Annotated in this window: 47 protein-coding genes (1 of these 47 only partly in view); 16 read left to right on the top strand and 31 right to left on the bottom strand. The window is 72.4% G+C overall.

All coding sequences use genetic code 11. From position 1 onward, the window contains the following. Positions 1-1637, bottom strand: the 5' portion of a protein-coding gene (locus ACFWM2_RS30025) for a BTAD domain-containing putative transcriptional regulator (protein WP_383286440.1). Its footprint begins 1612 nt before the window's first position; the window shows 1637 of its 3249 coding nt (coding positions 1-1637); it begins with the start codon at positions 1635-1637; its stop codon lies off the left edge, out of view. Between the two features lie 164 nt (positions 1638-1801). Next, a complete protein-coding gene (gene pepN / locus ACFWM2_RS30020; RefSeq protein ID WP_383286438.1) occupies positions 1802-4375 on the bottom strand; it encodes an aminopeptidase N in 2574 nt (857 codons plus the stop codon). Between the two features lie 184 nt (positions 4376-4559). Between pepN and ACFWM2_RS30015 the strand changes: the two genes are divergently transcribed. Then, a complete protein-coding gene (locus ACFWM2_RS30015) occupies positions 4560-4994 on the top strand; it encodes a (2Fe-2S) ferredoxin domain-containing protein (protein ID WP_383286436.1) in 435 nt (144 codons plus the stop codon). A gap of 183 nt (positions 4995-5177) precedes the next feature. Then, positions 5178-7241 carry an NAD-binding protein gene (locus ACFWM2_RS30010; RefSeq protein WP_383286489.1) on the top strand — a complete coding sequence of 688 codons (2064 nt, stop codon included), beginning with the start codon at positions 5178-5180 and terminating at the stop codon, positions 7239-7241. Between the two features lie 235 nt (positions 7242-7476). On the opposite strand, the gene ACFWM2_RS30005 is transcribed toward ACFWM2_RS30010, so the two are convergent. Continuing rightward, positions 7477-9381: a prolyl oligopeptidase family serine peptidase gene (locus ACFWM2_RS30005; protein ID WP_383286434.1), complete on the bottom strand. Its 1905-nt coding sequence runs from the start codon at positions 9379-9381 to the stop codon at positions 7477-7479. Between the two features lie 122 nt (positions 9382-9503). Here ACFWM2_RS30005 and ACFWM2_RS30000 point away from each other — a divergent pair, with 122 nt between their 5' ends. Next, a complete protein-coding gene (locus ACFWM2_RS30000) occupies positions 9504-10322 on the top strand; it encodes an SURF1 family protein (RefSeq protein WP_383286432.1) in 819 nt (272 codons plus the stop codon). On the opposite strand, the gene ACFWM2_RS29995 is transcribed toward ACFWM2_RS30000, so the two are convergent. The 7 genes from ACFWM2_RS29995 to ACFWM2_RS29965 all read right to left on the bottom strand — a co-directional run bounded on the left by ACFWM2_RS29995 (position 10292) and on the right by ACFWM2_RS29965 (position 16926). Continuing rightward, complete coding sequence (locus ACFWM2_RS29995) at positions 10292-11344, bottom strand: hypothetical protein (protein ID WP_383286430.1); 1053 nt, start codon at positions 11342-11344, stop codon at positions 10292-10294. The genes ACFWM2_RS30000 and ACFWM2_RS29995 overlap by 31 nt on opposite strands. Positions 11345-11427: 83 nt before the next feature. Continuing rightward, on the bottom strand, positions 11428-12006 hold the full coding sequence (locus ACFWM2_RS29990; RefSeq protein ID WP_383286428.1) for a SigE family RNA polymerase sigma factor: 579 nt from the start codon (positions 12004-12006) through the stop codon (positions 11428-11430). A 548-nt stretch (positions 12007-12554) separates the two neighbouring features. Next, the gene (locus tag ACFWM2_RS29985; protein WP_383286426.1) at positions 12555-13631 is read right to left on the bottom strand and encodes an aspartate-semialdehyde dehydrogenase; all 1077 of its coding nucleotides are present in this window, start codon (positions 13629-13631) and stop codon (positions 12555-12557) included. Then, positions 13631-14905: an aspartate kinase gene (locus tag ACFWM2_RS29980; protein WP_383286424.1), complete on the bottom strand. Its 1275-nt coding sequence runs from the start codon at positions 14903-14905 to the stop codon at positions 13631-13633. The genes ACFWM2_RS29985 and ACFWM2_RS29980 overlap by 1 nt, the downstream gene beginning before the upstream one ends. Positions 14906-15179: 274 nt before the next feature. Further along, a complete protein-coding gene (locus ACFWM2_RS29975; RefSeq protein WP_383286422.1) occupies positions 15180-15839 on the bottom strand; it encodes a DUF5063 domain-containing protein in 660 nt (219 codons plus the stop codon). Continuing rightward, positions 15832-16431, bottom strand: a complete 600-nt coding sequence (gene recR / locus ACFWM2_RS29970; protein WP_383286421.1) for a recombination mediator RecR — start codon at positions 16429-16431, stop codon at positions 15832-15834. Before recR ends, ACFWM2_RS29975 begins: the two co-directional genes overlap by 8 nt. A gap of 150 nt (positions 16432-16581) precedes the next feature. Then, positions 16582-16926 (bottom strand): YbaB/EbfC family nucleoid-associated protein, encoded by a 345-nt coding sequence (locus tag ACFWM2_RS29965; protein ID WP_383286487.1) that lies wholly within the window; start codon positions 16924-16926, stop codon positions 16582-16584. A gap of 278 nt (positions 16927-17204) precedes the next feature. Between ACFWM2_RS29965 and ACFWM2_RS29960 the strand changes: the two genes are divergently transcribed. Then, positions 17205-17945 (top strand): SLATT domain-containing protein, encoded by a 741-nt coding sequence (locus ACFWM2_RS29960; RefSeq protein ID WP_383286419.1) that lies wholly within the window; start codon positions 17205-17207, stop codon positions 17943-17945. Between the two features lie 28 nt (positions 17946-17973). Here ACFWM2_RS29960 and ACFWM2_RS29955 read toward each other — a convergent pair whose 3' ends face one another. The 4 genes from ACFWM2_RS29955 to ACFWM2_RS29940 form a co-directional block, all read right to left on the bottom strand. After that, positions 17974-19374, bottom strand: a complete 1401-nt coding sequence (locus tag ACFWM2_RS29955) for a M20/M25/M40 family metallo-hydrolase (protein ID WP_383286417.1) — start codon at positions 19372-19374, stop codon at positions 17974-17976. Between the two features lie 167 nt (positions 19375-19541). Beyond that, positions 19542-21545: a serine/threonine-protein kinase gene (locus ACFWM2_RS29950; protein WP_383286415.1), complete on the bottom strand. Its 2004-nt coding sequence runs from the start codon at positions 21543-21545 to the stop codon at positions 19542-19544. A gap of 79 nt (positions 21546-21624) precedes the next feature. Continuing rightward, a complete protein-coding gene (locus ACFWM2_RS29945) occupies positions 21625-22104 on the bottom strand; it encodes a MarR family winged helix-turn-helix transcriptional regulator (protein ID WP_383286413.1) in 480 nt (159 codons plus the stop codon). After that, a complete protein-coding gene (locus ACFWM2_RS29940) occupies positions 22101-22703 on the bottom strand; it encodes a type 1 glutamine amidotransferase family protein (RefSeq protein ID WP_383286411.1) in 603 nt (200 codons plus the stop codon). Before ACFWM2_RS29940 ends, ACFWM2_RS29945 begins: the two co-directional genes overlap by 4 nt. A 195-nt stretch (positions 22704-22898) precedes the next feature. Between ACFWM2_RS29940 and ACFWM2_RS29935 the strand changes: the two genes are divergently transcribed. The 4 genes from ACFWM2_RS29935 to ACFWM2_RS29920 all read left to right on the top strand — a co-directional run bounded on the left by ACFWM2_RS29935 (position 22899) and on the right by ACFWM2_RS29920 (position 28486). Further along, on the top strand, positions 22899-24254 hold the full coding sequence (locus ACFWM2_RS29935) for an aspartate aminotransferase family protein (RefSeq protein ID WP_383286409.1): 1356 nt from the start codon (positions 22899-22901) through the stop codon (positions 24252-24254). A 161-nt stretch (positions 24255-24415) separates the two neighbouring features. Further along, positions 24416-25111 (top strand): GntR family transcriptional regulator, encoded by a 696-nt coding sequence (locus ACFWM2_RS29930; RefSeq protein ID WP_383286485.1) that lies wholly within the window; start codon positions 24416-24418, stop codon positions 25109-25111. Further along, entirely contained in the window at positions 25108-27582 is a 2475-nt protein-coding gene (locus ACFWM2_RS29925) for a dolichyl-phosphate beta-glucosyltransferase (protein ID WP_383286407.1), read from the top strand. Before ACFWM2_RS29930 ends, ACFWM2_RS29925 begins: the two co-directional genes overlap by 4 nt. A gap of 253 nt (positions 27583-27835) precedes the next feature. Next, entirely contained in the window at positions 27836-28486 is a 651-nt protein-coding gene (locus ACFWM2_RS29920; RefSeq protein ID WP_383286405.1) for a hypothetical protein, read from the top strand. 18 nt (positions 28487-28504) lie between these two features. Here ACFWM2_RS29920 and ACFWM2_RS29915 read toward each other — a convergent pair whose 3' ends face one another. After that, on the bottom strand, positions 28505-28795 hold the full coding sequence (locus ACFWM2_RS29915; RefSeq protein ID WP_383286403.1) for a hypothetical protein: 291 nt from the start codon (positions 28793-28795) through the stop codon (positions 28505-28507). 140 nt (positions 28796-28935) lie between these two features. On the opposite strand from ACFWM2_RS29915, the gene ACFWM2_RS29910 reads away from it, so the two are divergent. Then, on the top strand, positions 28936-31341 hold the full coding sequence (locus ACFWM2_RS29910) for a SpoIIE family protein phosphatase (protein WP_383286401.1): 2406 nt from the start codon (positions 28936-28938) through the stop codon (positions 31339-31341). Positions 31342-31486: 145 nt separating this feature from the next. On the opposite strand, the gene ACFWM2_RS29905 is transcribed toward ACFWM2_RS29910, so the two are convergent. Further along, a complete protein-coding gene (locus ACFWM2_RS29905) occupies positions 31487-32770 on the bottom strand; it encodes an adenylosuccinate synthase (protein WP_383286399.1) in 1284 nt (427 codons plus the stop codon). Between the two features lie 192 nt (positions 32771-32962). Between ACFWM2_RS29905 and ACFWM2_RS29900 the strand changes: the two genes are divergently transcribed. Together ACFWM2_RS29900 and ACFWM2_RS29895 are read left to right on the top strand one after the other, a co-directional pair. Next, the gene (locus ACFWM2_RS29900; protein ID WP_383286397.1) at positions 32963-33808 is read left to right on the top strand and encodes a diacylglycerol kinase; all 846 of its coding nucleotides are present in this window, start codon (positions 32963-32965) and stop codon (positions 33806-33808) included. A gap of 174 nt (positions 33809-33982) precedes the next feature. Then, complete coding sequence (locus ACFWM2_RS29895) at positions 33983-35515, top strand: APC family permease (protein ID WP_383286395.1); 1533 nt, start codon at positions 33983-33985, stop codon at positions 35513-35515. Between the two features lie 64 nt (positions 35516-35579). Here ACFWM2_RS29895 and ACFWM2_RS29890 read toward each other — a convergent pair whose 3' ends face one another. Further along, positions 35580-36077, bottom strand: a complete 498-nt coding sequence (locus ACFWM2_RS29890; protein ID WP_383286393.1) for a GbsR/MarR family transcriptional regulator — start codon at positions 36075-36077, stop codon at positions 35580-35582. Between the two features lie 101 nt (positions 36078-36178). Here ACFWM2_RS29890 and ACFWM2_RS29885 point away from each other — a divergent pair, with 101 nt between their 5' ends. From ACFWM2_RS29885 to ACFWM2_RS29875, 3 genes are all read left to right on the top strand, one after another. Further along, entirely contained in the window at positions 36179-37135 is a 957-nt protein-coding gene (locus tag ACFWM2_RS29885; RefSeq protein WP_383286391.1) for an ATP-binding cassette domain-containing protein, read from the top strand. Further along, positions 37132-38745 carry an ABC transporter permease gene (locus tag ACFWM2_RS29880; RefSeq protein ID WP_383286389.1) on the top strand — a complete coding sequence of 538 codons (1614 nt, stop codon included), beginning with the start codon at positions 37132-37134 and terminating at the stop codon, positions 38743-38745. The genes ACFWM2_RS29885 and ACFWM2_RS29880 overlap by 4 nt, the downstream gene beginning before the upstream one ends. Positions 38746-38903: 158 nt before the next feature. After that, positions 38904-39137 (top strand): hypothetical protein, encoded by a 234-nt coding sequence (locus tag ACFWM2_RS29875; RefSeq protein WP_383286387.1) that lies wholly within the window; start codon positions 38904-38906, stop codon positions 39135-39137. On the opposite strand, the gene ACFWM2_RS29870 is transcribed toward ACFWM2_RS29875, so the two are convergent. The 3 genes from ACFWM2_RS29870 to ACFWM2_RS29860 all read right to left on the bottom strand — a co-directional run bounded on the left by ACFWM2_RS29870 (position 39112) and on the right by ACFWM2_RS29860 (position 42550). Continuing rightward, positions 39112-40314: a cytochrome P450 gene (locus ACFWM2_RS29870; RefSeq protein WP_383286385.1), complete on the bottom strand. Its 1203-nt coding sequence runs from the start codon at positions 40312-40314 to the stop codon at positions 39112-39114. The genes ACFWM2_RS29875 and ACFWM2_RS29870 overlap by 26 nt on opposite strands. 155 nt (positions 40315-40469) lie before the next feature. Beyond that, positions 40470-41210, bottom strand: coding sequence for a response regulator (locus tag ACFWM2_RS29865; RefSeq protein ID WP_383286383.1), 741 nt, complete (start codon positions 41208-41210; stop codon positions 40470-40472). Continuing rightward, positions 41207-42550 carry a sensor histidine kinase gene (locus tag ACFWM2_RS29860; protein WP_383286381.1) on the bottom strand — a complete coding sequence of 448 codons (1344 nt, stop codon included), beginning with the start codon at positions 42548-42550 and terminating at the stop codon, positions 41207-41209. The genes ACFWM2_RS29865 and ACFWM2_RS29860 overlap by 4 nt, the downstream gene beginning before the upstream one ends. Positions 42551-42893: 343 nt before the next feature. Between ACFWM2_RS29860 and ACFWM2_RS29855 the strand changes: the two genes are divergently transcribed. After that, positions 42894-43316: a hypothetical protein gene (locus tag ACFWM2_RS29855; RefSeq protein WP_383286378.1), complete on the top strand. Its 423-nt coding sequence runs from the start codon at positions 42894-42896 to the stop codon at positions 43314-43316. A gap of 97 nt (positions 43317-43413) precedes the next feature. Here the strand turns inward: ACFWM2_RS29855 and ACFWM2_RS29850 are convergent, their stop codons facing one another. Continuing rightward, positions 43414-44340, bottom strand: a complete 927-nt coding sequence (locus tag ACFWM2_RS29850) for an alpha/beta hydrolase family protein (RefSeq protein ID WP_383286376.1) — start codon at positions 44338-44340, stop codon at positions 43414-43416. A gap of 301 nt (positions 44341-44641) precedes the next feature. On the opposite strand from ACFWM2_RS29850, the gene ACFWM2_RS29845 reads away from it, so the two are divergent. Continuing rightward, positions 44642-45250 (top strand): TetR/AcrR family transcriptional regulator, encoded by a 609-nt coding sequence (locus ACFWM2_RS29845; protein ID WP_383286374.1) that lies wholly within the window; start codon positions 44642-44644, stop codon positions 45248-45250. 210 nt (positions 45251-45460) lie between these two features. On the opposite strand, the gene kynU is transcribed toward ACFWM2_RS29845, so the two are convergent. The 10 genes from kynU to ACFWM2_RS29795 all read right to left on the bottom strand — a co-directional run bounded on the left by kynU (position 45461) and on the right by ACFWM2_RS29795 (position 56443). Then, positions 45461-46669 carry a kynureninase gene (kynU, locus tag ACFWM2_RS29840; protein ID WP_383286372.1) on the bottom strand — a complete coding sequence of 403 codons (1209 nt, stop codon included), beginning with the start codon at positions 46667-46669 and terminating at the stop codon, positions 45461-45463. Further along, on the bottom strand, positions 46662-47507 hold the full coding sequence (locus ACFWM2_RS29835; RefSeq protein ID WP_383286370.1) for a tryptophan 2,3-dioxygenase family protein: 846 nt from the start codon (positions 47505-47507) through the stop codon (positions 46662-46664). Before ACFWM2_RS29835 ends, kynU begins: the two co-directional genes overlap by 8 nt. Positions 47508-47684: 177 nt before the next feature. Beyond that, positions 47685-48098: a DUF3151 domain-containing protein gene (locus ACFWM2_RS29830; protein ID WP_383286368.1), complete on the bottom strand. Its 414-nt coding sequence runs from the start codon at positions 48096-48098 to the stop codon at positions 47685-47687. Positions 48099-48402: 304 nt separating this feature from the next. Continuing rightward, on the bottom strand, positions 48403-49932 hold the full coding sequence (locus ACFWM2_RS29825) for an MFS transporter (RefSeq protein WP_383286366.1): 1530 nt from the start codon (positions 49930-49932) through the stop codon (positions 48403-48405). Between the two features lie 142 nt (positions 49933-50074). Next, the gene (fbaA, locus tag ACFWM2_RS29820; protein ID WP_383286364.1) at positions 50075-51097 is read right to left on the bottom strand and encodes a class II fructose-bisphosphate aldolase; all 1023 of its coding nucleotides are present in this window, start codon (positions 51095-51097) and stop codon (positions 50075-50077) included. A 155-nt stretch (positions 51098-51252) separates the two neighbouring features. Next, positions 51253-51801 (bottom strand): orotate phosphoribosyltransferase, encoded by a 549-nt coding sequence (pyrE, locus tag ACFWM2_RS29815; protein ID WP_383286362.1) that lies wholly within the window; start codon positions 51799-51801, stop codon positions 51253-51255. A gap of 134 nt (positions 51802-51935) precedes the next feature. Further along, entirely contained in the window at positions 51936-52727 is a 792-nt protein-coding gene (locus ACFWM2_RS29810) for an aldose 1-epimerase (RefSeq protein ID WP_383286360.1), read from the bottom strand. Between the two features lie 288 nt (positions 52728-53015). Beyond that, a complete protein-coding gene (locus ACFWM2_RS29805) occupies positions 53016-54014 on the bottom strand; it encodes an SRPBCC family protein (RefSeq protein WP_383286358.1) in 999 nt (332 codons plus the stop codon). A gap of 78 nt (positions 54015-54092) precedes the next feature. Further along, positions 54093-55769, bottom strand: coding sequence for a polyamine aminopropyltransferase (locus ACFWM2_RS29800; RefSeq protein WP_383286356.1), 1677 nt, complete (start codon positions 55767-55769; stop codon positions 54093-54095). 143 nt (positions 55770-55912) lie between these two features. Beyond that, complete coding sequence (locus tag ACFWM2_RS29795; RefSeq protein WP_383286354.1) at positions 55913-56443, bottom strand: DUF2617 family protein; 531 nt, start codon at positions 56441-56443, stop codon at positions 55913-55915. Between the last annotated feature and the right edge of the window lie 430 nt (positions 56444-56873).

Below are 56873 nucleotides of genomic sequence, written 5' to 3'. Positions count from 1 at the left end.
GTCGCGCCACCCGGGAACACCGACAGTCTGCGGGCGAGGGTCCGCTCGGGCTCGTCGAGCAGGTCCCAGCTCCACTCGACGAGCGCGAGCAGGGTGCGCTGGCGGGGCAGCGCGGTGCGGCTGCCCGAGGCGAGGAGGCGGAAGCGGTCGTCGAGGCGGCGCGCGATCTGCTCGACGCTCATGGAGCGGAGCTTCGCCGCGGCCAGTTCGAGGGCGAGCGGCATCCCGTCGAGCCGTCGGCAGACCTCGACCACGGCGTCGAGGGTCGAGTCGTCGAGCGTGAACTCCGGCCGGACTCCGGCCGCCCGGTCGACGAAGAGGCGTACGGCGGGTGACTGCGCGGCCTCGGCGGGCTCCGGTGATCCCGTCGGTACGTCGAGGGGGCCGAGGTGGCACAGGGACTCGCCGGTGATGGCGAGGGCCTCGCGGCTGGTGGCGAGGATCCGCAACTCCGGCAGCTGGTCCAGGAGTTCGGCGGTGAGTTCCGCGGCCGCCTCGACGAGGTGCTCGCAGTTGTCGAGCAGGAGCAGGGCGTCGCCGCTGCCGAAGAGCCCGGCCATACGCTCGACCGGGGTGGCCCGCTGCCCCTGCCCTGCGTCGTAGAGGCGGCCGTCGGTGGAGCTGAGGGCGCCGAGCACCGCGTCGGCCAGCTGGTCCGGTGCGCTCACACCGGCGAGCGGCACGAACCAGACCCGGCCGCGCGCATGGGCGCGGTCCCGGGTGGCCGCTTCCAGGGAGAGCCGGGTCTTGCCCGCACCGCCGGGGCCGACGATGGTGACGAGCCGGGTGTGGGCCAACTGCACGCCGAGCCGGTCCAGTTCACCGTCACGGCCGACGAAGCTGGTCAGCCTGGCCGGCAGGCGGCTCGCGGCGGCCTCGGCCCGCCCGACGGGCGTCTCCAACTCGCCTCGCAGCAGCGCCAGATGGATGTCCCGCAGCTCGGACGACGGAACGACGCCGAGTTCGTCGTCGAGCCGCTTCCGTATCTCCTCGTACACGGCGAGGGCGTCGGACTGCCGTCCGGCCGCGGACAGCGCCCGCATCCGCAGCCCGGCGACCCGCTCGCTCAACGGCCGCTCGGCACCGGCCACTTCGAGGACGGCCAGCACCTCTGCGTACCGCCCGAGCCGCAGCTCGGCAGCGCAGCGGTCCTCGGCCGCCGCGGTCCGCAGACCGTCGAGCCGGGTCGCGACGGGCCCGGCGAACGGGGCGTCGAGGACATCGGCGAGCGCCGCGCCCCGCCACAGCCCGAGCGCCGCCGCGAGCAGCGAGGCCGCCTCGCCGGCCCGCCCGGCGGCGAGTTCCCGCCTGCCGCGAACGGTCAGATCCTCGAAGCGGTGCACGTCCACGTCCTCGGCCCGCACCGTGAGCCGGTAACCGCCGGACGCGGACTCCACCGCCGCCGACCCGCGCAGTGCCCTGCGCAGCCGGGACACCAGCGCCTGCAGCGCGTTGACCGCGTCGGCGGGCGGCTCCTCACCCCACAGGCCGTCGACGAGCGAGTCCACGGACACCGTCCGGCCCTCTTCGAGGGCGAGCCTGGCGAGGAGCATGCGCAGCCGGACGCCTCCCACCTCGACCGGCGTCACATCATCGGCGTACACCTGAATCGGTCCAAGCAGCTCTACGCGCACCATGGCGGCCTCCCCCTCAGGACCGACCGGCCCCTACCGTGTCGATCACCCCTCCAACGCCGGGTCAGCATCACCCACCGGGCATTCCCGGTAAAGGGTCTTCGTCGGCGTCCGCGCCCATGGCCGGCCCCGGGGAACCGGAACCGGCCGGCCCGCGGCGTCCGTGACTACGCCCGGCCCGCCGTCCCGGCGCGAGTACGGAGCATCCGGGACACGACGTCGGCGCGGTCCAGGAGGAGGTTGTGGACGACCGGCGGGGCGGGCTCGGCCGCGGTGCGGGCGGCGGTGAGGAACGCGGTGTCGATCGCGTAGGGCGGGAAGAGGCGGCCGGTGAAGACCATGGCGGGCGTCATGCCGCCGAGGGACAGGTGCGGGACGAGATCGAGGAAGCGCTGGGGGTAGGGGGCGAGGACGGCGTCCTGGCCGGGGCGCCAGAACGCGGTCGCCACCTGGCTCACGGCGGCGATCGGGACCGCACGGTCCAGCGCCAGCCGCTGCCAGACCTCGGCCTTCGCCGCCGCGTCCGGGAGGGCGGCCCGTACCGTCAGCGTGCGGATCCAGGCGTCCGGGTCGGGGTCGCGGTCCAGGAGGGCGGCGGCGCGGGCGTCGACGGTCGTGTCGCCCAGTTCGGCCCTGCGGGTCAGCAGGCGCCAGTGGAGGTCGACGTCGTCCTCGGCGTACTGCTGGAGCCGGGCCAGGTCGTCCGGGTCGGTAGCGGTGCGGGCGAGTCCGCGCAGGGCGACCTGTCGGCGGCCCGGGTCCTGCGCGAGGTCCCGGCAGGCGGCGGCCACCAGCGCGGTGAGCCCGGCGCGTTGGGCCTCCGGGGCCCACAGGTCGGCGATGTCCGCGGCCAGCGTGAGGTACGGCTCGATCACCGCGTCCGAGGTCTCGGCCGCGAGGACGGCCGTGACGCAGCGGCCCGCCTCGGCGGCCGTCGCCTCCCCCGTGATCAGCAGGTCCCACACCGTCGCGACGGCCACACCCCGGGAGATGGCCGTGGGCAGCTCGTGCGCCGCCGCGAGAAGGGTCTCCCGGTCCTGGTGGCCGGGCCGCGTGGTGGCGAAGGTGAGGTCGTCGTCGTTGAGGAGGATCAGGTGCGCCTCGTCCCCGAGGGGCAGCTCCAGGGGCGTACGGGCCCCGTGCACCTCGGTTGTCACCAGCGCCGTGCGCTCGAGGCCGTCGCCCCGGCGGGCGTAGACGCCCACGGCCAGCGCGTGCGGGCGCGGGCCGGTGGCGGGTCCCTCGGCGACCAGGACACCCGCGTCGCCCGCCCGCTCCAGCGTGAGCCGGTCCGTGCCCGCCGTCTCCAGCCAGCCCGTGCGCCACGCGTCCAGGTCACGGCCGGCCGCCTCGGACAGCGCCTCGATCAGGTCCTGGAGCGTGGTGGTGCCCCAGGCGTGGCGGGCGAAGTACGCGGTCATGCCGGCCACGAAGGCCGCCTCGCCCACGTACGTCATGAGCTGCCGCAGGACGGAGGCGCCCTTGGGATAGGTGATGGCGTCGAAGATCGTGCCCGCCTCGGCGACGTTCTCGATGGGCTGGCGGATCGGGTGCGAGGTCGGCCCCTGATCGGCGAGATACGCCCTGAGTTTGCCGACCGCCAGATGGCCCGCCCAGGCGTCGGTGTGCGAAGTGGCGCGCTCCGCGGCCCAGTTGCAGGCGAACTCGGCGAACGCCTCGTTCAGCCACAGGTCGTCCCACCAGCGCATCGTGACGATGTTGCCGAACCACATGTGCGCCAGCTCGTGGAGCAGCACCTTGGCGAGGAGTTCGCCCTCCGCCGGCGTCGGCGCGGACCGGCGCAGGAAGTCGTCCGCCCAGGTGACGCAGCCGTAGTTCTCCATCGCCCCGCCGTACTCGGGCACGAAGACCTGGTCGTACTTGCGCTGCGGGAACGGCATTCCGAACATCTCGGCGAAGAAGTCCAGCCCCTGCCGGGTGAGCGTGAAGATCTCCTCGGCGTCGCGTTCGAGGACGGCCGCCAGCGAACGGCGGGCGAAAACACCGAGGTCGTGGCCGCCGCTCTCGCGCCGGATCTCGTGGAAGGGGCCGGCGTTGACGACCGTGTTGTACGGCGACAGGGGCGGGGTGTCCGGGAACGCCCAGCGGCGTGCCGCGCCGAGCGTCTCGACGTGCGGGTCACCGGAGTTGCTCGTGACCGTCCACGCTTCCGGGGCGGTCACCGTGAACGCGTGCGGCGCCTTGAGGTCGGGCTGGTCGAAGCACGCCCACACGAACCGCGCCTCGTCCGGTTCGAAGGACATCCAGACGTACACCTCGCCGTCGGCGGGATCCACGGCCTTGTGCACGCCCTCGCCGGCGGTGGTGTTCGCCTGGACGCTCTCCACCCGCAGCACGTTCCGCCCGGCGAGGGAGGGCAGGGGGATCCGGCCGTCCTCGGAGGGGGTGAGCGGGACGCCGTTGAGCGTGGCGCTCAGCACCTGCGCGGCGCAGTCCACGAACGTCTCCGCGCCCGCCTCCCGGCACTCGAAGGTCACGGTGGACACGCATCGCACCTCCGGGCCGGCCGACAGGCCGGTGAGGTCCACCGTCACGTCGTACCGCTCGACGGCGAGGAGTGCGGACCGCCGCTCGGCTTCGATCCGGGTGAGGCTGCGCGGGGTCGTCGCTCCCGCGCGTGCGTCTTCCTCGGTGCCCTGCTTGCCGGCGTCGGTGCCCTGCGCGCCCTCTTCGGTGCCCTGCTTGCGCTCATCGGTCCGCTGCTCGCCGCGCTCCGGCATGTCCACCCGTCCCCCGTGTCCGTCGGCCCCGTGTCCGTCGGCCCCCATGGCCTTCGGTCACTCTGCCACGGTGGGGGTGACCGCATGAACCGGTTTCCGGGGCGGTCTCGTACGGTGGCGGTCGGTGACGCGGGGCACGGTCTCGCGCGGATCCCCTCGACATCCCTCGCGAAAGGTCCCCCCGGTGACAGTCAACGCCCCGCGCCGGCAGTCTCGTCCGGTCGCCGTCGGCGCCGCCGCTTCCCGGCCCTGCACCCTGGTCGTCTGCCGCGGTTGCTGCTGCGGCGATCCGCGCAAGTACCCGGAGACCGACCACGCCTGGCAGTTGGAGCGGCTGCGGGCCGGTGCCGACGCGTCCGGCGGGCGGTTCGCCGTCCGTACGACGGACTGCCTCGGCCCCTGCGACCAGGCGAACGTCATCGTCGTACAGCCCTCCGCGGCCGGCCGGCGACAGGGCGGCCGGCCCACCTGGATCGGCTTCGCCATGGACGACGACTGCACCGAGGAGCTGCTGAGCTGGGCGGCCGCCGGAGGGCCGGGGGTTGCGGAGCCGCCGGTCGCGCTGGAGCTGCAGTTCGTCCGGCCGCCGCGCGAGGCCAGGTCCCGCGCGCGGCGGTAGGCGGCCGCGACCCGTCCACGTCAGCCCGGAGCGTGTCCGAACGGCCTTATGTGCGCGGGCGGTTCGGTCCCCGCGCGCCGGCGACGGCCCCGCCGGTGTGGAACCGGTGGTCCCCGTGGGGCAGTCTTCTCCCTTGTGGCGACCCTTCCGTACCAGAGCGAACCGCCCGACGCCGCCGCGCACATGGTGGTGTGCGGCGACGACGGCCTGGCGCACCGGCTGGCCGCCGAGCTGCGGAGTGTCTACGGCGAGCAGGTGACCCTCGTCGTACCGCCGGCCGCGCGCCGCGTGCAGCCACCGACGGTGGGACGGGCCCGCGCCACAGCCCTGTTCGACCGGGTGTCCGCCGCCGTGACCCGCGCCGCCGGCAACGGCAACAGCAACGCCGATGCGGGGGCCGGCCGTACGACGGGAAACCGGGATCCGGTGGCCGGCCGCACGACCGGGAACCGGGACGCGGGGCCCGGCCGTACGACGGGGAACGCGGGAGCCGGCCGTACGACGGGGAACGCGGGAGCCGTGCGGGCCTCCGAACCCCCCGGTGCAGAGCGGGTGTTGGAGGCCGGCGAGGCCACCGAGGCCGTACTCGCCGAAGCCGGTGTGGAGCGGGCCGCCGCGCTGGCGCTGGTGTACGACGACGACGAGACGAACATCCGGGCCGCGCTCACCGCCCGACGGCTCAATCCGCGGCTGCGGCTGGTCCTGCGGCTCTACAACCGGCGTCTGGGCCAGCACATCGAGGCGCTTCTCGACCAGGCCTCGGCGCTGGCGGCGGCGGACCTGGCGGAGGACCCGGACAACCCGGAGGGCGTCGACGGGTTCGACGCCTCCACCACCGTCCTCTCCGACGCCGACACGGCCGCGCCCGCGCTCGCCGCGACCGCCGTTGCCGGCACCAGCAAGGTCGTCCAGACGGACGGGCTGATGCTGCGTGCCGTCGAACGGCAGCCGCCGGGTCCCGGGCAGGTCGCCGACCCCGGCCTGTGCACGCTGGCCCTGCTGTCCGCCACGACCAACGACCCGGCCGGCGCCGACGGTTCCGAGAGCAGCGGCGAGCAGGGACCCCGGCTGCTGCCCGACGAACGGGCGGTGGCCGCGGCGACCGGACGCGGGACCGTCGTCCTGGAGACGGTGTCCTACTCGGGTCCCGCGCTGCCCGCCGGACGCAGCGTCGTGCCGTTCGCCGCGCTGCTGTCACGCCGGCTGCGCTGGTCGTTCGCCGGATTGGTCGCGTGCGTGGTCGCGCTGGCGGTGGCGTCGATGGCGGTCACCGACGAGGGCCCGCTGCACGCCACTTATCTGACTCTGCTCGACCTGTTCGCCATCAACGACCCGGCCATCGGCAAGCCCCTCGGCCGGCAGCTCCTCCAACTCCTGTCCGGGCTCGTCGGGTTGTTGCTGCTGCCGGTGCTGCTGGCCGCCGTGCTGGAAGCGCTCGGCACCTTCCGCAGCGGGTCCGCGGTGCGCCGGCCACCGCGCGGACTGTCCGGGCACGTGGTGCTGCTCGGGCTCGGCAAGATCGGCACCCGGGTGCTGACGCGGCTGCGCGAACTGCACATCCCCGTGGTGTGCGTCGAGTCCGACCCGGAGGCGCGGGGCCTGGCGACCGCGCGCCGGCTGCGGGTGCCCGTGGTCCTCGGTGACGTGACCCAGGAAGGCGTCCTGGAGGCCGCGAAGATCAACCGGGCGCATGCGCTGCTCGCCCTGAGCAGCGCCGACACGACGAACCTCGAAGCGGTCCTGTACGCCCGCTCCGTACGACCCGATCTCCGCGTCGTCCTGCGCCTGTACGACGACGACTTCGCGACCGCCGTGTACCGCACCCTTCGGGCCGCGCACCCCGACGCGCTCACCCGCAGCCGCAGCGTCTCCCATCTCGCGGCGCCGGCGTTCGCCGGAGCCATGATGGGGCGGCAGATCCTCGGGGCGATCCCGGTCGAGCGGCGGGTGCTGCTGTTCGCGGCCCTGACCGTGGGCGGGCATCCGCAGCTGGCGGGACGGACGGCGGACGAGGCGTTCCGTGCGGGCGCCTGGCGCGTGCTCGCGCTGGACCGGGCGGCGTCCGGGGGACGGCAGGCCGACCCCGCCGCGGACACCCCGGCCGGGGGCGACCGCCCCTCGGGGCTGGTCTGGGACCTGCCCCCCGCCTACCGGCTGCGCCCCGAGGACCGGGTGGTGCTGGCAGCCACCCGCCGGGGCCTCGCGGAGCTGCTGGGCCGCCGACCCCGGGAGCGGACGGGGACCTAGCGGGTGTCCGTGCGAGCGGGGAGCGCGGCACGCGCCTCCCCGGGAAACAGGCGCCCCGAACGGACCGGGGCCTCGCGGAACTGCTGCGCCGCCGACCCGGGGAACGGACGGGGACCTAGCGGGTGTCCGTGCGAGCGGGGAACCCGGCGTGCGCCTCCCTCGGACAGGCGCCCCGAACGGCCCGGGGCCCGGCACGCCCTCCCCCAGGCAGCCCCCGGAGATTCCCGTCCCGGCGTCACCCCCGAAGGTGGCGCTCCGCGAAGTCCAGCTCCAGCCTGACCTGCTTGATGCGTTCGTCGACGACGAGGGAGCCGTGGCCCGCGTCGTAGCGGTACACCTCGTGGACGGCTTCGCGGGCCGCGAGGCGGGCCACGTAGTTGTCGATCTGGCGGATGGGACAGCGCGGGTCGTTGACCCCGGCCGAGATGTAGACCGGGGACTTGACCGCGTCGACATAGGTCAGCGGGGAGGAGGCCTCGAAGCGCTCGGGCACCTCCTGCGGGGTGCCGCCGAGCAGCGTGCGGTCCATGGCCTTCAGTGCCTCCATCTCGTCCTCGTACGCCGCCACGTAGTCGGCGACCGGGACGGCGGCGATGCCGAGGGTCCACGCGTCCGGCTGCGTGCCCAGGCCGAGGAGCGTGAGGTACCCGCCCCAGGAGCCGCCGGTGAGGATCAGCCGGGAGGGGTCGGCGAGCCCGGACGTCACCGCCCACTCGCGCACCGCCGCGATGTCCTCCAGCTCGATCAGGCCGACCCGGTGCTTGAGGGCGTCCGTCCACTCCCGGCCGTATCCCGTGGAGCCGCGGTAGTTGACCCGGACCACCGCGTATCCGTGGTCCACCCAGGCTGCTGGGCCGGCCGCGAACGAGTCGCTGTCGTGCCAGGTCGGGCCGCCGTGGATGTCGAAGACGGTGGGCAGCGGGCCGGTCGCCCCGACGGGCTTCTGGACCAACGCGTGGATGCGGCCGCCGGGCCCGTCCACCCATACGTCCTCCACGGCCACGGACCCCGGGGACTTCAGGCCGGGCGGGTCCAGGACCACCTCGCCGCTCGTCGAGCGCACCGCCGACGGCTCGGCGGCCGACGACCACAGGTACTCCACCGTGCCGTCCGGGCGGGCGGTGGCTCCCGACACCGTGCCGGCCGGGGTGGGCACGCGGACCAGCTCGCGGGTCGCCAGGTCGTAGCGCCACAGCTCGCTGCGGGCCTCGAAGCTGTGCGAGACGAGGAGCGCGGAGCCGTCGGGATACCACTCGGCGCCCACGTCACCGGGCAGGTCGAGGGCGAGGTCGGTCTCCTCGCCGGACGCCACGTCCCACACCAGCGGCTCCCAGCGGCCGCGCCGCTGGTGCCCGATGAGCAGCCGGGTGTCCCCGTCGACCGGGGCGAAGCCCAGCACCTCCAGGCCGAGCTCGACCGTGCCGCCCTCGGTGTCGTCGAGCTCGGCGACCGGGGAGCCGTCGGGCCGCAGCACGCGCAGCGCCGAGTGCATCGCGTCGCCGTGCTCGGTGTGCTCGATGGCGATCAGGGAGCCGTCGTGCGAGAAGTCGCCCACGCCCGCGGACTCCCGGTGCCGGTAGAGCTCCACGGTGGGCTCGCCGGTGCGGGCCAGATGGATCGTCGAGCCGTCCTCGTCCGTCGAGCGGCCCACCACCGCCGTACGCCCGTCGCGGCCGATGGCCAGTCCGGCGGGGTAGGAGGGTTCGAGCCCGGGAACCGCGGGCTCGTCGACATCGACCGGGCTCGCGCCGGCCGGGACCCCGCCGGCCGGGGCGTCGGTGAACCGCCGGCGGCGCCAGATCCCGAACTCGTCGCCGTCCTTGTCGTCGAACCACCAGATCCACTCGCCGTCCGGCGAGAGCACGCCGTCCGTGGTGCCGTTCGGCCGGTTCGTGACCTGGCGCTGCTCTTTGGTCGCGCGGTCCCACGCGTACAGCTCGTACGTCCCCGTCGCGTTGGAGACGAACAGGGAGCGGTGCGGGGCGTCCTCCGCCCAGTCCGGCAGGGACACCCGCGGCGCCCGGAAGCGCTGCTCCCAGTCGGGCACGGAACCGGCTCCCGAGGAGGACCCCTGCTTCCCCTCGGCCCCGTGCACCTGCCCAGACCCGAACTCCTGCGTGGACCCGTTGCTGTCAGTCATGGCCCCATAGTGCCTGGCCCTTCCGACAATGCGCTGACGGGGCCCTCAGCCTGTGGACAACTTCCCGAGCGGTACTGACCCCGCGCCCCGGCCCCGTACCCCGGCCCCGTACCGTGGAAGCCGTGTACCGGTTTCTGCTGACGCCCCGCTGGTGGGGGATCAACGTCTTCGTGCTGTTGGCCATCCCCTTCTGCGTGTTCATGGGGTCATGGCAGCTGGGCCGGTTCGAGGACCGGGTCCAGGACCACCGGACGGCGACCGAGCAGGCCGCGTCGGCCAAGACCGCGGCCGCCCGCCCGCTGGCCGAGCTGCTGCCGGTGGACCAGAAGACATCCGGCGCCCAGGCCACCGCGACCGGCCGGTACGGCAAGCAACTGCTCGTGCCCGACCGCGAGCTCGACGGCAGGCGCGGCTACTACGTGCTGACGCTGCTGCGGACCGACGGCGGCAAGGCACTGCCCGTGGTCCGGGGCTGGCTGCCCGGCGACGCGGACCCGGCGAAGGCCCCGGCCGCACCGGCCGGCGAGGTCACCGTGAGCGGCGCGCTCCAGGCGCCCGAGAGCCCGGGGGCGAACGGAGTGAGCGCGGCCGGCGGGCTGCCCTCCGGCCAGACCGGTGCCATCAGCTCGGCGTCGCTGGTGAACCTGGTGCCGTACGACCTGTACGACGCGTGGGTCACCCTCGGTCACGCGGACAGCGGGATGACGGCGGTGCCCGCGACGGCGGCGCAGGGCACGGGGCTTGACCTGAAGGCCTTCCAGAACCTCGGCTACACCGGCGAGTGGTTCGTCTTCGCCGGCTTCGTCGTCTTCATGTGGTTCCGGCTGCTGCGCCGGGAGGCCGAGTTCGCCCGGGACGCGGAGCTGGGTCTGATTCCGGTCCCGGACGAGCGGCACAGCGAGCAGGACGCTCAGGAACCGGCGAGCAGTCCGGTCCAGTAGACGGTCCCCGAGCACGCGTTGGACACGACGGTCGAGGTCGACGGTGAGCCGGCGTCCGCCGTGTACGACACGGCCACGCTGCCGTCGACCGTGCCTTCCTCCCTGACCAGCTGGGACGAGACGCCCGCGTCGGTGGACGTACCGCCGCTGCCGGTGGTGCCGTCCGTGGGCGTCGGGTCCGGCGAGGGCCCGCCGCTGCCGCCGCCGGCGGGAGGACAGGCCGCCGAGGGCACCCAGGCGAACTTCACGACGTAGGTTCCGCCCGGCTGGAGCACCAGGGAGATGGCCTCCGCGGAGGGATCGGGCAGCCCGGCGGCTCCGTCGCCCGCCGTGTGCCTCGCCGCCGTGACCTTGGACTGGTCGGCCGCGCCCAGCGCGCCCGCGCCGACGCTGCCGGCTCCGGCGACGGAGCAGGCGGTGCCGGAGACGTTCGAGATGGTGAAGCTGCCGTAGACCACACCGGCGGAGTCCGGGGAACCCGCGGCCGGCGCGGCGTTGCCCAGCTGCGCCGCCGTACAGCTCAGGGCGTCCGCGATCGAGGCGCTCGGGTTGACGCCGCCGACGGCTCCGCCGCTCGCGCCCTTGCCCTTGTCCTTGTCGCCCTTGTCCTGCTTGCCCTTGTCGTGGGACTTGCCCGAGCCGCCGGACGATCCGCCGGAGCCGTCCTGGCCCTGCCGGCCGGCACCGCCCTGGGCCTCCTCGGTGTTGCCCACCACGGAAGGGTTCGCGTTCGAACCCGACGAGTTCGAGACGTGCACGAGCGCGGGGACGGCCGTGCCGATGAAGAGCGCGGCGGCCGCCATGCCGACGACGGCCTGCCGCTTGCGGGCGCGTCTGGCCGGAACCGCCCGCCGCAGATGCTCCAGCGTGCCGTCGCTCGGTTCGATCTCCTGGACGGCGTCGTGCAGCATCCTGCGCAGGGCCAACTCGTCCGAGCCGAGCCCTTCGACGCCCTGGATGTCCGGGCCGAGTCCGTCAGGACCCTGTCCGTCCAGGTCTTGTCCGTCGGGGCCGTGATTCACAATTCCGTTCCCAGCTTGCGATTGGTTGTGCTCGTGCTCCGGGGTCCGAGGTTCCTCGGGCCGTCGCCGCTTCTCGTCGCCGCTCATGCCGCCGGTTCCTCCATGGCGACGCGCAGCGCGGCGATGCCGCGCGAGCCGTACGCCTTGACCGAACCCAGCGAGATGCCCAGCGTCTCGGCAACCTGGGCCTCGGTCATGTCGGAGAAGTACCGCAGCACCAGGACCTCGCGCTGCCTGCGCTGCAGCCCCTTCATGGCCTTGATCAGCGCGTCCCGCTCCAGCAGGTCGTACGCGCCCTCTTCGGCGCTCGCCATGTCCGGCATCGGCTTGGAGAGCAGCTTGAGACCGAGGATGCGCCGGCGCAGCGCGGACCGCGAGAGGTTCACGACGGTCTGGCGCAGATACGCCAGCGTCTTCTCCGGTTCGCGGACGCGCTTGCGCGCCGAGTGCACCCGGATGAAGGCCTCCTGGACGACGTCCTCGCAGGACGCGGTGTCGTCGAGCAGAAGGGCCGCCAGACCCAGCAGGGAGCGGTAGTGAGTGCGATAGGTCTCGGTCAGATGGTCGACGGTGGTGCCGACGGCCATCGTCTCGTCAGCACCGTCGCGCTGGTTCGGTATGCGGGCGGGCCGCGCTGCGGGCATGGGGGCGATCACCGGCATGCCGCCGGGCGCACCGGGGCTGCGGAGTCGGCGGGGTGGACGCAGGGCGCTGCCCCTTGTCTGTACCGCGGAGAAATCGAGTACCTCTGCCACGCCAGTTGGACACGTCTCCCCCCGAGAGGGTTGTACGCGTCAGGCATCGTGTTTGCTTCAGGCACCCCGTTTGACGATGCGTCAAATGCCCTCATGCGTACCAGCTCTTCCCTTGTGCCCCGTTTGCCGTGAAGTCCGGACGCCCCCGAAGGGCGACCGCAAAGACGCTCCCCGCCCTCCGCGCGGTTGCGGAGAACGGGGAGGGAAATCTTCGAACGTCACGAGGGTCCGATTCAAGTGGTCCGGACCATTAACCGGCTCACAGAACTGAAACAGATCCTACAAACGAATCGGCCGGCGGCCAGTGAGATTCCGGCCGCCTGACCCCGGCAGCGCAGAACCTGCGTTCCTGCGCGCGCAGCACGCCGAACCGGCACCCACCCCGAGCAGGGCCCTGAACCCGTCTCGGCCGTCCCCCGTCGAACATCCCCCGTCACCCGTCCCCGTCGAAGAACCTACGCCGCCGCGATCTCCGCAGCGACCAGTTCCGCGATCTGCGCGGTGTTCAGTGCAGCACCCTTGCGCAGGTTGTCCCCGCAGACAAACAGTTCCAGCGCCGTGGAATCGTCGAGAGCCCGGCGCACCCGCCCCACCCAGGTCGGGTCGGTGCCCACCACATCGGCGGGCGTCGGGAACTCACCGGCGGCCGGGTTGTCGAAGAGGACGACCCCGGGCGCGGTGGCGAGGATCTCGCGCGCCTTGCCGACCGTGACCTCGCTCTCGAAGCGGGCGTGGACGGTCAGCGAGTGCGTGGTCACCACCGGAACGCGGACGCAGGTCACGGCGACCTTCAGCGTCGGCAGCCCGAGAATCTTGCGGGTCTCGTTGCGGACCTTCATCTCCTCCGAGGACCAGCCGTCGTCCATCAGGGATCCGGCCCAGGGCACCACGTTGAGCGCCACCGGCTCCGGGAACGGCCCGGTGTTGTCCCCCACCGCCCGGCGTACGTCACCGGGCTTGGTCCCCAGATCCGTACCGGCGACGAGGACGAGCTGCTGCCGGAGCGTCTCGACTCCGGCGAGGCCGGCCCCGCTCACCGCCTGATAGCTGGAGGCCACCAGCTCGCGCAGCCCGAACTCGGCGTGCAGCGCGCCCAGGGCGACGATCATCGAGAGGGTCGTGCAGTTCGGGTTGGAGATGATCCCGCGCGGCCGCAGCCGGACCGCGTGCGGATTGACCTCGGGCACGACGAGGGGCACGTCCGGATCCATCCGGAACGCGCCGGAGTTGTCGACCACGACCACGCCCTTGGCCGCGGCGAGCGGCGCCCACTGGGCCGCCACCTCGTCGGGTACGTCGAACATGGCGACGTCCACCCCGTCGAAGGCGGCCTCCGTGAGGGCCACGACCTCGACCTCCTCGCCGCGCACGGCCAGCTTGCGGCCGGCCGAGCGCGGCGAGGCGATCAGACGGATCTCGCCCCAGATGTCCGCGTGCTGGGACAGGATCTGGAGCATGACGGTGCCGACGGCGCCGGTCGCACCCACGACCGCGAGCGTCGGCCGCCCGCTCCGCGACCCTGACGGGGACATCAGCGGCCCGTGCCTCCGTAGACGACGGCCTCGTCGCTGTCGGAGTCGAGCCCGAAGGCGCTGTGCACGGCGCGCACGGCCTCGTTCACGTCGTCGGCACGGGTGACCACGGAGATACGGATCTCGGACGTCGAGATCAGCTCGATGTTCACGCCGGCGTCGCTGAGCGCCTCGAAGAAGCCGGCCGTGACGCCGGGGTTGGTCTTCATACCCGCGCCGACCAGGGAGATCTTGCCGATCTGGTCGTCGTAGCGCAGCGAGTCGAAGCCCACCGCGCTCTTGGCCTTCTCCAGGGCGTCGATGGCCTTGCGGCCCTCGGTCTTGGGGAGGGTGAAGGAGATGTCCGTCAGACCGGTGGAGGCGGCGGACACGTTCTGCACGATCATGTCGATGTTGATCTCGGCATCGGCGATGGCGCGGAAGATGACGGCGGCCTCGCCCGGCTTGTCCGGGACGCCGACGACCGTGACCTTGGCCTCGGAGGTGTCGTGAGCGACACCGGAGATGATGGCCTGCTCCACCTTCTGGTCCCCTTGCTTCGGCTCGTTGCTGACCCAGGTGCCCTGCAGCCCGCTGAAGGACGAGCGCACGTGGATCGGGATGTTGTAGCGGCGGGCGTACTCCACACAGCGGTGGAGCAGCACCTTGGAGCCGGAGGCGGCGAGCTCCAGCATGTCCTCGAAGGCGATCCAGTCGATCTTCTTCGCCTTCTTCACCACCCGCGGGTCGGCGGTGAACACGCCGTCCACGTCGGTGTAGATCTCGCAGACCTCGGCGTCCAGCGCCGCGGCCAGCGCGACGGCGGTCGTGTCGGAGCCGCCGCGCCCGAGGGTGGTGATGTCCTTCTTGTCCTGCGAGACGCCCTGGAACCCGGCGACGATGGCGATGTTGCCCTCGTCGAGCGCCGTCCGGATGCGGCCCGGCGTGACGTCGATGATCCGCGCTTTGTTGTGGACCGAGTCGGTGATGACACCCGCCTGGCTGCCGGTGAACGACTGGGCGCTGTGGCCCAGGTTCTTGATCGCCATCGCCAGCAGGGCCATGGAGATCCGCTCTCCCGCGGTCAGCAGCATGTCGAATTCTCGTCCGCTCGGCATCGGAGATACCTGCTCGGCGAGATCGATCAGCTCGTCCGTCGTGTCGCCCATCGCGGAAACGACCACGACCACCTGGTGGCCGTTCTTCTTCGCTTCCACGATTCGCTTGGCGACGCGCTTGATGCCCTCGGCATCGGCTACGGAGGAGCCTCCGTACTTCTGCACGACAAGGCCCACGTGCGCTCCTCGCTCAATCCGTCTCTGCACCGCACAACTGCGGTCGGCTCAGTCTAACGAGCGGCCGGAATTCCCTTCCGGGGTATCGCATGGTGAGATGTCCCGCTCACCACATGATCACCCGGGACGTCAGGTCAGCCGGGCCCTCCGGCCGCTCCAGGACGGCACCTGCCCAGCCGGCCGGAATGCAGTCCGGGGAGTGGCACTGCTCACACCGGGCGCGTCGGCGGAGCGGGCTGCGGGGCGGCGCGGGCCGGCCGCCCCGAGCGTCAGGTCACTTGACCTCGCGCAGGCCCAGCGGGCCTCCGATCTCCTCCACCATGACCCGGCCCGCCTCCTCGGCGAGGGCCTCCTCGCTGAGGTCCTGGTCGGTGTCGAGGCCGTCCAGCTCCTGCAGGGGCTGGTTCAGCCGGACGTGGGCGACCAGCGACTGGAGGGCGCGCAGGGTGGCCGAGGCGGTGGAGCCCCAGTTGGAGAAGTAGGAGAACTGCCACCACCACATGGCCTCCGTGGTGCGGCCCGCCCGGTAGTGGGCCATGCCGTGGCGCAGGTCGGCGAGGACGTCGGCCAGGTCGTCGGAGATCCGGGCCGGGACCGGTGCCTTGCGGGGCTCGTACGGGTCGAAGACCTCGGAGTAGACGTCGATCGGGTCGAGCATGGCCGCGAGGCGCTCGCGGATGTCGTCCACGTCCGGCTCCGGGCCGAGATCCGGCTCGTAGCGCTCGTCCGGGACGATGTCCTCGTGCGCGCCGAGACGGCCGCCGGCCAGCAGGAGCTGGGAGACCTCCAGGAGGAGGAAGGGCACGGCGGAGTCGGGCTCGTCGCCCTTGGCGATCTCGGTGACCGCGACGAGGAAGCTCTCGACCTGGTCCGCGATCTGGACCGCGAAGTCGTCGGGGTCGTGACCGGTCGCGTGCAGCGTGGCGTCAGACATCTAGGAGTCGTCTCCCCTCGAAGGCGCGGCCGAGCGTGACCTCGTCCGCGTATTCCAGGTCGCCACCCACAGGGAGGCCGCTGGCCAGGCGGGTGACCTTGAGGCCCATGGGCTTGATCATGCGGGCGAGGTACGTGGCCGTGGCCTCGCCCTCCAGGTTCGGGTCCGTGGCGAGGATCAGCTCCGTGACCACACCGTCGGCCAAGCGGGCCAGCAGTTCCCTTATGCGCAGGTCGTCGGGGCCGACACCCTCGATCGGGCTGATCGCTCCGCCGAGGACGTGGTACTTGCCCCGGAACTCGCGGGTGCGCTCCACCGCCACGACGTCCTTCGACTCCTCGACCACGCAGATCACCGACAGGTCGCGGCGCGGGTCGCGGCAGATGTTGCACAGCTCCTCCTGCGCGACGTTCCCGCAGGTCGCGCAGAAGCGGACCTTCGCCTTGGCCTCCATCAGGCAGTGCGCGAGGCGGCGGACGTCCGTCGGCTCGGCCTGCAGGATGTGGAAGGCGATCCGTTGCGCGCTCTTGGGACCGACGCCGGGCAGCCGTCCCAGCTCGTCGATGAGGTCCTGAACCACGCCTTCGTACAACGGACTGCCTTTCCTGTACTTCGTGCCGCGTCGGTTCGCTTCGCTTCGTCAGTACCTATCAGTGTCTTGGTACGTACGGTAGTTGGCCGCCGTCGGTCTCCGAAAGGCGCACCGGGTTCCCGCGCGGCGAGCCGGGCCCCGGGCCGGGTCTCAGAACGGCAGACCGGGGATGCCGCTGCCGCCGCCGAGACCCTGGGTGAGCGGGCCGAGCTTCTGCTGCTGGAGTGCCTGGGCGTTCTCGTTGGCCGCCTGGACGGCCGCGACGACGAGGTCCGCGAGGGTCTCCGTGTCCTCGGGGTCCACGGCCTTCGGGTCGATCTTCAGCGCGCGGAGCTCGCCGGAGCCCGTCACGGTCGCCTTCACCAGACCGCCGCCCGCCTGGCCTTCGACCTCGGTGCGCGCCAGTTCCTCCTGGGCGTTCGCGAGGTCCTGCTGCATCTTCTGGGCCTGCTGGAGCAGCTGCTGCATGTTGGGCTGGCCACCACCGGGAATCACGATCAGCTCCTGGTTTCGTACGGCTGTGTGGACGGGGGTTTCTCGTCCAGGCACGAGCCTACGTGGTCAGGGGGCCGATCGCTCCAGCACTCTTTCGGGTGAGCCGGCGCGGAAGCCTATACCTGATCAAGACCCCCTTCCGGGCGGAAAAGCCTTGAAACCAGGGCCATCGCCACCCATTGGGCGGTAGGAAGGGTGCGGCGCTTCAGCACCAGGCGTCACGCAGTCTTGTGGCGTCCGTGCAGCCGTCACGCAACGTCATCAGTAGGGAGTGCCGGGTGAGCCAGCCGGAGATGCAGCCCGAGGGGCCGCCCCAGGACGAGCGGGGCGAGGGCGCCGCGGGGCCCCGGCCGGGCGACCTCTGCGGCCGGCCCTTCCCGCTCGGCGACTGGGGCGAGCCCGCCGAGCGGCTCCACGAGCTGTACCGGTGGGTGGAGCGGGGGGCGCTGGACACGGCGTGCTGGTATCTCACGGACCGGCTGTGGAAGCGGCGCGGGGCGCGGGTGCTGCGGTCCGGGGCGGCGGCCGGGGCGGTCGCCGGGGCGGCGCTGCCGCTGCTCGACCTCACGGGCGTGGTGAGCGGGGTGGCCCCCTGGGGCTATCTGGCTCTGCTGCTCGGGGTCGCCTGTGTGGCCGGTGACCGGTTCTTCGGGGTCACCTCCGGCTGGATAAGGGATGTGGCCACCGCTCAGGCCGTGCTGCGCCGGCTTCAGGTGCTCCAGTTCGACTGGGCCTCCGAGAGCGTGCGGGAGGTGCTCGGGCCGACCGAGGGGACGGCCGGGGAGGCCGCCGAGCGGTGTCTCGGGGTGCTGCGTCGCTTCTCCGAGGACGTGACCGAACTGGTCCGCGCGGAGACCGCCGACTGGATGGTGGAGTTCCGGACGGGACCGGCCCCGCTGGGCATCCAGGCGTCCGTGCCCGGCACCGCCCGCCAGGAGGGCACCCCGCCGGGCCGCTTCCCGCTGCCCCCCAGCGCCCGCCCGAACATGCCCCGCCAGCGCCCGCCGGAGCCGCGCTGAGCGGTGTGCCCCCGCTCGGGCCCCCGGGTCAGGCGGACGGGTCCGGGAAGGCCGCCGGGCTCCGCAGGCCGGAGCGGCCCACCGCGCGTACGCCGAAGAAGACGTTGTCCTTGGAGAGGTCGACCTCGTGTGCCGTGGTGTCGCCCACGGGGATCACGTGGGTCCACTCGGAGGCCGTCGTCTCGCGCCAGAGGACCTCGTAGCCGGCGAGGTCCGGCTCGGGGCCGCGGGTCCAGGTCAGCTGGGTGGAGTTGGTGAGGGCGGACGTCAGGATCTTCGCGCCGCGGGGGGTGCCCGGGGCCTGGGCCAGGGTCCACAGGGCCGCCGCGTTGACCTTCGCGACCCGCTCGACGTACCCGAAGTCGCAGAACTCCGGCAGGTCCCCGTACTGCGTGCCGTCCGCGTCGACGCGGACGTCCTGGTGCTGGTGGGCGAAGTCCTCGGCCGGCTCGGTGAAGCGGGCGGCCGGGTAGGCGCGTTCGAGGAACGGGATGTGGTCGCCGCCCCGGCGGTAGCGGTCGCGGCGGTGCACGACACGGATGTGCAGGCCCGTGGCGTCGTTGTCGGCGACGTCACGGACGAAGCGGGCCAGCTGGCGGGCCGGCGAGTCGTTCTCACCGCCCACCGAACGGCGGGTCGCGGCCTGTTCCGGGGTCTCGGAGCTCGGCACGCCCTCGGCGAACAGCCGGATCGTGTACGGGTCCCGGGTGCCGTCGTCCGCCGTGGAGCTGCCGACGATGTCGTTGGTGAACATGCCCTGGACGTCGGCACCGGCGGACTTGAAGAGCTCCGCCATGTGCGTGGCGCCGCACAGGCCCTGCTCCTCGCCCGCGACCGCCGCGAAGACGATCGTCGAGGCCGGGCGGCGGCGCGCCATCACCCTGGCCAGTTCGAGGGCGACCGCCACGCCCGACGCATCGTCGTCGGCGCCCGGCGCGTCCGAGGTGGCGTCCATGACGTCGGTGACCCGTGAGTCGTAGTGGCCGGAGACCACGTAGACCCGCTCCGGTGTGACGGCGCCCCGCAGGGTCGCGACCACGTTGGTGATGCGGGTCGCGGTCGGGATGCGGGAGGCCGGCTCCTGGACGTACGACTGGAGCTGCACGGTCATCCGGCCGGCCGACGCGGCGGCGTACGAGCGCAGTTCGGCCGCGATCCAGTCGCGCGCCGCGCCGATTCCGCGCACCGGGTCGTCCTGGCTGGAGAGGGTGTGCCGGGTGCCGAAGGAGACCAGCTTGCGGACGGTCGCCTCGATGCGGTCGCGGTCGATCTCCCGGAGCAGCGAACGGAGTTCGCGGGTGGGGGGCTGGGCCGTCGCGGGCGGGCGGGTGCCGCCGCCCGCCGCCGCCGCGGGAGCACTCGCCCCCAGGGCCGTCGCTCCCGCTCCGGCCACCGTCGCGGTCAGGACCGATCTCCTGCTGGGACGCATGTGTCCTCCCGGGACGGACGCGAACCGTTGGAACGGGACCCTGCCATGGTTGTGTACGCGACAAGCGGGGGCAAGGGGGCCCCGGGGAAGTGGCCGGCGGACGCGGTCCGGACACGACCGCCGGCGTTCAACAGCCGGGCAGCGCAAGGCCGTTCGGGCCGTCGACGTCAGTCGCCCTTCGTGAACGTCAGGGCCTCGCCCGAGCTCGTGTTCACGCGGCGCAGCCGGCCGTCCGAGAGGAGGGTGACCTCGGTGGCTCCGCCCGGGGAGCAGGAGGCGGCCGGTTCGCCGACGACCACCTTGGACGGGCCGATCTTCAGCGGACCGCCGCCGGTGGGCGTCTCGGTCAGCTCGGCGCGGAACACGCAGTGGTACGTGCTGCTGCCCGACGGGCCGTCCGCGGTGAGCGAGAGGACCGTGTCACCGGCCTTGCCCTGCTGGATGACCAGGCGCCGGGGGTTGTGCCCGGTCGCGTTGTCGATGCTGGTGGTCCAGGTGCCGAGGTAGCCGTCGGGGACTGCGCCGTCCTTGGGCGGCTGGGTGGTGGCCGACGAGGACGCGGGGGGCGAGGGCTGCGAGGTGTCCGGGCCCGGTGTCGTGGGCGCGTGGGAGCCCTGGGCCGCCTTGTCATCGTTGCTGTCGCCGCTGCCGTTCTTCATCAGCGCGTACACCGAGCCGCCCGCGCCGAGCGCGACGACCAGGGCGACCGCGATCAGCGCCGCCGTGGAGCGGCCGCTCCTTCGCGAGGCGTCCGGTGACTGCGGTGCGACGCCCGGGCCGTAGGGAGGCGTGGGGCCCGGACCGTAGGGAGGTGTCGCCGCGGGTCCGTACGGCGGCGTCGGACCGGGCCCGTACTGCGGGCCGTAGCCGACTGCCGGGCCGGGGCCCCAGCCGTTCTGCGGATACCCGTAAGCCGAGGCCCCCGGATGCGGTGGCTGCTGGGGGTGCTGCTGGGGATAGCCGTAGGCGGGGTGTCCGGTGCCGGGCGGAGCGGCCGGCGGGGCGGTCTGGCCCGGGCCGCTGACCATCGTGGGGAGGTGACCCAGCGGGGCGGGCTGTCCCGGCGGAGGCGGGGTGGGCTCGGCGGGGGCGGCGGCGAGTCCGGGGGCCGCCTCCGGGGCGGGGGACTTGGCCAGGTCGGCGGCGCCCGCGGCCGCCGCGGAGTCCGGCGCGTCCGCACCGGCGGCCGGCGCGCCAGCGGGCAGCTCCCGCGGCGACCCCTCCGCGGCGCCGGCCGGATTCCCCGCCTCGTCCGGGTTCTCCGTCTCCAGCAACTGCACGGCGTGCCGCCCGAGTTGGGCCACCAGGCCGCCCGGCAGCCAGGGGTCGCGCGCCCGCCCGTCGGAGACCGTGTCCTCCGCCCCCGTACGCTCCAGGATCTGTTCCAGGGAGGGCCGGGCGGCGGGGTCCTTGCGCAGGCAGTCGCGCACCAGGTCCGAGAGGGACTCGGGCACGCCCGCCAGGTCCGGCTCCTCCTGCGCGATACGGAACATCAGCGCGTGCACCCCGCTGTCGGAGCTCCCGAAGGGCAGGGCGCCGGTGGCGGCGTACGCGAGCACCGAGCCGAGGCAGAAGATGTCGCAGGCCGGGGTGATGCGGTCCCCGCGGACCTGCTCGGGTGCCATGAACCCCGGTGAGCCGACGAGCGCGCCGGTGCGGGTGAGCCCGCCGTCGGTGACGGTCTCCAGGGCCCGCGCGATCCCGAAGTCGATGACGCGCGGCCCGTCGATGGTGACCAGCACGTTCGAGGGCTTGAGGTCCCGGTGGATGAGTTCGGCGGCGTGAATGTCCTGCAGGGCGTGCGCGAGCCCGGCGGCAAGGATCCGCACCGAGCGTTCGGGCAGCGGACCGTGGTCGTGCCCGACGACGGTCTGCAGGCTCGGTCCGGCGACATAACCCGTGGCGACCCACGGAATGGCCGCTTCCGTGTCCGCGTCGAGCACGGGGGCCGTCCAGTACCCGCCGACCCGCCGCGCGGCCTGCACCTCCTGGCGGAAGCGGGCCCGGAACTCCTCCTGCTCCGCGAGTTCCTGGCGTACGAGCTTCACGGCGACGGTACGACCCCGGCCGGACCGGGCCAGATAGACCTGGCCCATCCCGCCGGCACCGAGCCGCGCCAGCAGCCGGTAGCCCCCGATCTGCTGCGGCTCCCCAGCCCCCAGCTTCTCCATCGCTGCGCCACCTTCCCCCGTATGTGAGCAACAGACCGAGGATAGTGCGACGGTCCGGGGAGGTGGGGCGGGGCGGTGTCTACGGTTCCGTAACAGCGGCCGCCGGCCGCGTGCTCGGTGTCCCGATCTCGTCGAGCGCCACCGACAGCCGTTCCAGGACGCGTACGGTCTCGGCGAGCCCGGCGTCACCGAGCGCGGCGGCGAGACGGTCGGCGAAGGCGGCGTGCGCGGGGCCGATCGTGGAGACGGCGGCGCGGCCCGCCTCGGTCGGGGTGAGCAGTTTGGCCCGGCGGTGGGCGGGGTTGGGGGCGTACTCGGCCAGTCCGCGCTCGACCAGCAGGTCGGCGATCCGCTGCACGCTCTGCCGCGTGATGCCCATGACCCGGGCGATCCCGGCGACCGGCAGCGGCTCCCGCAGCACCGCGCCGAGTACCTGCCACCAGGCGGCGGTGAGTCCGGCGGGGCGGGCCAGCTCCTCGGCCACGGCGAGGAACTGGCCGTTCAGCCGGAAGACGCCGAGGGCGCCGCGGCTGAACAGGTCCTGGCGCTCACGGCTCACTGCTGGGCCTTCGCGAGCACGGCGTACGCCTCCGCGTCGGAGTCGTGGAACAGCCGGTACCAGGCGTCCAGCACCTCGCCCTCGTACACCCCGAGCAGGCCGAAGACCTCGCGCGCGAAGGCGACCGGCTCGGTGGGCCCCGCGGTGATCAGGTTCCCGTCGGTGACGGCGTCGGCCTCGACATAGCGCTCGCCGCCGCCGTAGCCGGTGGCCGCGAGGTAGAAGGAGACGGCGCTGGTGTGGTCCCGGTCGTCGAGCAGGCCCTCGCGGGCGAGCCCGGCGGTGGCTCCGCAGATGGCGGCGACGGGGACGCCCGCGTCGAGGAACGCGCGGGCCGTGCGGGCGAAGGGCGCGAGGTCGTCGCCCGTGTCCCAGAGGTCGCCGCCGGTGAGGATCAGCAGGGAGCTGTCCTCGGGGTGGATCTCGTCGAGGGCGAGATCGGGCTGGATGCGCAGTCCGCCGATGGTCGTGACCGGTTCGCGGGTCGGCCCGACGGTCCGGATGTCGTACCCGGCGCGGGCCAGATAGCCGGCCGTGTGGCCGGTCTCCCAGTCGGCGAAGGTGTCGTACACGGCGAGATGCACGGGCTTGCGGCTCATGATTCCTCCTCGGGTACAGCACGAAGCCTATGTAAGCATCCTGTCAATTCGACAGCTTGCTGTCAATGGATGGCGCGAAGCCCGGGGCCCGTTCCGCCCGGTGCGCGGCAAGCCCGACAGACTGTCGCGGAAAGCCCCGGACCGCAGACAGGACGCCGATGTCGCGTCCGTACCGTGGACATTTACGCTCGCCGCATGACCCCTCAGCCCAACCCCCAGGCCGGCGCCGCCGTGAAGGCCGCGGACCGTGCGCACGTGTTCCACTCCTGGTCCGCACAGGAGCTCATCGACCCGCTCGCCGTCGCCGGCGCCGAGGGCTCGTACTTCTGGGACTACGACGGAACGCGGTATCTGGACTTCACCAGCGGGCTCGTCTTCACCAACATCGGCTATCAGCACCCGAAGGTCGTCGCCGCGATTCAGGAGCAGGCCGCAACCCTCTCCACCTTCGCGCCCGCCTTCGCCGTCGAGGCGCGCTCGGAGGCGGCCCGGCTGATCGCCGAGCGGACCCCGGGCGATCTCGACAAGATCTTCTTCACCAACGGCGGGGCCGAGGCCGTCGAGAACGCCACCCGCATGGCCCGGCTGCACACCGGACGTCCGAAGGTGCTCTCCGCCTACCGCTCGTACCACGGCGCCACCTCCGCCGCGATCAACCTCACCGGCGATCCGCGCCGCTGGGCCAACGACAGCGGCGCCGCCGGCGTCGTCCACTTCTGGTCGCCCTTCCTCTACCGCTCCCCCTTCCACTCGGAGAGCGAGGCGCAGGAGTGCGAGCGGGCGCTCCAGCACCTGGCCGACACCATCGCCTTCGAGGGGCCCCAGACCATCGCCGCGATCATCCTGGAGACCATCCCGGGGACCGCGGGCATCATGACGCCGCCGCCCGGATACCTCGCCGGCGTCCGCGAGATCTGCGACCGGTACGGGATCGTCTTCATCCTGGACGAGGTCATGGCCGGGTTCGGGCGTTCGGGCAAGTGGTTCGCCGCCGACCACTTCGACGTGACGCCGGATCTGCTCACCTTCGCGAAGGGCGTGAACTCGGGGTACGTGCCGCTCGGGGGCGTCGCGATCTCGTCCGCCATCGCCGAGACCTTCGCCAGGCGGCCCTACCCGGGCGGGCTCACCTACTCCGGGCACCCGCTGGCCTGCGCGGCCGCCGTCGCCACCCTCACCGTGATGGAGGACGAGGACATCATCGGGCAGGCCGCCCGGACCGGCGAGAACATCATCGGACCCGGCCTGCGCGAGCTCGCCGAGCGGCACCCGAGCATCGGCGAGGTGCGCGGGACCGGCGTCTTCTGGGCGCTGGAGCTGGTGCGGAACCGCGAGACCCGGGAGCCGCTCGTGCCGTACAACGCGGCCGGTGCGGACAACGCGCCGATGGCCGCGTTCGGGGCGGCGGCGAAGGCCCACGGCCTGTGGCCCTTCATCAACATGAACCGGACCCATGTCGTGCCGCCGTGCAACATCACGGAGGCGGAGGCCAAGGAGGGACTGGCCGCCCTGGACGCGGCCCTCGCGGTCGCCGACGAGCACACCGTGTGACGGCGGGGCGTACCGGCCGAGGCCGCTCGGGGCTCCGGCGGCGGAGCCTCCGGGTTCGGGGCGAGCAGGGCCCCGCGGGAACCCCACCGCGTAAGGTGACGTGCTCGTAGATGTGGACGAGCACGACCACGTACCCGTACGCGATGGGGGAGCCAGACACCATGCCCGGCATCGGCGGCAAGGGCGCCGTTACCCGTAGCACCCTGCGGCAGCAGATCGCGGACGCGCTCCGTGACGAGGTGCTGGCCGGCCGCCTCCAGCCGGGGCAGGAGTTCACGGTCAAGGAGATCGCCGAGCAGTACGGCGTCTCCGCGACCCCCGTCCGCGAGGCCCTGGTCGACCTGTCGGCGCAGGGCCTCCTGGACGCGGTGCAGCACCGCGGCTTCCGGGTCCACGAGTACTCCGTGGAGGACTTCCGGGGCATGGTCGAGGCCCGCAGCATGATCGCGGAGGGCGTCTTCCGCCGTCTCGCCGAGGGCGCCATGAAGGACCCCGACCGGCCGTACGCGGTCACCGCCCTCGCCGGGGTGCGCCGACGCGGCGAGGAGGCCCAGCGCGCGGCCGCCGCCGGCGATCTGAACATCCTCATCGGCTACGACCTCCGCTTCTGGCGCGAGCTGAGCGCCCTCTTCGGCAACCCCTATCTGGTCGACTTCCTGCACCGCCTGCGCGTGCAGTCCTGGGTCTGCACGGTGCAGTACCTGCGCCGGGTGACCGACCTGCGGGGGCATCTGTGGGCGGGACACACGGAACTCGTGGACGCGCTGGCGCACCGCGACCCGGACATGGCCCAGGCGATCGTCGCCGCGTACAACGAACACTCCCTGGCCCTCATCGATCGGCTGGCGGCCGGATGAGCGCACCGCAGGGCACGGACGTCATAGAGGACATGCCGGCCATGGAAGTGGATCTGACGGTCGTCGTGCCCGCGTACAACGAGGAGCGGCGGCTCGGCCCGACCCTGGACGCGATCGTCGCGCACCTGAGCGAGGACGCGGGCCGTTTCGGGCAGTGGGAGCTGATCGTCGTCGACGACGGCTCCACGGACGGGACGCGGGAGGTCGTCCGGGCGGCCGCGGCCCGCGACCGCCGGGTGCAGCTCGTCACCAGCCCCCGCAACCGCGGCAAGGGCCACGCGCTGCGCCTCGGGGTCGCCGCCTCGTACGGCCGCCGGGTGCTGGTCACGGACGCCGACCTCGCGGCGCCCATCGAGGAACTGGAGCGGCTCGACAAGGCGCTCGCGGACGGACAGGCGGCGGCGATCGGCTCCCGGGCCACGCCGGGCGCGACGATAGGGACGCACCAGCACCGGCTGCGCGAACTGCTCGGCCGGGCCGGGAACTTCCTCATACGCCGGGTCGCGGTGCCCGGCATACGGGACACCCAGTGCGGCTTCAAGCTCTTCGACGGCGACCGCGCCCGCGAGGCGTTCGCCGCGTCCCGGCTCAACGGCTGGGGCATCGACGTCGAGGTACTCCAGCACTTCCGCCGCTCCGGCTGGCCGGTCGCGGAGGTCCCGGTGCGCTGGTCGCACCAGCCGGGCTCGAAGGTACGGCCCTTCGACTACGGGCGGGTCCTCACCGAACTGACCGTCCTCAAGCTCCGCGCCGCCGGCCCAGCGGACGTCCTGGCCGCCACGCTCTTCCTCCTGATGGCGGTCACCCTCTACTCGGGCCGGTGGATCGGCCCGGACAGCCGCTACCTCCCCGACTCGCTCCAGGACCAGAACCAGTGGGAGTGGTTCTTCGCGGTCACCGCCGACAGCGTCCGCCATCTGCACAACCCGCTGTTCAGCACGCTCCAGGGCTTCCCGGACGGCGTGAACCTGATGGCCAACACGGTCATGCTCGGCCTGTCCGTCCCCTTCGCGCCGGTCACCCTGCTCTTCGGTCCCGCGGTCAGCCTCACGCTGGTGATGACGCTGGGCCTCGCCGCGACGGCCGCCGCCTGGTACTGGCTGATCGTCAAACGGGTCGTACGGCAGCGGGGCGCGGCCTTCCTCGGCGCGGCACTCGCGGCCTTCGCGCCCCCGATGGTCAGCCACGCCAACGCGCACCCGAACTTCATGATCCTCTTCATGATGCCGCTGATCATCGACCGTGCGCTGCGCCTGTGTTCGGGCACGCGGGTGGTCCGCGACGGCGTCGTCCTCGGGCTGATGGCGACGTACCAGATCTTCCTCGGCGAGGAACCGCTGCTGCTCGCGTCGACGGGCATGGCGCTGTTCGCGCTCGCCTACGCGGTCGTGCGCCCGGCTGTCGCGAAGGCGTCCTGGCGGCCGCTGCTGAAGGGGATGGCGGTTGCGGCGGCCGTCTGTCTGCCGATCGTGGCCTTCCCGCTGTACTGGCAGTTCGCCGGCCCGCAGAGCTACAAGAGCGTGCTGCACGGCGACAACGCAGGCAACAGCCCGCTCGCGCTCCTCTCCTTCGCGGAGCGCTCGCTGGTCGCGGGGAATGCGGCGAACGCCAACTCGCTCTCCCTGAACCCGACCGAGCAGAACGCCTTCTACGGCTGGCCGCTGGTCGCCCTCGCCTTCACGATCGTCCTACGGCTGTGGGACCGGGCGCTCGTCAAGGCGCTCGCGTTCACCGCGGTCGCGGCCGCTCTGCTGTCCCTCGGCCCCAAGGTCCGTGTCCCGCTGACGGATGTCGTCCTGCCCGGCCCCTGGGCGGTGCTGTCCGACAAGCCCCTCTTCGAGTCGGTCATCGAGGGGCGGGTGGCGATGATCTGCGCCCCCGCACTGGGGATGCTGGTGGCGCTCGCCTTCGAACGCCTCGTCCACACGCGCAGTCTGGGCACGCAGTACCTGGGCATGGTGGCCGTCGCCGCCGCCCTGATCCCGCTCGTCCCGGCCCCGCTCAGGACCGTGGACCGCGTGGACGTCCCGGCCTTCGTCGCGGACGGGACCTGGAAGTCGTACGTCGGCAGGGGCGAGTCGGTGGTGCCGGTGCCGCTGCCCGACCCCGGCAACGCGGAGGCGCTGCACTGGCAGACGACGGCGGACCTCGCCTTCCCCCTGCCGGGCGGCTACTTCAACGGCCCCTGGGGCAAGGACCGCACCGGCATCTACGGCGCCTCACCCCGCTACACCTCCAACCTCCTGCGGGACGTCCGCTACACCGGCGTCGCCCCCGTCATCGGCAAGAACTGGCGCGCGCAGGCCCGCATGGACCTCGCGTACTGGAAGGCAGGCGTCCTCGTCCTCGCCCCCCAGCCCAACCAGGACCCGCTCCGCAAAACGGTCGACAAACTCGTCGGCCACCCCGCCACCTGGACCCACGGGGTCTGGCTCTGGAACCTGGACGGCCACGGCAACTTCACCCCGTGACCACGAGCCGCCCTCCGCCGGGAGAGGTTTTCAGCCCGTCCGGCGTTTGCGGACGAGCCCTTCGGGCGATCGGGGGTTTGGGGGCGGCGCCCCCAAGCAGGAGCAGCAACCCCGACCCGGCCCCCCGGGACAGATATGAGCCGGAGTTCCGCACCGACCCTCACCCAGGACCGCCGCGCGCATTACGCTGCCCAGACCGTCCCGCGGCGCCAGGACCCTGACCCCCGCGCCCACGAACCAGAGGAGCCGTCTGTTGGCCTGTGACCTGTGGCTGGTCCCGCTCGTCGACTTGTTGTGCCACACCCCCGACAACCCCTTCGCCGAGGAGCTCGCGCTCTACGACAAGGTGCTGGGCGAGGCCGGCCTCCCGCCGGTCCCGGTCTTCGCGTACATGCCCGGCCTGTCGGGCGAGGTCGCTCCGGTCGCCGGCTTCGACTACGACGCGCTGCACTTCCTGCGGCGCGCGTACCTGCTGCAGATGTGCGGCCTCGCGGTGACGCCGGTGGACGAACTGGGCGGTGACTACGAACAGCTCCTGGAGATGTTCGACTCCAATGCCCAGCAGTCGCACCTGGTCTGGCACTACGACCACGCGGGCGCCTATGTCCCGGTCGACTTCCCGCACCCGCTGGCCAACGACGAACTCCTCGCCGGCGGTGGGCCCCTGGGCTCCTCGCACGCCCTCCTGAGGGAGCTGGAGTTCGTCGCCCCGTCCATCGGCATCGACCCGGCGAACCCGCCCGTTCCCCCCGAACCGCCGCTCGCCCCCACCTCGTTGGAGGAGCCGGCCGCGGCCGCTCCCTACGACGCGAGCCCGTTCGCCCGCGAACGCCATGTCTGGCTCGGTCTGCACGCGGCGGCCACCCGCAGCCTCGCCCAGGGGTCGATGATCATCTTCAGCTGAGGCCGTTGGGTCGGCGTGTCAGCCGAGTTGGGAGAGCCCCTTCTGCAGGTCGTCGAGGTTCATGATCGGGAAGACCTCGACCTTGGCGTTGAGTTGGGTGAAGAAGGGTTCACCGATGGGCGGCAGCTGGGAGCTGTCCGCCATGTCGAAGACGAAGTAGCAGGTCCGGTGGCCGTCCTGGGGACCGAAGTACGCGGCCTCCGGCCTGACCTGTTCCATCGTCTCCTTGAGGAGCTGCGGCATCTTGCCGCTCTGGAGAAACTCGTTGGCCTTGTCCGTGTCCAACGTGGCTTTGAGCATGACGCGCATCGCACTCACCTTCTTCTGACCGACGCACGCACTCGTACCCGTTCAGCCTATGCCCCTTATGCACCATATGCTCACCTCCGGGGGCAGGGCCCGGCGTCGGCCGGTTGATGCGACCGACGGGTCGGCTCATTCTTGTAAACATGGCGACAATCCCGCATGACACGGGGCAAGCGGCCGCGGCCGGTGACGCCCTGGCGTTGGTCGACGCGCACGGGATCGTCACCGGGTGGAGCGAGGGGGCCGGCCTGCTCACCGGGTACACCGCACGGGAGGTGTCGGGGCGCCCGGTGTCGGCGCTGGTGGACGGCAACGCCGTCGCGGTGTGGCGGGCACTGCGGCGAGGCGGCGGCTCCGTGGTGGCCGTACGGCGGCGGGACGGACGACGGGCGGAGCTCGCGCTGCGCGTGTGCCCACTGCACGGCGCCCGCGGGCGGCGGGCGGGTTACGTGATCACCGCGGCGCCCGAGGACCGGGACCGGACCCTGGGAGAGCTGGCGTTCCGGCAGTCGCCGCTGTCCATGTCCGTCTTCGACACCGAGCAGCGGTATCTGCGGATGAACGACACCGCGTGCCGGGCCCTCGGCGTGCAGGAGGCGGAGCTCCGGGGCCGCTTCTTCCCGGCCACCGCAGAGAACGCAGAGAACGCAGACAACGCAGAGCACAGCCGCGGGTTCCTGCACCATCTGCGCAAGGTGGTCGAGACCGGCCGGCCCGTCCACTACGAGAGCTGGACCCGCGAGCCCACCGGTCTGCGCAGACACGCCTGGAACTCCGAGATGTGGCCGCTGCGGGACCCCTCCGGCCGGGTGCTCGGCGTCGCGCTCGCCGCCTTCGACAGCAGTGAGCAGCACTGGGCACGGCAGCGGCTCGCCATGCTGAACGAGGCCGCCGCCCGCATCGGCACCAAGCTGGACGTGGTCCACACCGCCCGGGAACTGGCCGAGTTGGTGGTCCCGCGCCTGGCGGACTTCGTCAGCGTGGATCTGCTGGACTCGGTGGTCCGGGGCGAGGAACCCGCCGTCGGCCCGGTGGGCGACGACGTGGAACTGCGCCGCGTGGCACACCACTCCCGTTCCGCGGGGGTACCGGAGGCGGCGATCGACCTGGGCACGGCGGACGTCTATCCGCCGTTCTCCCCGCCCTCCCGGGCGCTGGCCACCGGCCGCGCCGTGCTCACCGGCACCGGCGCCCCCGACCTCGACATCTGGCTCGCCCTGCACGGCCCCCGGTCCGCCAAACTGCGCGAGGGCGACGGCGAGCACTTCTCGATGATGGCCGTACCGCTGGTGGCGCGCGGGACGACCCTGGGAGTGGCGGTCTTCGTGCGGGCGCTGACCACGCAGAGCCCCGACCCCTTCGACCAGGACGACGTGTCACTGGCGGAGGAGCTGGCGAGCCGCGCCGCCGTCTGCGTGGACAACGCCCGCCGCTACACCCGGGAGCGCACCACCGCGCTGGCCCTGCAGCGCAGTCTGCTGCCCCAGGCGATGCAGGCACAGGCGGCCGTCGAGGTCGCCTCCCGCTATCTGCCGGCCCTGTCCCAGGCAGGGGTCGGCGGCGACTGGTTCGATGTGATCCCGCTGTCCGGGACCCGGGTGGCGCTGGTCGTCGGGGACGTCGTCGGGCACGGCATCCACGCCTCCGTCACCATGGGCCGGCTGCGTACGGCGGTGTGGACCCTGGCCGACGTGGATCTGCCGCCGGACGAACTGCTCACCCACCTCGACGACCTCGTCAGTCACCTGGCGGCCGACGAGAGCACGGTGGCCGGCGCGGTCGGCGCCACCTGTCTGTACGCGGTGTACGACCCGGTGGACCGGCGCTGCACCCTCGCCGCCGCCGGGCACCCGCCGCCCGTCGTGCTGTTCCCGGACGGGACCGTCGAGGTGATCGAGATGTCCGCGGGCCCGATGCTCGGGGTCGGCGGACTCCCCTTCGAGGCGACCGAGGTGGCCCTGCCCGAAGGCGCGGTGCTGGCCCTCTACACGGACGGTCTCGTCGAGGCCCGCGACCTCGACGTGGGCGCCGGCACCGCCATCCTGTGCGCGGCGCTCGCGGCCCCCGCCGACGACCTGGAGGACGTCTGCGACACCGTGCTCAAGGCCCTGCTGCCGGAGCGGCCCGCCGACGACGTGGCCCTGCTGCTGGCCCGCACCCGCGCCCTCGACGCCGGGCAGGTGGCCGTCTGGGACCTGCCCGCCGATCCGGCGGTGGTCGCCACCGCCCGGCAGAACGCCACCGAGCAGCTCGCCCGCTGGGGACTCGACGAGGCCGCCTTCGTCACCGAACTCGTGGTGAGCGAACTGGTCACCAACGCCATCCGCTACGGCGGCACCCCCATCCAGCTCCGGCTGATCCGTGACCGCACGCTGATCTGCGAGGTCTCCGACGCCAGCAGCACCACGCCGCACATGCGCCGGGCCCGCGCCTATGACGAGGGCGGCCGCGGTCTGCTGCTCGTCGCCCAGCTCACCGAACGCTGGGGCACCCGCCCGAACAGCGGCGGGAAGATCATCTGGGCCGAGCAGACACTGCCGGACCACTGAGAGTCGGGCACGGACGCGGGCCGCTCGACTGCGCGCCCGCTGCCGATGGGCGGCACGGGACGCACAGGGGACCGGCTCGGAACGCAAGAAGGGCGCCCGGTGGGGCGCCCTTCTTCACGGGATGAACCAGTTGATCCCGATCGTGCTAGATGAACGAGTTGATCTCGATCGTCTCGTCACGGCCCGGGCCCACGCCGATCGCGGAGATCTGGGCGCCGGACATCTCCTCCAGCGCCCTGACGTACGCCTGGGCGTTCTTCGGGAGGTCCGCGAAGGTCTTGGCCTTCGTGATGTCCTCCGACCAGCCCGGGAGGGTCTCGTAGATCGGCTTCGCGTGGTGGAAGTCGGTCTGGGAGTACGGGAGTTCCTCGACGCGCTTGCCGTCGATCTCGTACGCCACGCAGACCGGGATCTCCTCCCAGCCGGTCAGCACGTCCAGCTTGGTGAGGAAGAAGTCGGTCAGACCGTTCACCCGCGTCGCGTACCGGGCGATGACCGCGTCGAACCAGCCGCAGCGCCGGTCGCGCCCGGTGGTCACACCGCGCTCGCCGCCGATGCGGCGCAGCGCCTCGCCGTCCTCGTCGAGGAGCTCGGTCGGGAAGGGCCCGGCCCCGACACGGGTCGTGTACGCCTTCAGGATGCCGATGACCCGGCTGATCTTCGTCGGGCCCACACCGGAGCCCGTGCACGCCCCGCCCGCGGTGGGGTTGCTGGACGTGACGAAGGGATACGTACCGTGGTCGATGTCCAGGAGAGTGCCCTGGCCGCCCTCGAAGAGCACGACCTTGTCGTCGTCGAGCGCCTTGTTGAGGACGAGCACCGTGTCCGCGACGTACGGCTTGAGCCGGTCCGCGTACGTCAGCAGCTCCTCGACGACCTGGCCGGCCTCGATGGCGCGGCGGTTGAAGACCTTGGTGAGCAGCTGGTTCTTGCCGTCGAGGGCCGCTTCGACCTTCTGCGTCAGGATCGACTCGTCGTACAGGTCCTGGATGCGGATGCCGACGCGGTTGATCTTGTCCGCGTAGGTCGGACCGATACCGCGACCGGTGGTCCCGATCTTCCGCTTCCCGAGGAAGCGCTCGGTGACCTTGTCCACCGTCACGTTGTACGGCGTGATGATGTGGGCGTTACCGCTGATCAGGAGCTTGGAGGTGTCGACGCCGCGCTCGTTCAGTCCGTTCAGCTCGGAGAACAGGACCGACGGGTCGACGACGACTCCGTTTCCGATCACCGGCGTGCACTCCGGTGTGAGGATTCCGGAAGGGAGGAGGTGGAGGGCGTACTTCTGATCGCCCACGACTACTGTGTGGCCGGCGTTGTTGCCGCCTTGGTAGCGCACCACATAATCCACGGATCCACCGAGCAGGTCGGTGGCCTTTCCCTTGCCTTCGTCACCCCACTGAGCACCGAGCAGCACAAGTGCGGGCACAGGCGTACACCCCTTCCGGGCGGGGCATGTCCAAGGTCGGGGACGTACGCGGCTGACTTCGCTGTACGGCTGCGTACGCCGGCGACCATCTTTGGCCGCGACCGTCGGACCGGATGCCCCGGAATAGACGAAGCCCCTGGCGCAATAGCGCAAGGGGCTCTTGCACAAAGATGCTACCCGAGGAAGCGAGGCATGACCGAGGTGGCGGCTTCCGACCAGCTCCTGGTGGTCATCGACCCGGTCGCCCGTCGCAGCGACGGGGAGTCGGTACGGATCGCGAAAGACGTGCTCAGCGCGGGTGCGGCCACGAAAGTGTGCCTCCCTGACGGACCCGAGGAATTCGCCCGGGCACTCGTCCGACGAGGTGCCCGCCGACCCGTCCTGGTGGGCGACGACCGGGCTCTGCTGCGGGCCGTGACGCTGCTCCACCGCAGGCGGGAGCTGTCCGGGTGCGCTCTGTCACTGGTGCCGGTGGGCGGCGCGCTGTCGCTGGCCCGCGCGCTGGGGGTGCCGACGGGGGCCGTGGCGGCGGCCCGGGCGGTGCTCGACGGGGGCGTACGGCGCCTCGATCTGCTGGTGGACGACAGCGACGGGGTGGTGCTCGGCGGGCTCAGAATCCCGCCGGTACCGATATCCGTCGGCTCGTCGCCCGCCGAGGACTCGTCCGCCCATCCCTGGCTGCGGACCTACCAGTCCCTCGTCCGCACGCTGGCCGCGCGTCCGTCGCGGGTGGCGTCCGTGCCCGGCGCCGGGCCCTCCCGGCTGCGCATCGAGGTCGACGGCGTGACGCTCGTCGACCTCGACCAGCCGGTGGAGGCGGTCTCGGTGACGCCCTGCGCGGGCGGCTGCGCCGAGGTGGAGGTCCGGCCGGTGTCCGTGGGGGCGGAGGCGACCCCGCTGCGGGCCGTGGGACGCCGGATCACCGTGTCCGGCGCGGATTTCCGCTATCGCGCGGACGCCGTGATCGCCGGACCGGTGCGGACGCGGACGTGGACCGTGCGCGAGGGGGCATGGGGGCTCACGCTGCCGGGTCGCTGAGCCGGCCGTCCCCGCCTCTCCGCACCTCTCCCTGCCTCTCCCCACGCCTCCTCCAAAGGTCTATTTAGCATGCATTTAACTCCAGCCTCTGGACTCCGACGCATTTTCCCAGGAGGATTCCGGCTCGTCGCACTGTTCCGGTGAACTCCGGCGAACGAGGAGAGGGGCCACCCGATGGCGGTACAGGAGGGCGTCACCCCGGAGGCCACGGACACCCCGGGCGGACCCGTCGACGGGTCAGAAGGCGCAGTTCACCGGCTCAAACCGAACGCCATCGGGTTGCTCGGTGTGGTCTTCATGGCCGTCGCCACCGCCGCCCCGATCACCGCCATGACCGGCAATGTACCCTTCATGGTCTCCGCAGGAAACGGCATCGGCGCCCCCGCGAGCTATCTCGTCGCAATGGTCGTCCTGGCAATCTTTGCGGTCGGCTTCACCTCGATGGCCAAGCACATCACCTCGACCGGCGCCTTCTACGGCTTCATCTCGTACGGTCTCGGCCGCACCGTGGGCCTCGCCTCGGGCCTCCTCGCGACCTTCGCGTACGTGGTCTTCGAGCCGGCCCTCATCGGCATCTTCTCGACCTTCGCCACAACGACCCTGACGGACCAGACGGGCCTTGACGTGCCGTGGTGGGCGTTCGCGGTCCTGATGCTCGCCGTCAACGCCACGGGCACCTGGTTCGGGGTCTCCGTCGCCGAAAAACTGCTCGTGGTGCTGCTGGCCACCGAGGTCACCGTCCTGGCGGCGATGGCGATATCCGTCGCGCTGCACGGCGGCGGCCCGCACGGCTTCACCCTCGGCCCGGTCAATCCGGTCAACGCCTTCCACGGCACCAGCGCCGGGCTCGGCCTCTTCTTCGCCTTCTGGTCATGGGTCGGCTTCGAGTCGACGGCCATGTACGGCGAGGAGTCCCGCGACCCGAAGAAGATCATCCCCAAGGCGACGATGATCTCCGTCCTGGGCGTCGGCGTCTTCTACGTGTTCGTCTCCTGGATGGCCATCATCGGCAACGGCGAGACGAAGGCCGTGCAGGCCGCCTCGTCCGCGAACCCACTGGCCCTGTTCTTCAACCCCACCGAGCAGTACGTCGGCCACTGGGCGGTGGTCGTCATGCAGTGGCTGATGATCAGCGGTTCGCTCGCCTGCGGCATGGCCTTCCACAACTGCGCCGCCCGCTATCTGTACGCCCTCGGCCGCGAAGGCGTCCTGCCCTCGCTCCAGCGCACCATCGGCCGCACCCACCCCGAGCACGGCTCCCCGCACCTCGCGGGCCTGGTCCAGACAGTGGTCAGCGCCGTGCTGCTCGCCGCCTTCTGGGGCGCCGGCAAGGACCCGTACACCGGTACGTACGTGCTGCTCGCCATCCTCGGCACGATGGCCATCCTGGTGGTGCAGGCGGTCTGCTCGTTCGCGGTCCTGGCGTACTTCCGCAGCCATCACCCCGAGAGCAGGCACTGGTTCAGGACCTTCACCGCCCCACTCATCGGCGGTCTGGCGATGCTCGGCGTGGTCGTCCTGCTGGTGTCCAACATGAGCGCCGCGGCGGGCACCGAGTCGGGCTCGATCGTCCTGAAGGCCACGCCGTGGATCGTCGTCCTGATCGCGGCGGGCGGGGTGGCGTACGCGACCTACCTGAAGCGCCGGGCCCCGGAACGGTACGCGCTGCTGGGCCGCACGGTCCTGGAGGAGACGAAGGAGCGGTGACGCTTCCCTGAGGGGGAGCGCCGGTCGAGGGCGCGTCGGTCTGCGCGGCCCGCGCCTGCGCCGCTCACCCGTCGCCGAAGACCCGCTCCCGGTGCGCACGCCAGCGCTCCATCATCTGGGCGATCTCACCGTCCACGAACTCGAAGAAGGCCAGCGTCTCGGCGAGACGGCGCCCCGCCGGCGTCTCGCCGCCGAGACTGTCGACGCCCTCGCGCAGGGCGTACTGCCAGCGCTTGAGGACCGCCTCCCGGCTGGTCAGCGCCTCGTACCACTGGTCGCTGTGCACCCGGTACCGCTCGCGCCGCGAACCGGGTTCGCGCTCGCGCGAGACCATGTGCTGTTGGGCGAGATAGCGCACCGCACCGGAGACCGCGGCCGGGCTGATCCGCAGCTGTCCGCCCAGTTCGGCGGAGGTCAGGGTGCCCGTGTCGGAGGCGAGCAGCGCGGCGAAGACCCGCGCCGGCATCCGCTGCATCCCCGCCTCGACGAGCTGCGCCGCGAAGCGCTCGACGAAGGTCGAGACCGCCTCCGCGTCCCGCTGCGGCCCGGTGGCTTCGGTCATCCCTGGATCATCTCCCCTGCTCGCACGCCGCCTCAGTGTATCCGTGATTCATGGATTTCTTTAACTTCACAAATTTGTGAATGCGGCGTACGTTCTGAACCATGACGAAGGCAAGTCTCGCCCTTGAGGTGTCCGGACTGCACAAGTCGTTCGGCAGGACGCACGCGCTGGACGGCCTCGACCTGAACGTCGAGACCGGTGAGGTGCACGGCTTCCTCGGCCCGAACGGAGCCGGGAAGTCCACCACCATCCGGATCCTGCTCGGCCTGCAGCGCGCCGACTCGGGCGCGGCGCGGATGCTGGGCGGCGACCCCTGGACGGACGCGGTGGAACTGCACCGGCGCATCGCGTACGTCCCCGGCGACGTCACTCTCTGGCGCAACCTCTCCGGCGGCGAGGTCATCGACCTGTACGGGCGGTTGCGCGGAGGGCTCGACAAGGCTCGGCGCGCCGACCTCGTCGAGCGGTTCGAGCTGGACCCGGCCAAGAAGGGGCGCACGTACTCGAAAGGCAACCGGCAGAAGGTCGCCCTCGTCGCCGCCTTCGCCTCGGACGCCGAGCTGCTGATCCTCGACGAGCCGACCTCCGGCCTCGACCCGCTGATGGAGGAGGTCTTCCAGCGGTGCGTCACCGAGGAGCGCGACCGCGGCCGCACCGTCCTGCTGTCCTCGCACATCCTCAGCGAGGTGGAGGACCTCTGCGACCGGGTCAGCATCATCCGCAAGGGCCGCACCGTCGAGAGCGGTTCGCTCACCGACCTGCGCCATCTGACCCGTACCAGCGTCACGGCCGAACTCGCCGGTCCGCCCGGCGGGTTGGCGGCTCTGCCCGGGGTCCACGACCTCGACGTACAGGACACCGGGGCCTCGCCCGGCGGGGTGTGGGGCAGGGTCAAGCTCCAGGTGGACACGGACAAGCTGGACGCCGTACTGCGCACGCTCGCGGACTGCGGCATACGGTCGCTGACCGCGACGCCGCCCACCCTGGAGCAGCTGTTCCTGCGGCACTACCAGGACGACGTGCTCGCCCGGGACACGGCGGGGGCGATGGCGCGATGACCGCCGTCACCACCACCGGGATCGCGACTCGCCACCGCCCTGCCGCCCAACTCGTGGGCAGCGGCACCCTGTTGAGGTTCCATCTGCGCCGGGACCGGGTGCTGATCCCGCTGTGGATCCTGGTCGTCGGCCTGCTGGTGCTGTCCATGCCGAACGCACTGGCAGGCGTGTACGAAACCGCCGCCGACCGCGCCGAGGTGGCGCGGCAGATGCTCACCAACAGCTCGCTGCGCGCCACTTACGGGCCGGTGTTCAGCGATTCGCTCGGCGGTCTCGTGGCCTGGCGCATCGGCGGCTACGCCGGGGTGTTCGCGGCCGTCATGAGCCTGCTCATCGTCGTACGGCACACCCGGGACGAGGAGGAGAGCGGGCGTCAGGAGCTGGTCTCCTCGGCGCGGGTGGGGCGGCGGGCTCCGCTGACGGCCGCGCTGCTGACGGCGTTCGTCGCGAACGCGGCGCTCGCGCTGCTGATCGCGGGCGGGCTCGCCGGGCAGGGCGCGGCGGGTGCGGTGGCGCTCGGTCTCGGCACGGCGGGCGTCGGGATGGTCTTCGCCACGACGGCCGCGATCGTCGCCCAGTTCACCGAGAGCTCGCGGCTCGCGCAGGGACTGACCGGGGGCCTGCTCGGCGGGGCGTTCGTGCTGCGCGCGGCGGGCGACTCGGCGACGTCCGACGGCTCCTCGTCGCTGACCTGGATCTCACCGGTGGGGTGGCTCGAGGAGCTGCGGTCCTTCGCGGACGAACGCTGGTGGGTGCTCCTGCTGTTCGCCGGCGCCGTCGCCGTGCAGGGCGCGATCGCCTACGAGCTGGCCGGTCGGCGCGACCTCGGCATGAGCTTCCTGTCGACCCGGCCGGGGCCCGCAACCGGACGGCTCGGTACGGCCGGGGCGCTGGCCTGGCGACTGCAGCGCGGCTCAGTGCTCGGCTGGAGCCTCGGGTTCCTCGCGGCCGGCGCCGCCTTCGGCGGGATGACGAAGGGAGCGACGGACCTGGTCGGCGACAACGCCAGGACCCGCGAGATCATCGAGCGGATGGGCGGGCAGACCGGGATCACCGACGCGTTTCTCGCCACCATGGTCGGCATGCTCGGGATGGTCGCCGCGCTCCACACCGTCCAGTCCGTCCTGCGCCTGCACGCGGAGGAGACGTCCGGGCGGGCGGAGCCGGTGCTCGCCAACGCGGTCGGCTGGCTGCGCTGGGCCGGCGGCCATCTCACCGTCGCCTTCGCCGGGTCCGCCCTGATCATGGTGCTCGGCGGCCTGGGGCTCGCCGCCGGATACGGTCACGAGCTCGGCCCGATCCTCGCCGCCTGTCTCGTGCAGCTGCCGGCGATCTGGCTGATCGGCGGCCTCGCGGTCCTCCTCCACGGCCTCTCGCCCCAACTGGCGCCCGCTGCCTGGGCGGTGGCGGGCGCGGCCCTCCTCCTCGGCTGGATCGGCCCCGCCCTGGGCGTCCCCGACGCCGTCCTGAACCTCTCCCCCTACGGCCACCTCCCCAAGCTGCCGGGCGGAGACATGGCGTGGCCGCCGGTGGGGACCCTCGCGGCGATCGCGGCGGCCCTGACCACGGCCGGGCTTGTCGCGTTGCGACGGCGGGACGTGAGCAGCTGAGGGTCCGGAGGCTCCGGTCAGTCCGGAGGGTCCATCCGGTCCTGAGGGTCCGGCCGGTTTAGACGGTCCTGAGGACCCGGCCGTCCTGAGGGTCAGAGGAGCCTCAGGACGGCTGGATCCCGGAAACCGGCGGCGGCCCGCGCGCGTCCATGCCGGACATGGGCGAACGAACGCAGGCCGCCGCAGGATGTCTGACCGTGCTCGCCGGCGCGGGCGCCGGACTGGCGCTCTGGGCCGTCCAGGCCCACGGCCGCTTCCGGCGCTTCGAGCAGGCTCCCGACCGGAGCGTGCTCTGCGCCGAGCTGCCGCTGATGGTTCTCGGCGGGGTGGCCGCCGCACTCGGCGGCTGGGCCCTTGCCCGGAGGGTCAGACTGCGACGTTCAGGCTCCTGAGGCCGCGGATCACGAAGTTCGGCTTGCGCTCGGGTTCGGCGGCGAGGTGAAGCGTGGGCGCCCGGTCGAGCAACGCGCCCAGGGACGCGGCCAGTTCGATACGGGCCAGCGGGGCGCCGATGCAGTAGTGGATGCCCGCGCTGAAGGAGATGTGCGGGTTGTCCCGGCGGGCGAGGTCGAGCTTGTCCGGGGCGTCGAAGACAGCCGGATCATGGTTGGCGGAACCGAAGAGCATCGCGATCTCGGAGCCCCGCGGAATCGTCGTCCCGTCGATCTCGATGTCGTCCAGGACCCAGCGCTCGAAGAGCTGGAGCGGAGTGTCGTAACGCATCAACTCCTCCACGACCGTGGGGACCAGCGAACGGTCGGCGCGCAGCGCGGCCAGCTGGTCGGGGTGGCGGAACAGCGCCCACCAGCCGTTCACCGTCGCGTTGACCGTCGCCTCGTGCCCCGCGTTCAGCAGCAGGACGCAGGTGGAGATCATCTCCTGCTCGGTCAGCCGGTCTCCCTCGTCGTATGCCGCGATGAGCCCGGAGATCAGGTCCTCGCCCGGCTCCTTGCGGCGGACCTCGATCAACTCCCGCAGATACTCGGTGAATTCGACCGACGCGCGCACCGCCTGCGCCGCCGTCTCCTGCGACGGGTTCAGCTCGTACATCCCGCAGATGTCCGCCGACCACGGCCGCAGCGGTGCCCGGTCCGACTCCGGGATGCCCAGCATCTCCGCGATCACGGCCACCGGCAGCGGCTCCGCGACATCGCTCAGCAGATCGCCGCCCCCGGCCTCCACCAGCCCCGACACCAGCTCCGCCGCCAGTCCGTGCACATACGGCCGCAACCGCTCCACCGTGCGCGGCGTGAACGCCTTCGACACCAGGCGCCGGATCCGTGTGTGGTCCGGCGGCTCCAGATCGAGCATCCCGTGGTCGTTCAGCACGTGGAACGGCTCGTGCTCCGCCGGCGGCGCCGTCCGCCCGAAGTCCTCGTGCGTGAAACGGTGCTGGTACGTACGCCCCAGCCGCTTGTCCCGCAGCAGCGCCGAGACATCCGCGTGGTGCGAGACCAGCCACTGCCCAGTGGGCTCGTAGTGCTGCACGCGTCCCTCGGCCCGCAGCTCGGCATACGCGGGGTAGGGGTCGGCGACGAACGCGGGGTCCCAGGGGTCGAAGGCTGTCATGCCCGGACGCTAGCCCGGCCCACCCCCGGCTGACCAGGGGTGTCCCGCGCTCGACGGGGCAGGCGTCGGGCGGTCCCGGTGCGACCCCGGCGGGTGCTGGGGTGCCTGACCCCGCACGTGCCCGACCCCGGACGTGCCCGACCCCGTCGCGGGCGTCACCCCGGCCGCACCAGCCGTGCCTCGTACGCGAACACCGCCGCCTGGGTGCGGTCGCGCAGGCCCAGCTTGACCAGGATGCGGCTGACGTGGGTCTTGATGGTGGACTCGGCGACGACCAGACGGCTCGCGATCTCCGCGTTCGACAGGCCCTGCGCGATGAGGACCAGGACCTCCGTCTCGCGATCGGTCAGCTCTCCGTATGCGGCCTGCGCTCCGGCGGGGAACCTCGGCGTCTCCGCCAGCTTGGAGAACTCCGTGATCAGCCGCTTGGTCACCGAGGGCGCGAGCAGCGCCTCGCCGGACGCCACCACGCGCACCCCGTCCGCCAGCTGCCGCGCCGACGCGTCCTTGAGGAGGAAGCCGGAGGCCCCGGCCCGCAGCGCCTGGTACACGTACTCGTCGAGGTCGAAGGTCGTCAGCACCAGCACCTTCGCCGCGCCGTCCGAGGCGACGATCTCCCGGGTCGCCTCGATGCCGTTCAGCTCGGGCATCCGGATGTCCATCAGGACGACGTCCGGCGCGAGCTCGCGGACCCGCTCCACAGCGTCCCGGCCGTTGACCGCCTCACCGACGACCTCGATGTCCGGCATCGCGCCGAGCAGCACGGAGAAGCCTTCGCGGACCATCACCTGGTCGTCGGCGATCAGGACGCGGATGGTGCCGGAGGACCCCAGAGAGCCGGAGGAGCCGGAGGAGCCGAGGGTGTCCCCGTCGCCCGGGGCACTGGGCGGCGTCATGCGGGTTCCTCCGCCAGGGGCACGGGCAGGAACACCGTCACTTCGTATCCTCCGTCGTCCGTGCGGTCCGCGGTCATCTCGCCGTTCAGCATCGTGACGCGCTCGCGCATGCCGGTGATGCCGTGTCCCGCACCGTGCGTGGACTTCACCGGCGTCGGGGCCGGCGCCGGGCCGTTGACTATGCGCAGGCCCAGACCGCCGAGCACGTAGCCGATCTCCACCCGGGCCGTCGCGCCCGGCGCGTGCCGCAGCGTGTTGCTGAGCGCCTCCTGCACGATCCGGTACGCCGACAGCTCGACGCCCTGCGGCAATTCGCGCACCGCGCCGGTCACCGCCTTGTCGACGGCCAGGCCTGCCTCCCGCACATTGGCGAGCAGGCCTTCCAGGTCGGCGAGCGTGGGCTGGGGGGCGTCCGGAGCTTCGTAGTCCTCGGCTCTGACGACGCCGAGGACGCGGCGCAGCTCGGTCAGCGCCGCCACCGCGTTCTCCCGGATCGTGGCGAAGGCCTTCTCCAGCTCCGGCGACGGGTTCTCCACGCGGTAGGGCGCGGCCTCGGCCTGGATGGCGACCACCGACATGTGGTGGGCAACCACGTCGTGCAGCTCACGGGCGATGGTCGTGCGCTCTTCGAGGAGGGTGCGCTTGGAGCGCTCGTGAGCGGTCACCGTCTGCTGGGCGGTCACCTCCTGCTCGGCCTCGCGGCGCACCTGCCGCACCGTGACGACCAGCAGCGCCAGGGCGGAGACGAAGAGAAACGGCACGCTGTTGGACGAGTAGTGACCCCCGCCGAAGAGGATCTCGACGAAGAGGCCGTACGCGGCGCTCAGCGCCCACATCCAGGCGGCGGTGCGCGGGCGCGTCCGGGCCGCGACGACCGTCAGCACCACCAGATGGGTGGCGAAGGCGGCGGCCGGCCACGGCCAGTCGCTCCACTCCGTGCCGAACATGGCGATCAGCGGGGTCGCCGCCATCGAGAGCCAGAAGGCACCCACCGGCCGGAGCAGGGTCAGCAGCACCGGACTCACGGCGAGGACCACGGTCAGCAGATCCCCGAAGCTGCCGCCGCCGTCATTGGCGGACGCCGCGATGAGGAGCACCAGAAAGGCCGCCGCTCCCACCGCCGCGTGCGGAGTCCAGACCGCGTAGCGCCGCATCCGCTCGGGGAGCCGGCGGGAGATCGGGCCGACCACGCGCATCGGCGGCAGGGGCCGGTAGGCGAAGGCGTCGTGGAACAGGTCCTGGCGCAGCCTCTGCAGGGCGCCCATGGCCAGCCGGAACTCGGGGCTGCGCGGCTCGGCACCACCCGGCGGAGCCGTCGTCGTCTGGGTCGTCTCGGTCACATACAGAACGGTAGGCCGCGGACGGGGTCGCGGTCGTCCCCAGTGAGATGGGTCATTCGGGATCCCTCTCAGGTACTACGGGTACTCCCAGGTCAGGGGGGAGAGGTCCTCGACAACTGTTTCCGCGAACGCGATCCCCGGAGCACGGCACGAAGTGCGGCAGCCGGCACGGCGACTGCGACAGCGGCCTGTCCTGGGGAACCCGTCGCCTGCGGCGCGGGCGGTCTCACGAGCCCGGAGGGCACCGTTGTGGACCCCTGAAGCGGTGCGAGGAGACCATGCGGGCGGTGTGCGAGGAGCCACAGAGACCGAACGAAACCCGAACCCGCGGCGTCTGAAGTACATGAACTTCACGCGCCAAGCCGCCGTCCTGCTCCTGAGTGCCGGGCTCTTGGTGTCCGGCTGCTCGTCCGCGTCCGACAGCCCGGAGGACGAGGGATACACCGGCCCCACGCTGCCCGCCCGCACCGTGGCGAAGGAGAAGTGGGCGGACGGGCCGGCCCACCCCGAGCAGCACAAGCCCTATCCGTACGACCTCTACACGCACTGTGGCATCAAGTGGGTGCATTTCGGCGGCCGTTGGTGGGTCCTCGACACCGTGTTGCCCGGTGTCGAGCAGGTCAAGGGGAAGCCGCCGGCGCAGGGCAGCCAGCGGATCGCCGGATACATGACCCTGATCGACCCGGACACCGCCGACTTCGACGCCGCCGGGATGCCCACGCTGCAATTCGTACCGACCGAGGACGAGCCGCCGGGCTGCGAATAGGCGGCGGAGTGGAGCTCGCCGGTGGTGCCGCCCGGTCGGCCGGCAGGACAGCGCCTCCAGACCCCTGCCACCACCGGGACGGCCGCAATCACCCGCCTCACCAAGCGAGTTGGGTGATCTCCTCCGCCACCACCGCGCACGCGTCGGCCGCCGGGTCGATGAGCGGGAAGTGGCCGACGCCCTCCAGGAGGGTCAGGCCCACCACCTCACCCGCCTTCGCCGACGCGTCCGCGTACGACTCGGCGACGGCCTGCGGCACGACGATGTCTGCGCGGCCCTGGACAAGCGTGGTGGCGATACCGGTGGGGACGAGGAGCGCCGGGTCGAGGTACGCCTGACGCTCCGCCACTTTCCCTTCCCCGCCCAGGAGTTGAGTCACGGCGCCGGAGCACACCGCCAGCTTTCCGGCGACGTCGAAGTCGGCGATGGGGGCGAGGGCGACGACGCCGCGCAGGGGCGCGGGGCGGTCGGTGTGCCAGGGGGAGTCGGCCGGCAGGAGGTGGCGGGCGGCGACCCACAGGGCCAGCTGGCCCCCGGCGGAGTGGCCGGTGACCACCATGCGGCGGGCGTCGGCCCCCGGCAGCGCCTCCCGTACGAGGGCGGGCAGCGCGTCGAGCGCGGCCGCCACGTCGTCGAAGGTGTCAGGCCAGCGGCCCGCGACCGGGCCCGTGCCGCCCTGCGCGGGGATGGCGCTGCCCCGCCGGTACTCGACGTTGGCCACGGCGAAGCCCCGGCGGGCCAGGAAGTCGGCGAACGCGGTGAGGTGACGGCGGTCGTACGGGGCCCGCCAGGCGCCGCCGTGCAGGACGACGACGAGCGGGGCGAGAACAGCCGTCTCGGGGCCGCGCGGGGCGTAGAAGTCGATCACTTGGTCCGGGTGGTCGCCGTAGGCGGCGGTGGCGTCGGGCGCCACGTACGGGTGCGCGAGGGCCGACGCCTCTTCCGCGGCGTCGCGGGCGACGGCGTCGCGTCCTGCCGCGTCGTCCGGTTCTGCGGCATCGCGGGGTACGGCGTCGTCGGGCATGCTCCGACCTCTCAGGGCTGAACGGAATGGGGGCGGTTCGAGAGCGGGCCTGGAGGTGACTCGGCCGTTGGCCGGGACGGTATCAGGCCGGTGACGTGCGCGGACAAGGGGTTGTCACGCTCGGTGAAGGTTAAACGGTCCTTCTGTTTCGTTACGCTGAGGGCGGCCCGCTCCGCCGCCCCACGATGCCCGTACCTCGACCGTCCACCGCGCGACCCCCGCACCGTCCACCGCGCGACCCCCGCACCGCCTTCGCCGGCACCTCATCGAATCCGCTGCCCCGAGTCCCCCTGGAGGCCCCATGTCCGCCGAGCCCGGCACCGTACGTCCCGGCGGCCGCACCGCACGGGTCCGGGCCGCCGTGCTGCGGGCGGCCGGAGACGTACTGGCCGAGCAGGGTTTCGCGCATCTCGACCTCGCGGACGTGGCCCGGCGGGCCGAGGTGGGCAAGACGACGGTCTACCGGCGGTGGGGGAACGTGACGGGGCTCGTCACCGACCTCCTCGCGGACATGGCCGAGCAGTCGCTCCCGCGGACCGAGACCGGGTCCGTGCTCGGAGACCTGCGGGCCAATGCCGCGCTGGTCCAGCGGACCCTGGCCGACCCGCGCCAGGGGCCGTTGTTCCGGGCGGTCATCGCGGCGGCCGCGTGCGACGCGCGTACGGCGCAGGCGCTGGCGCGGTTCTACGAGGTGCGGGTCGCGGAGTGGGTGCCGTGCGTCGAACAGGGCGTCGAGCGGGGGGAGTTGCCACCCGGGACGGACCCGGCGACGGTCGTACGAGCGGTGTCCGCGCCGCTCTACTACACGCTGCTCACCAGCGGGGTGGCCCCCGACCCCGCCTCGGCGGACCGGGCGGCGGAGGCGGCGGTGGCCGCGGCGAAGGCGGGAGCGTACGGCGGGACGCCGTGACGGGAGCCGGCGCGCGCCCGAAGTGGGCGCTCGCCCGAAGGGGACGTGCGCTCCGAGTGGGGGCGCACCTCGCCTCCGGGCCGCTGCCCTGAACGAGCCAGGGCCAGTCCGGCGGATCAGGCCCCGGTCGTCGGGATCGTGCCGATCGACGGGATCGTGCCGGCCGTCGGGGCCCCGACGACGGACCGGGCCCCGACGACGGACCTCGCGTCAGGCGTCCAGGGTCTCCGCCAGCACCCGGGCCGCCCGCTCCACGTCTTCGAAGCCGACGTACAACGGAGTGAATCCGAAGCGGAGTACGTCCGGGCGGCGGAAGTCGCCGACCACTCCCCGCTCGATCAGGCGCTTCATGACCTCGCCGGCGTCGGGGCAGCGCAGCGCCACCTGGCTCCCGCGTTCCGGGTGCGCGGCCGGCGTCAGGGACTCGACCGCGCCCTCGGGCACGTACGCGGCGACGCACTCCAGGAAGAAGTCCGTCAGCGCGAGGGACTTGGCCCGCACCGCCTCGACCGAGACGCCGTCCCACACCTCCAGAGCCGCCTCCAGGGCCAGCATGGAGAGAATGTCCGGCGTGCCGACCCGGCCGCGCAGGGCACCCGGCGCGGGCTCGAACTCCCGCCGCATCCCGAAGGGTTCGGCGTGGGAGTTCCAGCCGGGCAGGGGCGAGTCGAAGCGGTCCTGGAGGTCCGAGCGCACATAGAGGTACGCGGGTGAACCCGGCCCGCCGTTCAGGTACTTGTAGGTGCAGCCGACCGCCAGATCGACGCCGTGCGCGTCGAGTCCGACGGGCAGGGCGCCCGCGCTGTGGCACAGGTCCCACACCATGCGGGCCCCCGCCTCGTGCACGGCGGCCGTGAGGGCGGGCAGATCGTGCAGACGGCCCGTGCGGTAGTCGACGTGGTTGAGCAGGACCGCAGCGGTACGCGGGCCGAGGGCGCCCGGTACGTCGGCCGGGGCCACGGGGCGCAGCACGCACCCCGTCATCCGGGCCGCCGACTCGGCGATGTATCCGTCCGTGGGGAAGGTGGTGGCGTCGACCAGGATCTCGTCGCGCCCCTCCCCCGCCAACCGCACGGCACCGACAACGGCCTTGAAAACGTTGACACTTGTGGAGTCGCCGACCACGATCTGGCCCGGCGCGGCACCGACCAGCGGAGCGATCAGGTCGCCGATCCGCTCGGGCGCGGTCCACCAGCCGCTCTCCTCCCAGGACCGGATCCGCAGCTCGCCCCACTGCCGGCGGACGACGTCGTCCAGCCGGCCGGGGACGGCCGTCGGCAGCGCGCCGAGCGAATTCCCGTCCAGGTACACCACGTCGTCGAGCACGAAGCGCGCGCGGAGCCCGGCGAGCTCGTCGGCGGCGTCCAGCTCCTTGGCGCGACCGCGTATCCCGGCCGTTTCGGCCACTCCCTCAGACATGGGACCTCGCCGTCCACAGCTCGGGGAAGACGTTCTTCTGCGCGCGCTTCTCCAGCCAGGCCACGCCGGCGGAGCCGCCGGTGCCGGTCTTCGAGCCCATGGCCCGGCGGGTGGCGACGAGATGGTCGTTGCGCCAGCGCCACACCAGCTCGGCGACGTCCGTCAACGCCTCGCCCAGCCGGGCGAGTTCCTCGCTCTCGTCACCCGCGTACAGCTCGGTCCACACGGCCTCGATCTCCGGGGCGGACTCGTAGCGCTGCGAGACGTCCCGGTCCAGCACGGCGCGCGGGATCGTGTGCCCGCGCCGGTCGAGCAGGCGCAGTACCTCGTCGTACAGGCTCGGCTCGTGCAGCGCCTTCTCCAGCTCGGCGTGGACTCGGGGCGCGCCGCGGTGCGGGACGAGCATGGACGCGGACTTCTCGCCGAGCAGGAACTCCATGCGGCGGTACATCGCGGACTGGAAGCCGGAGCCCTCGCCGAGGGCCGAGCGGTACGAGTTGAACTGCGCCGGCGTCAGCTGCCCGAGCGGCTTCCATGACGCGTTCAGCGCCTCCAGCTCGCGCACCGAGCGCTTCAGCGCGGCCACGGCCACCGGGACGCGGTCCTCGCGCAGGGCGCGTGCCGCGGTCTCCCACTCGTGGACTATGACGGTGAACCACAGCTCCATGACCTGGGTGGTCACCAGGAAGACCATCTCGCCGGGGTCGTCGGAGAGGGTGTGCTGGAGGTGGGTCAGGACATCCGCCTGGACGTAGTCCTCGTACGGGGTCGTGCCCTGGAAGTCGAGATGCGGGGTCTCGGGCTCCGAAGCCTCTGATGGCTGAGCCTGGTGGGACATCGCTGTCTCCTGTGCGTGCTCCGGGTAGCGGTCCGCCCCTGCCGTTACCGGCACGGGGGCCCCGGTCCCCTACCCGCATCCTCCGCAATGGTCCCCCCAAACCGCAAGGCCCGCCTGATCACACCAGGCGGGCCTGCAACTTTGTGACCGTGGGTAACTTTGTGACCGTGGGTACCTCTAACCCAGGGTCTGGGCCGCCGCCGGCGAGGAGTCCTTGAGGAACTGGCTGCAGCGCTGGTACTCCTCCTGCTCGCCGATCGCCTGTGCGGCGCGGGCGAGGGCGTGCAGGGCGCGCAGGAAGCCGCGGTTCGGCTCGTGCTCCCAGGGCACCGGGCCGTGGCCCTTCCAGCCGTTGCGGCGCAGGGAGTCCAGGCCGCGGTGGTAGCCCGTACGGGCATAGGCGTACGACTCGACGACGCTGGCCCGCTCGTACGCGTCGTCGGCGAGCTGAGCCCAGGCGAGCGAGGAGGTGGGGTACTTGGCGGCGACGTCGGCGGGGGCCGTTCCGTTCGCGAGGAGCTCGCGGGGCTCCGGGTCGTCGGGCAGCTCGGTCGGGGGCGGTCCCCCGAGCAGGTTCTCGTGAAGGCTCATGGGTTCCAGTCTGCGCCATCGCCGGACGCGGCCGTCCCCCGGTGCCTTTCTCACGCCGCCCCCTCCGACCCACCGGAGTGTGCCCACGGCCCCGCGTCGCCGCTGACGCCCAGGTGGGCGCGTTTCCCTTCCTTGCCCGGACCCTGGCAGTGGTACTGGGCCCGGGCCCTGGCAGTGGTAGAGGTACCGGCGGCTGGGTGGGTGCAGTCCCCTTCCGCCCTTGGCCACCCGGCACGGACCGGACCCACGCACCGCCACAAGGCGCACCCGCCCGCCCAAGGCCCCCGCCTGGCTCACGTCGGGCTCACGTCAGAGAACGGCCCCGGGTCGATTCCAGGGGCGGGGCCGTCACCCAGCCGTGCGTCCGGCACTCGGGGCGTTGGCAGTCCGGCCCCGGCCGGCGCACGGTGGCGAAGGCCACCACCGCCCCGAGCACCAGTACCCCCGCACACCACGGCATCCCCCGCCGAAACGCGTCATTGAACTGCTCCGCCGACCGATACGCCTCCGGCCCCATCCCGGCCAGCAACGGCAACGCCGCCACCGCGACCAGCCCCGCCGCCCGGGCCGCCGCGTTGTTGATCCCACTGGCGAGCCCCGCCCGCCCGATGTCCACGGACGCCAGCACGGTGGCCGTCAGCGGCGCGACCAGCGTGACCATGCCCGCGCCCATGACCAGCAGCGCGGGCAGCACGTCGGACACGTACGCGGCGTCCGGCCCGACACGCAGCATCAGCAGCATCCCGCCCGCGCACAGCAGCGGCCCGACCGTGAGCGGAATGCGCGGCCCGATGCGCTGGGCGAGATCCCCCGAGCGGGCGGAGAACAGCAGCATCAGCACGGTCGTGGGCAGCATGGCCGTACCGGCACCCAGAGCGGAGTAACCGGCCACGACCTGCAGCTGGAGCGCGGTCAGGAAGAAGAAGCCGCTGAAGGCCGCGTAGACGCACAGGGTGACCAGGTTGACCGCGCTGAACTGACGCGACGCGAAGATGTCCAGCGGCATCATCGGATCGGGCCGCCGCTTCTCCACGTAGACGAAGGCGACCCCGGCCGCGAGCCCCGCGACCGCGGTGAGCGCGACGACGAGGGAGCCGTTGCGGGCCTCGATCAGCGCGTACGTCACAAGGGCGAGCGAGAGAGCCCCGAGGACCGCACCGAGGACGTCGAAAGGCCGGTGCCCCCGGCCTCCCCCACTGCCCACCGAGCCGCCCACCGCACCGGAGCGCGACGCACCCGCCGACTCGGGAACGTGACGCACGGCGATCGGGGCGCAGAGCAGCGCGAGGGGGACGTTCAGCAGGAAGACCCACCGCCAGCCCGGCCCGTCCACGAGCCAGCCGCCGACGAACGGCCCGACGGCCGCGCCGATCCCGCCGAAGCCGGACCAGAGCCCGACCGCCCGGGCCCGGTCGTCGGGATGGAAGGACGCCTGGATGAGCGCGAGTGAACCGGGCGTGAGCAGCGCGCCGCCGACGCCCTGCAGGGCCCGGGCGGCGACGAGCACACCGGCGCTCGGCGCGATACCGCACAGCAGCGAGGCGGCCGCGAACCACACCACACCGATGACGAAGATCTTCCGGCGCCCGAAGCGGTCACCCAGGGCACCACCGAGAAGGATCAGCCCCGCGAGCGTGAGCATGTACGCGTTGACGGTCCACTGGAGGGCCTCGAGGTCGGCGTCCAGATCGCGGCCGATACGGGGGAGGGCGACGTTGACGACGGTCGAGTCCAGCATGGCCATGCTGGAGCCCAGCACCGTGGTCAGCAGGACCCACTTCCCCTGCGGGGTGGCGATCCTGACGGCCGGGGTCTCCTGCGGAGGGGCAGCCATGCTGGGATCATCCCTCGCCCGCGGCCCCGCGGCCAGGCCTGCCCGGCGCCGTCACCCACCGGCCACCACCCCCGCGCACCCCGAACACAGAAGAACCCGGCACCCACCCAGGTGCCGGGCCCCTCCGCCAGAACCGCAGGTGTTACTTGATCTTCGTGCCCGTGGACCGAAGGTTCGCGCAGGCCTCGGTGACCCGCTGGGCCATGGAGGTCTCGGCGAGCTTGCCCCAGGTGCGCGGGTCGTACGTCTTCTTGTTGCCGACCTCGCCGTCGACCTTCAGGACGCCGTCGTAGTTGCGGAACATGTGGTCCGCAACGGGGCGCGTGAAGGCGTACTGGGTGTCGGTGTCGAGGTTCATCTTCACGACGCCGTTCTCCAGGGCGGTGGCGATCTCCTCGGCGGTGGAGCCGGAGCCGCCGTGGAAGACGAAGTCGAACGGCGAGGCCTTGCCGAACTTGGCGGCGACGCCTTCGTTCAGCTGCTTCAGGAGGTCGGGGCGCAGGACGACGTTGCCCGGCTTGTAGACACCGTGCACGTTGCCGAAGGAGGCGGCGAGCAGGTAGCGGCCCTTCTCGCCCAGGCCGAGGGCCTCGGCGGTGCGGATCGCGTCGTCGACCGTCGTGTACAGGGAGTCGTTGATCTCGTGCGAGACGCCGTCCTCCTCGCCGCCGGTGGGGGTGATCTCCACCTCGAGGATGATCTTCGCGGCGCGGGCCTTCTCCAGCAGCTCCTGCGCGATGGCGAGGTTGTCGGCGAGGGTCTCGGCCGAGCCGTCCCACATGTGCGACTGGAAGAGCGGGTTCAGGCCGGCCTTCACGCGCGCCTCGGAGACGGCGATCAGCGGACGCACGTACCCGTCGAGCTTGTCCTTGGGACAGTGGTCGGTGTGCAGGGCGACCGTGACCGGGTACTTCTCGGCGACGATGTGCGCGAACTCGGCCAGGGCGACCGCGCCGGTGACCATGTCCTTGCTGTACTGACCACCGAGGAACTCGGCACCGCCGGTGGAGATCTGGATGATGCCGTCGCTCTCGGCCTCCGCGAAGCCGCGCAGCGCAGCGTGCAGGGTCTGGGTCGAGGTCACGTTGATGGCCGGGTAGGCGAACTTGCCTGCCTTCGCCCGGTCGAGCATCTCGTTGTAGACCTCGGGGGTTGCGATGGGCATCTGTCCGCTCCTTGTATGTGCGGGTGGCGTGCTGCTTACGGCCCTGACCTAGGGGGGCGACGTCATCGTCGTCCCCATCTTTCCAGACTTGACCCGGTGCTCCAGCCACCGCGTCCGCCCTGTGGACAACCTGACTCCTGCCCTGTGGACAACTCTCAGTCGAGGCCCAGCTCGTCCTTGGAGAAGGCGAAGAGATACGGGACCCCGGCGCCTTCCTGGATCTTCTCGGCGGCGCCGGTCGCACGGTCGACGATGGTCGCGACGCCGACGACCTCGGCACCCGCCTCGCGCACCGCCTCGACGGCGGTGAGCGGGGAGCCTCCGGTGGTCGAGGTGTCCTCGACGACGAGGACGCGGCGGCCCCGGATCTCCGGACCCTCGACCCGGCGCTGCAGCCCGTGCGCCTTGGCGGCCTTGCGCACGACGAAGGCGTCGAGCCGCTGCCCGCGCGCGGCTGCGGCGTGCAGCATCGCGGCGGCCACCGGGTCGGCGCCCATGGTGAGCCCGCCCACCGCGTCGAAGTCGAGGTCGGCGGTGAGGTCGAGCAGCACCTGACCGACCAGTGGAGCGGCCTCGCCGTCGAGGGTGATGCGGCGCAGGTCCACGTAGTAGTCGGCCTCAAGACCCGAGGAGAGGGTCACCTTGCCGTGCACCACGGCCTTGTCCTTGATCTGCTGCAGCAGCGCGCCACGTACGTCACTCATGCGAGCCAGCTTAGAGGCGCCGCCGGGCGGGGTCCTCCCCCGGTTGTCGGGCGCCCCCGAGGCGGACCGCCCGCAGGGCCGCAGGTGCCACCACGCCCAGGGTCATGGCCGCCCGGGGCGGCCCGCCCGCCACGTCACAGCCGCCGCCAGGTCCACGTCATGGCCGCTTCAAGGGGCTCGATGGGCGTGACCAGCCGGGGCAGCGTGTTGAGCCCGTTGGGCGGCCCGGTCTGCGGCTCCACACAGACGGCGGCCTCCTGCTCGTCGTACACGACGACCCATTCCTCGCGGCTGGTGACCTTGAGCTCCAGCTGCCCGGGCCAGGTGAGCGCGACGTCGACGCCGTCGGGCATCCCGAAGCAGTCGTCCCACGGGCCGGGCTTCGGCTCGATGCGCCGTCCGGTGGGCAGGTGGTCGTCGCCGCGCTCCTCCTGCCAGACGGGCGCGAAGTCCACTCGGACGTCGTCACCCGTCCCGAGGTTCCGGTGGAACCACGGGTGCCAGCCGATCTGCGCCGGGAACGACGAGTCGTGCGCCTCGACGGCCATGGAGAGCGTGAGGCTGTCCTCGGTCAGGGCGGCGATCTGGGTGACGCGGCCGGGGTGCGGCCAGGGCTCGACGAGGTCGTACGTGATGACGGCCTCGGTGGAGTCCTTGCGTGCCGTGCGCCAGGCGCCGCTGCGGGCGGTGCCGTGGATGGCGTTCGGCGGGGCGTTGAGCGGCATCTGGCGGACGGTGCCGCCGTCCCGGAACTGTCCGTCGCGGATGCGTCCGCACCACGGCACCATCGGGAAGCACCCGAACTTCGCGCCCTGCCGCAGCAGTTCGACGCCGCCCACCCGCAGGCCGCCCACCCGTCCGCCGTTGCCCGGCTGAACGGTCACCTCCGCGTCGCCCGCGGTCAGCGTGATGTCTTCGTTACTCACGGGCCCGACCCTACTGGCCCGGCGGCGGCCCTCCGGACGCCCGTACAACAGCGCACCACCGCAGGACCGTCGCTTCAACGCGGCACGCGCGTCGCCGCAGGACCGTCGCCTCAACGCGGCACGCGCGTCGCCGCAGGACCGTCGCCTCAACGCGGCACGCGCGTCGCCGCCGGACCGTCGCCTCAACGCGGCACGCGTGCCGCCCGGTTCACGCAGACCACCGGCAACGACGCGGCAGCACCGGGCCTCTCCACCCGGCGCACCGGAACCGCACGGGAGCAGCGTCGCTCAACGACGCTTGCGCAGGGCCCGGCTCACGACGATGGCGGAGGCCAGGGCGAGGGCCGCGGCGGGCGCGGCCCAGCGGAGGGCGACGCTGCGCGAACCGGCCTCCGGCGCGGGCACGGGCGCGTACCGGCCACGCGGCGGCGCGTGGTCGACCTCCTCCGCACTGCGGCCGATCATCGTCCGGCGTGCGTGGGCCGCCTCGGCGGGCGGCTCGTCCTGCCCGCCCAGTCCCTCGGTCACGCCCAGGTCCTCGGCCACGATTTCGTCCCCGTCGAGCTCGTCGCCTTCGAGTTCGTCGCCTTCGAGCTCGTCGTCCGCCAGGGGGTCGAGGGAGGGCGGCGGGACCTCGGCCTCGAAGACGGGCGGCGAGGGGGGCTCGATGTCGCCCTCGGGCGCGGGAGGCAGGTCTTCGTCCTCCGCCGGGGCTGACGGTGTGGGCACGGCCGCCGAGGCGTCGTCGGCGGGGGCCCCGGGGTCCGGCACAGCGGCGGGAGGCGGTACGAGATCACCGTCGGCCGAGACGGTCGGCGCGGAGGCTGCCGACCCCGTTTCCGACCCCGTTTCCGAGTCCCCGTCCAAGGCTCCCGCCCCCAGGTTCTCCGCGAAACGGTCCAGCAGCCGGGTCGCGGCCGAGGCCACCGCGTCCGCCGGCAGCTCCTCGACCCGCCCGTCCGCGGTGGCGCCGCCGCCGAAGACGACCGTCGTGCCGCCGTCCGCGGGGACCAGCCGCACGGTGAGCGCGAGTTTGACGGAACCGCTGCCGCGGGACTCGGCCGCGTCGCCCTCGACGGTGTACGACCCGTCGTCCTGGCCGACGACCCGGAGGGCACCGCGGTAGGTGATGCTGTGGCTCCCGACGCGCACCTTCAGACGCCCGGAGACGGGCGCCGTCCCCGCGTCCTGGTGGAGTCCGGGAACCGCCCGGGCGACCCGCGCGGGGTCGGCCAGCGCCTCCCTCAGCCGCTCGGCCGGAACCGGAACGAACACCTCATGCTCCATGTCGACCGAGCCTACCCAGCACGGCCGGAAGTGCACCCTCGTATCGTGGGATTCCCCGGGATCCGCGCCCACTGGGACTCAGTCGGCGTACCGGGGATGCACCAGCGTGGAGGGCGGCAGTCCCGTGACGCGGGTCGTGGCCGCCGCGTGGGCGGCGGCGGTCAGCGCGGCCCGGGTGAGGCCGCGCGGCCGCTCACGCGGGTCGGGGCGCAGCACGGGGCGGCTCCGGGCGGCGAGCACGAAGCCCCAGTCGCGCGGGGCGCGGGAGGCGCCGGTGGTGCGGTCGGGGCCGGCCGCGAAACCGGAGTCGCGCCCGCCCACGCGATAGGGCACCGTGCGCAGTCCGGCGGCGCGCACGGTCGTGTCGACGGTCCAGAAGCTCCGGGGCCGGGAGGAGACCGGCCCCGCGTGCACCGCGAGCCGCCCGCCGGGGGCCAGAGCGCGGCGGGCGAGGCCGTAGAACTCCTGCGAGTAGAGCTTGGTGCTCGCGGTGATGCCCGGGTCCGGCAGGTCCGAGATCACCACGTCGTACGTCGTCCGGTTGCGGCGCAGCCAGTCGAAGGCGTCGGCCGTCGTCACGTGCACCCGCGGGTCGCCGTAGGCGTGTTCGTTCAGCGCGGACAGGGCGGGGTCCTCGCGCGCCAACCGCACGACGTCCGCGTCGAGTTCGACCACGTCGACCCGGCGGACCCCCGGATACCGCAGCGCCTCGCGCGCCGCGAGTCCGTCGCCGCCGCCGAGGACGAGGACCCGGGCGCGGGGCCCGTTCATCGCGGGGTGGACGAGGGCCTCGTGGTAGAGGTGCTCGTCGCGGCCGCTGACGCGGAGCCGGCCGTCGAGGAAGAGGTCGAGGGGCCGGCCGCCGGTGCCGCCGGTGAGGACGACCTCCTGGACGTCGGTCCCCAGGGCGACGCGCACGTCCGCGCCGTACACGGCGTGCCGGGCGGCGCGTTCGAAGTCGTCGACGAGTACGGCGGCGGCGGCGAGCAGCCCGAGGACGACGACGTTGGCGACCACCAGCAGCCAGCAGGTCCGGCGGGTCAGGTCCCGCCGGAACAGGCCGAGGACGAGGGATCCGCCGGCGATCACGTTGACCGTCCCGGTGAGCAGGGTGCCGGTCAGCTGGCCGAGCAGGGGCAGCAGAAGGAACGGGAAGGCAAGACCGCCGACGAGCGCGCCCACGTAGTCCGCGGCGAAGAGGTCCGCGACCGCGCCGCCCGCGTCCTGGCGCCGGATGCGCTGGATCAGTTCCATCAGGAGGGGGACCTCGGCGCCGATCAGCAGGCCGATCGCCAGGGAGAAGGCCACCAGCAGACAGCGCGAGCCGCTCGTCCACGCGCCGCCCCAGGCGCCGGTCCAGGCGAACATCGCGTACAGCGCCATCGCGCTGCAGCCGCCGACCAGCGCGAGCGCCGCCTCGACGGCACCGAAGCCGGCCGCGGCACGGCAGCGCAGCCGCTTCGCCGCGAGGGAGCCGATGCCCATCGCGAAGACCATCACGGAGAGCACCACGGAGGCCTGGGTGACCGAGTCGCCGATCAAGTAGGAAGCCAGCGCGACGAGTTCGAGTTCGTACACCAGTCCGCAGGCCGCGCAGACGAAGACGCCGGCGAGGACGAGGAAGCGTGCGGTGCCGGGTCGGACGGGGAGCCGCGCCTGCCCCTGCTCACCCGTCGGCTGCGGCGCGCCGGGCGGTGCGGGTGCCCCGGTGCGCGCGAAGCCGCGTGTGCGGGAAGGGGCGTGCGGTTCGATCACGCTGCGAACGCTACGTCACACATGCACTACGCCTCGTCACCCACACGTGTGGAACTGGCCGCCCGTACGCCACCCCGGCGGAGGTCCGGCAACCCCTCCGGAGCGCGCCCCCGCGCCCCCTGCCGGCCCGAACGCCCCTGACCTCACACGCCGGACGGGCTGAGAGACGCCACTCGTACACCCACCCTCGTTCGGGTGGCGACGAGTTGGCCGTCCTGGGGGTAGGCGTGCCAGGTGCGCCAGTGGACCTGGCCCTCGTGGCGCTGGGCGAGCATCGCGGTGAAGGCGTGCGGGCTGCCGGGGAAGACGCCCGCGAGACCGTTCGGGTGGTCGGCCACGAGGGCGAGCAACTCCTGGGCGCGGCCCGCGAAGGAGCCGTGGGAGAGGGTCTCGACCCGGGCCGCGAACTCGTACTCCCAGTCGCCGACCCGCTTCGCGACACCGAGCGGCAGGGGCGTACTGCTGCCGGGGATGCAGGCGACGGTCTCCGAACAGCTGCCCTCCTCTTCCTCCAGGAGCACTTGGTGGGACGCGCCTAACAGTCTCAACTGCAGCTTCGCGCCTGTTAGTTCGAGATCGAGGGTGGCGAGCGCGGGCAGCGGCTCGCGCCCCAGGGTCCAGGCGAGGTCGGCCGCGCGCGTGTCGGTGTACGAGGTTTTCAGGGTCGTGAGCATGGGTCGGCTCCGCTAGCACGCAAAGGGAGGTGTGGGGGGGTCCGGCGCACCCGGTCGGGACCGGGGGATCGGCCCGGTCGGCCCGGTTCAGCCCGGTCGGGAGGACGATCCGAGGGCTGCGTTGGCTGATTTAGAGGGAATCATGAACTGTGGCGCCACCACAGCGTTTTTACCCAACTTCGTAGGGTTTCCATCCCCCCGAGGGCTGCACAGCTCAACTGTTCAACCACGGCGTGCGCCCGGAGCGCGGGCGCGGCCGCCGGAAGCCGTCGACGGGAGACACGGAAGTGACGGCCGGGAACGGAGAAGTGGCCGCCCGGAGAGGCCTCCCGGTGGGCCCCTCCGTTTTTTTTTGATGCTTTTCCCCCCCCGGGAGCTCCCCCTCCCCCTCTTCCCTGCCTCCCCCCCCCCCCCCCCCCCCCCCCCCCCA

It is taken from the genome of Streptomyces sp. NPDC058371 (assembly GCF_042723265.1).
GTDB lineage: Bacteria > Actinomycetota > Actinomycetes > Streptomycetales > Streptomycetaceae > Streptomyces.
This window is presented reverse-complemented; position numbering and strand designations above follow the sequence as displayed.

Bases quoted from the DNA above. Each gene is read 5' to 3' on its own strand.
- pepN (WP_383286438.1), bottom strand. From the start codon at position 4,375: ATGCCGGAGCGCGGCGAGCAGCGGACCGATGAGCGCAAGCAGGGCACC.
- ACFWM2_RS30010 (WP_383286489.1), top strand. From the start codon at position 5,178: ATGGTGGTGTGCGGCGACGACGGCCTGGCGCACCGGCTGGCCGCCGAG.
- ACFWM2_RS30005 (WP_383286434.1), bottom strand. From the start codon at position 9,381: ATGACTGACAGCAACGGGTCCACGCAGGAGTTCGGGTCTGGGCAGGTG.
- ACFWM2_RS29990 (WP_383286428.1), bottom strand. From the start codon at position 12,006: ATGCCGGTGATCGCCCCCATGCCCGCAGCGCGGCCCGCCCGCATACCG.
- ACFWM2_RS29985 (WP_383286426.1), bottom strand. From the start codon at position 13,631: ATGTCCCCGTCAGGGTCGCGGAGCGGGCGGCCGACGCTCGCGGTCGTG.
- ACFWM2_RS29975 (WP_383286422.1), bottom strand. From the start codon at position 15,839: ATGTCTGACGCCACGCTGCACGCGACCGGTCACGACCCCGACGACTTC.
- ACFWM2_RS29955 (WP_383286417.1), bottom strand. From the start codon at position 19,374: ATGCGTCCCAGCAGGAGATCGGTCCTGACCGCGACGGTGGCCGGAGCG.
- ACFWM2_RS29950 (WP_383286415.1), bottom strand. From the start codon at position 21,545: ATGGAGAAGCTGGGGGCTGGGGAGCCGCAGCAGATCGGGGGCTACCGG.
- ACFWM2_RS29940 (WP_383286411.1), bottom strand. From the start codon at position 22,703: ATGAGCCGCAAGCCCGTGCATCTCGCCGTGTACGACACCTTCGCCGAC.
- ACFWM2_RS29935 (WP_383286409.1), top strand. From the start codon at position 22,899: ATGACCCCTCAGCCCAACCCCCAGGCCGGCGCCGCCGTGAAGGCCGCG.
- ACFWM2_RS29930 (WP_383286485.1), top strand. From the start codon at position 24,416: ATGCCCGGCATCGGCGGCAAGGGCGCCGTTACCCGTAGCACCCTGCGG.
- ACFWM2_RS29925 (WP_383286407.1), top strand. From the start codon at position 25,108: ATGAGCGCACCGCAGGGCACGGACGTCATAGAGGACATGCCGGCCATG.
- ACFWM2_RS29915 (WP_383286403.1), bottom strand. From the start codon at position 28,795: ATGCGCGTCATGCTCAAAGCCACGTTGGACACGGACAAGGCCAACGAG.
- ACFWM2_RS29910 (WP_383286401.1), top strand. From the start codon at position 28,936: ATGGCGACAATCCCGCATGACACGGGGCAAGCGGCCGCGGCCGGTGAC.
- ACFWM2_RS29900 (WP_383286397.1), top strand. From the start codon at position 32,963: ATGACCGAGGTGGCGGCTTCCGACCAGCTCCTGGTGGTCATCGACCCG.
- ACFWM2_RS29895 (WP_383286395.1), top strand. From the start codon at position 33,983: ATGGCGGTACAGGAGGGCGTCACCCCGGAGGCCACGGACACCCCGGGC.
- ACFWM2_RS29890 (WP_383286393.1), bottom strand. From the start codon at position 36,077: ATGACCGAAGCCACCGGGCCGCAGCGGGACGCGGAGGCGGTCTCGACC.
- ACFWM2_RS29885 (WP_383286391.1), top strand. From the start codon at position 36,179: ATGACGAAGGCAAGTCTCGCCCTTGAGGTGTCCGGACTGCACAAGTCG.
- ACFWM2_RS29880 (WP_383286389.1), top strand. From the start codon at position 37,132: ATGACCGCCGTCACCACCACCGGGATCGCGACTCGCCACCGCCCTGCC.
- ACFWM2_RS29875 (WP_383286387.1), top strand. From the start codon at position 38,904: ATGGGCGAACGAACGCAGGCCGCCGCAGGATGTCTGACCGTGCTCGCC.
- ACFWM2_RS29870 (WP_383286385.1), bottom strand. From the start codon at position 40,314: ATGACAGCCTTCGACCCCTGGGACCCCGCGTTCGTCGCCGACCCCTAC.
- ACFWM2_RS29865 (WP_383286383.1), bottom strand. From the start codon at position 41,210: ATGACGCCGCCCAGTGCCCCGGGCGACGGGGACACCCTCGGCTCCTCC.
- ACFWM2_RS29855 (WP_383286378.1), top strand. From the start codon at position 42,894: ATGAACTTCACGCGCCAAGCCGCCGTCCTGCTCCTGAGTGCCGGGCTC.
- ACFWM2_RS29850 (WP_383286376.1), bottom strand. From the start codon at position 44,340: ATGCCCGACGACGCCGTACCCCGCGATGCCGCAGAACCGGACGACGCG.
- ACFWM2_RS29845 (WP_383286374.1), top strand. From the start codon at position 44,642: ATGTCCGCCGAGCCCGGCACCGTACGTCCCGGCGGCCGCACCGCACGG.
- kynU (WP_383286372.1), bottom strand. From the start codon at position 46,669: ATGTCTGAGGGAGTGGCCGAAACGGCCGGGATACGCGGTCGCGCCAAG.
- ACFWM2_RS29835 (WP_383286370.1), bottom strand. From the start codon at position 47,507: ATGTCCCACCAGGCTCAGCCATCAGAGGCTTCGGAGCCCGAGACCCCG.
- ACFWM2_RS29830 (WP_383286368.1), bottom strand. From the start codon at position 48,098: ATGAGCCTTCACGAGAACCTGCTCGGGGGACCGCCCCCGACCGAGCTG.
- ACFWM2_RS29825 (WP_383286366.1), bottom strand. From the start codon at position 49,932: ATGGCTGCCCCTCCGCAGGAGACCCCGGCCGTCAGGATCGCCACCCCG.
- fbaA (WP_383286364.1), bottom strand. From the start codon at position 51,097: ATGCCCATCGCAACCCCCGAGGTCTACAACGAGATGCTCGACCGGGCG.
- pyrE (WP_383286362.1), bottom strand. From the start codon at position 51,801: ATGAGTGACGTACGTGGCGCGCTGCTGCAGCAGATCAAGGACAAGGCC.
- ACFWM2_RS29805 (WP_383286358.1), bottom strand. From the start codon at position 54,014: ATGGAGCATGAGGTGTTCGTTCCGGTTCCGGCCGAGCGGCTGAGGGAG.
- ACFWM2_RS29795 (WP_383286354.1), bottom strand. From the start codon at position 56,443: ATGCTCACGACCCTGAAAACCTCGTACACCGACACGCGCGCGGCCGAC.